Source organism: Aeromonas sp. BIGb0445, assembly GCF_024809075.1.
GTDB lineage: Bacteria > Pseudomonadota > Gammaproteobacteria > Enterobacterales > Aeromonadaceae > Aeromonas > Aeromonas rivuli.
This window is the reverse complement of the sequence record NZ_JANUES010000015.1, coordinates 1-57318: the sequence shown is the minus strand read 5'-3', so window position 1 is coordinate 57318 and position 57318 is coordinate 1. Positions and strand designations below refer to the sequence as shown.

Sequence of the window (57318 nt, the reverse complement as noted above, 5' to 3'; positions counted from 1 at the left end):
AAGTGGAAGGGATCCCGGCCAGGCTCAGCGGTGAGGGGCTGGCCGGGGCCATCGGTGAGCTGCCGGTGGACTTGTTGCAGGTGACCTTGCTGGTACGCGAGCAGGATCGCAGCCGGGCCGGGCGGGTGATAGAGCGCTACCAGCAGCGGCAGGGCAATGGCTGGCTCTGTGGCCAGTGCGGGGAGGAAAACGAGGCCAACTTCGAGATCTGCTGGCGTTGCCACCATGATCCCCACGATGCCTGACGAGGCATCCATCAATAAACAGGGGCCCTTGATTGGGCCCCTGTTGGTTGGCGGTATCCGGCGCCGGGTTCAGCGGGCGCTGAAATCACTCTCTTCCCCGGCCCTGGGATCCTGGTAGATCGCCAGATCCAGCTCATCTTCACGGCGGCCGATCAACACTGAGACCAGCAGATCGCCCGAGACGTTGACCGTGGTACGGGCCATGTCGAGGATGCGATCTATGCCGGCGATCAGCGCCACCCCTTCCAGAGGCAAGCCCACCGCAGTCAGGGTCAGGGTCAGCAGCATCAGACCCGTGCCCGGGGTGCCGGCGGTGCCTATGCTGGCCAGGGTGACGATACTGATAATGATTAGATAGTCAAACAGGTGCAGATCCACCCCAAAGGCCTGGGCGACGAACAGGGCCGTGACCCCCTGATAGAGGGCGGTGCCATCCATGTTGATGGTGGCGCCTATGGGCAGCACCTTGGCGGCGATACGGGGCGACACCCCCAGCCTGCGTTCGGCACAGCTCTGGCTGATGGGCAGAGTGATCTCGCTCGAACTGCTGGTAAAGGCCACCGCCTGGGCATCGATGATGCTCTTGAAGTAGTGCAGCGGGTTGAGCCGTGCCAGCAGCAGTAACAGGCTGCTGTAGACACCGAGCACATGCAGCAGGCAGCCGAGATAGACGGCGCCAATCACCTTGAACAGGGGCAGCATGATGGCCCCGCCATACTTGCCCGTCATCCAGGCCATCAGGGCGCAGACCCCATAAGGGGCGAGGGACATCACCATCTGGGTCAGGGTGAACATGCCATCGGCCAGGGAGGTGAAGGCACGTATGGCCGGACGACCACGGCGACCGCTGGCATTGAGCGCCAGAGCCAGGGCCACCGCAAAGACGATGACCTGCAGTATTTTGCCATCGACGATGGCCTGGATGGGGTTGCGCGGCACCAGCTGGGTCAGCGCCGTGGCCAGGGTCAGATCCTGGATCGCCGCTGGCCGCTGGTAGGGGCCCATATCGGCGCCGACCCCGGGCTCGAGCAGCCAGCCCATCATCAGGCCGATACAGATGGCCAGGGCGGTGGAGCAGAGGTAGTAGCCGATGGCGCGCATCCCGACGCGGTCGAGGGTCTGGCCCTTGAGCAGGCCGGTGAGGCCGGCGATGATGGAGCAGAAAATGAGGGGCACCATCAGCATCTGTATGGTGTTGACGAACAGAGTGCCTATGGGTTTGAGCAGCAGTGCTTGCTCACTCCAGCCCAGACCGATGGCGATGCCAGTCAGCATGCCGATCAAGGTCTTCAGCCAGAGGGGGCGGCGGGTCCAGATCCGCCAGGGCTTGAAGGCCCGTCCATGGAACAGCATGACGCCAATGTCCTTATTTTCAGTCGTGGTGGCGAAAAGGGCGCCAGTGTAGCCATCCCCTCATCCGGTTGCCACATTATCGACAAAGAGACCAGCGGGGCCAGCCTGACGTGCGGTTAATTGCGCATTTATTGGCATATATCAAGGAGTCCCCGCCTGGGGCAGGTTGTAATGGATGCTCATGAGGGTCATTTGGAGGTGAAAAATGTCCGAGTCTATCCATGGTCATGCGGTGATGGAGATGATGCTGTCCGAGGGGGGTCCGTTCAGCGAAGGGAGCCTCAAGCAGGCAATGGCCAGTCGCTTTGGTGTCGATGCCCGTTACCACACTTGCCGCATGAGCGACCTGGATGCCGATGGTCTCATCGCTTTCCTGCGCGAGCGAGGCAAGTTCATCGACAGTGAGCAGGGTTTTCAGACCCGTGCCGACAAGATCTGCCGCCACGGCTAGCAACCCGCTTCGATGATTGCGTGACTGCGAGCCCGCTCATGGGCTCGCAGAGACCCCCTCCCTTTGCTATATTCGCCCCTCTCTTCGTTCTTGTTCCCCTGGAAGCGCTATGGATACTTTTTCCGCCGCCGTCATGCTGTTTCTGATCATGGATCCCCTCGGCAACCTGCCGGTGTTCCTCTCGATCCTGCGCCATATCGATCCCAAGCGGCGCCGCAAGGTGATGATGCGCGAGCTGTTGTTTTCCCTGGCCATCATGATGGGCTTCCTGTTTGCCGGTCAGCAGATCCTGAGCTTCCTCAATCTGCGTCAGGAGGCGGTGAGCATCGCGGGGGGCATCATTCTCTTCCTCATCGCCATCAAGATGATCTTCCCGGGCCCCGGCGGGGTGACCGGGTTGGCCGCGGGGGAGGAGCCCTTCCTGGTCCCCATGGCGATCCCCATGATTGCGGGGCCATCCATCCTGGCCTCCCTGCTGCTGCTTGCCAACCAGGCGCCGGGTCGCATGACCGACTGGTCGCTGGCGCTGCTGATGGCCTGGGGGGCGAGCGCCGTCATCCTGATGTTCTACGAGGTATTCAACAAGCTGCTGGGTGAGCGAGGACTCACGGCGGTGGAGCGGCTGATGGGCATGCTGCTGGTGATGATCGCGGTGCAGATGCTGCTCGATGGGGTGCATCACTACTTGCTGGTCGTGGGCTAAGGGTGAGCTAAGCCCGGGTACGCCACCCCATGGACGATAGACGGAGCCCGGCCCAGTGCCGGGCTCCTTGTTTGTGGCGGGCTGAGAGGGGCTTGCTCATTATTTGCCAGCGCTCAGGCCGCTTCCTCCGCCAACCCGGCGAGGATCAGCTCGAGCAGGGTCTCCCGCAGCCAGCGATGGCCAGGGTCGGCCTCGTGGCTCTGATGCCAGATCAGCAGATGGGAGATGCTGTCCAGGGCGATGGGCAGCGGCAGCTGGGTCAAGGGGTAGACCTGGGTGGCGTGGCGGGCATAGAGGCGTGACAGGGTCACTATCATGTCCGAGTGCATGCTCATGCGCAGGGCCGCTTCGAAGGAGGGCACCGTGGCCTCTATGCGGCGTTGCAACGCCTGCTCCGCCAGCTTGTGATCCAGCATCCAGCGATCCCGTCCCTCGCAATAGGTTTGCACATGGGGATAGGTGAGGTAGCGGGCCAGATCCCAGTCGGGCTCGGTCAGGGCCTGGTGATCGAGCCGCACCAGGCAGGTGAGGTTGTCGATGGCGAGCAGCCGCTGGCAGATGGTGCCGGGCAGGGTGTCCTGGCGAAAGTCGGAGGTGAGGCAGTTCTCCCGTACCGTGATGGCAAGATCGACCTGGCCCTGACCCATCTCGGTCAGGCTGTGCTCCGTCCACTCCTCGTAGCGCAACCGCACCCTGGGGGCGCGACGCTTGAGCTCGCGCAAGTAGAGAGGTGCAAACAGGGTGAAGGCGCTGTCCATGCTGGCGATGACGAACTCGCGCTCCGAGCTCGAGGGGTCGAACGCGGGCGGTTGCAGCAAGGTGTCCAGACTGAGCAGTATTGGCTGTAACTGTTGCTGCAAGGCCAGGGCGCGCGGCGTGGGCTCAAGACCATAGGCGGATCGGATAAACAGCGGATCGGCGAAGGCGTCCCGCAACCGGCCAAGGGCTTTGCTGACAGCGGATTGGCTGAGGTGCAGGCGACGGGCGGCGCGGCTACCGTTGCGCTCCTCCAGCAGCACTTGCAAGATGATGAGCAGGTTGAGATCGGTGCGGACCAGCTGTTCCAGAAACATGTGTTATGAATCTCCCTCAATTCTAAGATGAATTTATACCATTTGTATTCATATCTCCATCCCCCTATCCTGAGTCCCGTCTCTGGCCGAAGGCTAGCTGTCACAGGAGGTGACGGTTGAGGGGACGAGTAGCACCAACTTGATACGGCGGCCCTGGGTCGCCGTATTTTTTGGTGGTGTTGCCGCCTTATTTGGCTCACTCTTGATTTCGCCCAACCCGTCATCCCCTCTCGTCTGTTACAACTGACATCCCGATACCTCGGGCTTGAAATCATCTTATTGAAGTAGGAGTGTCATCATGTCGGTAGAAGATAAAGTGCAAGAGACCTGTGACAGCTGCGGCTGTTTTGCCGAGATAGGTACCATCATTGGCGAAGGCGATGATGTGCTGGATCTGGTGATAGCGGCGCCGACCGAGCAGGCTGCTCGTGCCAAGCTGGTCAGCTATGAGACCCTTGCCAGGCAGGTGAGCGAAGCGGCGGACGTGAGCTGCGAGCTGAGCCAGGTGGCTGACGGGGTCGAGCTCAAGGTGCGTCTGCAATTTACCTGCACCGCCGAGAAGCTGATCTTCGAGTTGCGGGCCCGTTCACTCTAGGATGCCCCTCGATCACGGCAGCGGGATGCTGCCGTGTCGGCCCCTCTGCCCCGGGTCTCGTTCTATCTTTCATCATTATTGGGGCCATCCGGCGTGCACCGGTCAAGGAAGGCGAATAGATGCGGCTATGGTTATGGGCTCTGCTGGCCTGGTTATTCTCTCTCCCCCTGTTGGCGGCGGATCTCAAGCCGCACCTGCTCCCTCAGCCAGGGGATCTCGACAATATCTTGCAGCGCAAGGAGTTGCGGGCCCTGGTGGTCTATGAGCGCGGCTTCTTCTTCTTTGACAAGGGGCTGGAGCGCGGGGTGCTGGTCAATCAGCTGCAAGGCTTCGAACGCTGGCTCAATCAAACCTATCTGGCCAAGGATCCCATCAAGCTCAAGGTGGTCTACGTGCCGGTGCGCCAGGACAAGCTGCTCGATTATCTGGCCGAGGGGCGTGGCGACATGGTGGCGGCCAACCTCACCGTGACCCAGGGGCGCCTGGAACAGGTCAGCTTTACCCAGCCGGTGATAGCGCCCATCGAGGAGTGGGTGGTGAGTCAGAAAGATCTGCCCGCCTTCAACCGCATCACCCAACTCTCCGGCAGACGCATCTGGGTGCGCGAAAGCTCAAGCTATTACGAGAGCCTGCAGCATCTCAATCGTCTGCTGCGGGAGCTGGGCCTGCCCCCCGTCTATATCGAGACCGTGCCCGAATACCTGCAGGATGGCGATCTGCTGGAGATGGTGGCCGCCGGTCTGGTGCCGCTGACGGTGACCGACAGCTTCAAGGGGCGGATCTGGCTCGACATGTTGCCCGGCCTCAAGGCGCACAAGCTGGTGCCCCTGCGTGACAACGGCAAGAGTGCCTGGGCGCTGCCCAAGCACAGCACCGGGCTGCTGGATGCCGCCAACCGCTACCTGGCAAAGACCGACAGCCGGCGCCTCTACAGCGATCTCATGCTGCGGCGCCTGCTGAGTCAGAGCGATCCCATGAGCAACCTGCTTGCCACCGAACGGCTCTCCCGTCTGACCCGCATTCGTACCGTGCTGGAGAAGTATGCCAAGCAGTATCAGCTGGACTGGCTGATGCTGGCGGCGCTGGCCTATAAGGAGTCTGGCCTGGATCCCGGCGCCCGCTCTCCGGGAGGGGCCATAGGCCTGATGCAACTGCGGCCCGTGGCTGGCGCAGAGGTGGGCATCAATGGCGCCAGGCTGGCCACCCTGGAGGGCAATGTGGAGGCAGCCTGCCGTTATCTGCGCTTCCTGCTCGACACCTATTTCCAGGATCCCAAGATAGATGTGCTCAACCGTCACCTGCTGGCGCTGGCCGCCTACAACGCCGGACCTAACCGGTTGCAGAGCTTGCGGGACAAGGCCGCAGGCCAGGGACTGGATCCCGATGTCTGGTTTGGCAACGTCGAACAGCTGGTGGCCAAGGAGGTGGGACAGGGCCCCATCAACTATGTGGGCACCATCTACAAATACTATGTCGCCTACCGGTTCAGCCTGCCCCAGATAGAGGGCAAGGCCGCAGCGATTGAAGCCACCACCGCTCAGCACTGATGCGGGTCTCTCTGAGGTCCGGATCCGGATGGTGGAGGAACCAGGGAGGCAATGGCCATTCAGGCTGATGGCGGGGCGGACAAGCGGGAGGATGTGACGCCTGCTGGCTGAGGTTCATGGGGGCTCCTTATGGCGACCAGTTCTGTCACTATATGGGCCATGACCATGACAAGGCGATGACGAGGGGGCAGGGTGAAGGAAGGGGAATTCGTGCTATTGGCCGAGCCGTCATTGGCCCTGAAACAGCGTCTGGCCCTGATCCGCGCCGCCCGTAGCCGAGTCCAGGCCCAGTATTACAGCTGGGCCGAGGATGGCAGCGGCAAGCTGCTGCTGGCCGAGTTGCTGTGCGCCGCCCGGCGCGGGGTGCGCGTGCAGCTGCTCATCGACGATCTCTACGCCGGGGAGAATCGCTTCCTGGAGATGGTGGCCTGCGAGCCCGGCATCGAGGTGCGGCTGTTCAATCCGTTCTGGTTGAGGGGCTGGCGGCCATTGGCGCTGCTGCTGGAGGCCTGTTTCAGCTTCCGTCGCCTCAACCACCGCATGCACAACAAGCTGCTGCTGGTGGATGGCAATACCGGCATTCTGGGGGGGCGCAACATCGGCGATGCCTACTTCGGCCTGGGCGCCGGCCCCCACTTCCTCGATCTGGACATTGGCTGCCGGGGCCCCCTCTGCCAGTCCCTGGAGCAGGGATTCGATCAGTTCTGGTGTAGCCGCTGGAGCCAACCTGTTCGCCGCTTGCTGCGCCGTCGTCCCGGTCGGATGGTGGCGGGAGTGATCAACGATTTCCTGCTCAGCCTCACCGAGCCCACCGTTGCTGCCATCTACGACCTGCCCGCTGATCTGTTTGAGGCGCCGGCTCCGCTGACCTGGCATCCGGGCCGGGCCGAGGTGCTGTTCGACCGGCCTGGCAAGGGGCTGGTCTCCCGGCCTGGCACGGCCCGCTACCTGTGGCGACGGCTGGGGGAGTGTCAGGGCATGCTGCAACTGGTGAGCCCCTACCTCATCCTGACCCGGGGCCTGCGCCGTGAATTGCAGCGTCTGCGCCGACAGGGGATCGCCATCAGGCTGCTCACCAACTCCCTGGCCAGCACGGACGTGCCCCTGGTGCATGGTGCCTATTATCGCCACAGACCCTGGTTGTTGCGCCAGGGTATCGGACTGGCCGAGCTGCCGGCCAGCAGCGGCCTCAGCCTGCATGCCAAGCTGATCTTGCTGGGGGAGCGGGAGGCCCTGCTCGGCAGCTTCAATCTGGATCCACGCTCCTTTCACCTCAACACCGAACTGATGCTGCGGCTCAATAGCGGGCCGCTCTGCGCCGAGCTGCAGGCCTGGCTGACCCATTGGCAAGGGGTGACTGCCGAGCCCGATCCCGTCTCCTCCTGGTGGCGGCGCCTGATCGCCCGCCTGAGCCATTGGCTGCCGCTGCGTCCCTGGCTGTAGCGCTTTCGCCCCTCCCTTGTGCGAGATCTCGCAAAGCCTTGTAAGCCATTTGGCGAGGCAGCCAGCAATAACGCCATAGGCTAGATTTCAACCATCTGTTTTTAAACATAAATAAAAACATGGAGCGGATGAGTGTGGGGACATGCGGGGGGGCGGGACGCTGGCGAAACGTTTTTTCGATGACGAACTGAGTAAGATTTCAATCGCAAGGACAAACAGCCCGGTTCGCCGGGTTGTGGAAGAAGAAACGTCAATTCAACCCATGGGATCGCTCCTGTGGGCACTCGTCTCGAGGGAGCGGAAACCCGGGAGTCAGGTGCGTGATTGATGAATTGGATTCCAATATGGAACATGCTATTTGCGAGGGGGTGACATGCAGATGTCGCCCCATTTTTTATGGGACTTTCCCGCCACCGTTGGCCATTGACCCGAGCTGAGCCTCTCGTCGATAGCTGGGGGCAGGCTGCCCGGCAGTCATCCATGCCATGAAAAAGAGCAGGCCCCGTGTTGGGGCCTGCTCTTTTTATTGTCGATTGCGCGCTCAGGTCAGGTTGGCCAGCAGGCGATTCCAGTTGCGGCGACTGACCCGGAAGCCGCCCTTGAGGCTGCGGTATTCGAGCTGCAGCTTGAGGGCATCGTAGCGGGCCAGAGCCTTGCGTTTACGCTCTTCGAGCAGGCGCTTGCGGCTGGCGTAGTAGTGCTGCAACTGCTGGCTCAGCTTGTCGTACTCCTCCTGCAGCAGCGTCTGCCACATCTCCATGTCGTCGCGTTTTTGCAGCTTGGCATGGGCGCGTTTGAGCTGCATCTGCAGCCGTGCCTGCTCGATGCGCTCCTCCGGGCAGGTACGCAGATCCCTGGCCAGCCCCAGCCAGGCGGAGCAGCGGATCAACCACTTGGTCGGATCGAACTGCCACCAGTGGATGCCGTTGCGGTAGTCGTTCTCGAACAGGTGGTGGTAGTTGTGATAGCCCTCACCGAAGGTGAAGAAGGCGAGGATGCCGTTGTCGCGGGCGCTGTTGCGATCCGTGAACGGCTGGCTGCCCCAGATGTGGGCCAGGGAGTTGATGAAGAAGGTGGTGTGGTGGGTCATCACCATGCGCAGCACCCCGGCCAGCAACAACATGCCGAGCAGATCGCCGTGGATAAGCCCCAGCAGCAGCGGGATGCCGATGTTGGTGGCCAGGGTCAGCGCCAGATAGTGTTTGTGCTGCCAGGCAACGACGGGGTTGTTCTGCAGATCCCGCACATTGCTGTAGTCGTGATAGCGATCCCCCTGGTATTCCCGCAGCATCCAGCCGATGTGGGAGTACCAGAAGCCGCGGCTGGCGGAGTAGGGATCCTGATGATCGTCATCTACGTTGCGGTGATGGCGGCGGTGATCCGAGGACCAGTGCAGGGCCGAGTTCTGCAGGGCGAGGGCGCCGCCGATGGCGAACAGCCACTGCAGCGCCGGGTGCGCCTTGTAGGTCTTGTGGGACCAGAGTCTGTGATAGCCCGCGGTGATTGAGATGCCGCAATAGCAAAACAGCACCAGGAAGCTGGCCCATTGCCAGCCATCGAAGCCATGGGTCAGACCGTACCAGGGCACGGCAATCAGAGCCGTCAGCCCGGTCAGGGCAAACAGCAGGGTGTTGGAGATGATAATGGGTGGGCGTTCCATTCGGAGTGTCCTTTTCAGCTAACAGCTGTGCGCTATTCTCTGTGCAACCCGGCGGCGGGTCAATGGTAAAAAAGTGACAGCCTGACCCGCCTTCGGGTTATCATTTGGCCTCGATACGTGGAAGGTGACTGTTTTCGTGGGTATTCGCGCAGAGCAAAAAGAAAAGACCCGGCGTACGCTGATCGACGCTGCGTTCAGCCAGCTGTGTGCCAACCGCAGCTTCTCCAACCTGAGTCTGCGAGAAGTCGCGCGGGAGGCAGGCATAGCGCCAACCTCCTTCTATCGTCACTTCCGTGACATGGAAGAGCTGGGGCTGACCCTGGTCGATGAGGGGGGTTTGACCCTGCGCCAACTGATGCGTCAGGCGCGACAACGGATCGCCGGTGGCGGTGGCGTGATCATCACCTCTGTCTCGACCTTCATGGAATTTGTCGAAAACAATCCCAATATCTTCCGATTGCTGCTGCGCGAGCGCTCCGGCACGTCGGCTGCGTTTCGTCAGGCGGTCGCCCGGGAGATACAGCACTTCATCGCCGAGCTGACCGACTATCTGGAAGCCACGTCGGGGGCGCCACGGGAGGAGGCCTATATCCAGGCCGAGGCCATGGTGACCATCGTCTTCAGCGCCGGTGCCGATGCGTTGGATATGAGCAGTGAAGAGTGCCGGGCCCTGGCCGATCGCACCGTGCGCCAGCTGCGGATGATCGCCATGGGCGCCGAACTGCAGCATCAGCGCCGCCGCGAGGCCATGTCTTGAGTCAACCGTCAGGAGCCAACAGGAGTTTCCCCATGCATGACATCAACACCATTCCCAAACGCCCCCTGCTGCTGGCCCTTCTGGTCGGCATCTGTGGTGACGCCAGCCTCGCTGTGCTGGTATCGGATCCCGTGCCCTTCTCCTTCTTCCCCATCATCGCCTTCCTGCTGGCGGCCCATCAGCTCTATCGCTGCTATGTGAGCGAACCCATGGAAGGCAATACGCCGGTCTGCGTCTGGCTCAGCTTCTTTATCGGCGGTTTTGGTCATGCGGCGCTGCAAAAAGTGCAGTACCCCGAGCTTGGCAGCAACTTCTTCTCGCTGATCATGATGCTGCTGTTGCTGGCCGCGCTCTCCATCAAGCTGGGTCTCAGCGTCGGTAAAAAAGAGAAGGCCTGACAAGCAGGCCTTCCAGACAAGATTGATGACCGGGGCAACCCGGTTTTTTTATGACTGCGGTTTGCTGCCCGCCTCCACAATGGCCTTGAGCCGAGCGCGGATGTCGCGCATGCCGAAGACGCCGAAGATCAGCACCTGCACAAATTCACCGTTGGTCACGAAGAAGTGGGGCTTGCAGGCGGCGCGGATCATGCTGGCCTGTACCCAGTGCATCAGCGCCACTATGACGCCGCAGATGGGCAAGAAGCTGCTCAGCTTGCCGGGCAGGGTCACCACCAGGCTGACGATGACTCCAAACCAGAAGAAGAGGGTGAGGCCCATGGCCAGCAGATTAAGCAGACGTCCCATCGTATAACTCCCTTGAATAGCACCAATATCGAACAGATCTTACGCAGAGGCGGCCCAGTGGTTCAACCATAGTCACTCGCGCCAAATGAGACACCGTTTAGGCAGAGGCCTCCGGGGTGCTCCTTGCATAGAGCTGATAGCAGACCTGACCGGCCTGCTTGTCCTTGAGACATTGCCAGTTGCCGGGCAGCACCAGATCGTCGAACTCCTTCTCCCGCTCCAGATAGATGAGCGCATCCGCTGCCAGCCAACCCCGTTGCTCCAGCAGCTCGCACACTTGCGGCAGCAGCTCACGGCGAAAGGGCGGATCGAGAAACACCAGATTGAAAGGGGTGACGGGGCCTTGCAGCCAGTGGATGGCGTCGGACTGGATCACCGCACCCTGGCTGCTGCCCAGCGCCGCCAGGTTCTTCTTGAGCTGATCGGCGGCACCCTTGTCCATCTCGACCAGCGTGACCTGCTCGGCGTAGCGCGACAGCGCCTCCAGGCCCAGACCCCCGCTACCGGCGAACAGGTCGAGACAGCGGCTGCCGCGGACATGGGCGGCCAACCAGTTGAAGATGGTCTCCTTGACTCTGTCCGTGGTGGGTCTGAGTCCCTCCACATCCTGCACCGGCAGCTTGCGACCACGCCATTGGCCACTGATGATACGGACAAAGCCGGATTTACCCTTGGCTCCCGGGCGCTGGGCCGGGCTGTTTTGACTGGATTTCACTCTGGGCATCGCGTTTCGTCGTCAGAAAATAAAGTGATAGTATAAGGCGGTTCATTTTTATGCCGACCCACCGAGGGACGGCTATCTTAGCAGTCAGCCAACGAAGTGAGTATTTTTAAAAATGGCAAAAGGTTTGTTTTCCTGGCTGGGGTTCGGCCGCAAGAAAGAAGAGGCTGAGGTTGTCCAACCACAGACACCCCAATCCGAGACTGTCAGCACCCAAGATGGCGTCAGCGCCACGTCTTCCCCATCGACCGACATCATCTCCGCTGAGTCCGGCGAGACTTCCCTGCCGCACGCAGACCCCCTGCTCGATCCTTTGGCTGAGGATCTCAACACAGCGCCTCTGGTGATCGAAGAGTGCGCCAGCTCCCTGGAGCCCGTCATCGTCAATCCTGAGCTGCTGAGCCCGGAGGAAGACGCGGCCAAGGTTGCCGCCGAGCAGGAGGCCGCCCGGGTTGCTGCCGAGCAGGAAGCCGCTCGCGTTACCGCCGAGCAGGAAGCTGCCCGCGTTGCCGCCGAGCAGGAGGCTGCCCGCGTTACTGCCGAGCAGGAAGCGGCTCGGATTGCCGCCGGGCAGGAGGCCGCCCGGGTTGCCGCCGAGCAGGAAGTCGCTCGCGTTGCCGCCGAGCAGGAAGCGGCTCGCGTTGCCGCCGAGCAGGAAGCGGCTCGTGTTGCCGCCGAGCAGGAGGCCGCCCGCATTGCCGCCGAGCAGGAAGCTGCCCGCGTTGTCGCCGAGCAGGAAGCGGCTCGCATTGCCGCCGAGCAGGAGGCCGCCCGCGTTGCCGCCGAGCAGGAGGCTGCCCGCGTTGCCGCCGAGCAGGAAGCGGCTCGCATTGCCGCCGAGCAGGAGGCCGCCCGCGTTGCCGCCGAGCAGGAGGCTGCCCGCGTTGCTGCCGAGCAGGAAGCGGCCCGGGTTGCCGCCGAGCAGGAGGCCGCCGCCCTGGCCGCGCTCCCTCTGGCGGCGGATGTGGCCGATGATACTCAGGCCAAGCCGCAGCGGGAGGGCTTCTTTGCCCGTCTCAAGCGCAGCCTGGTGCGTACCAGGGAGAACATAGGCTCTGGTTTCTTCAGCCTGTTCAGTGGCAAGCAGATAGATGATGAGCTGTTCGAGGAGCTGGAGACCCAGTTGCTTACCGCGGATCTCGGGGTCGATACCACCACCCGCATCATCAACAGCCTGACCCAGCACGCCAGCCGCAAGCAACTCAAGGATGGCGAAGCCCTCTATGGCCTGCTCAAGCAGGACATGGGCGAGATGCTGGCCAAGGTCGAGCAGCCCCTGGTGATCGATACCAGCAAGAAGCCTTATGTGATCCTCATGGTGGGCGTGAATGGGGTGGGCAAGACCACCACCATCGGCAAGCTGGCCAAGCAGTTCCAGGCCGAAGGCAAGAGCGTCATGCTGGCTGCCGGTGATACCTTCCGCGCCGCCGCCGTCGAGCAGTTGCAGGTGTGGGGCCAGCGCAACAACCTGCCGGTCATCGCCCAGCACACCGGCGCCGACTCTGCCTCCGTCATCTATGATGCCATCGAGGCCGCCCGTTCCCGTGGCGCCGATGTGTTGATCGCCGACACCGCCGGTCGCTTGCAGAACAAGAGCAACCTGATGGAGGAGCTCAAGAAGGTGGTGCGGGTCATGAAGAAGCTCGACGAGGAGGCCCCTCACGAGATCATGCTGACCCTGGACGCGGGCACGGGCCAGAACGCCCTGAGCCAGGCCAAGCTGTTCAAAGAGGCGGTGGGCTTGACCGGTATCACCCTCACCAAGCTCGATGGTACCGCCAAGGGTGGCGTCATCTTCGCGGTGGCGGACAAGTTCCAGATCCCCATCCGTTTCATCGGGGTGGGTGAGGGGATAGACGATCTGCGTCCCTTCGTTGCCAATGACTTCATCGAGGCGCTGTTTAGCCGCGACGAATAAGCAAGCCGGGCCGCCTTGGGCGGCCTCTTGCTCTCTCCAGTGCCCCGCAGAAGGGGCCAGATCAGCTTCAGGGGCTAGAGATGATTCGTTTTGATCAGGTCAGCAAGGTATACAGCGGTGGCCATCAGGCGCTGCAGAAGGTGAACTTTCACCTGCGCAAAGGGGAGATGGGCTTTCTGACCGGTCACTCCGGGGCAGGCAAGAGCACCTTGCTCAAACTCATCAGCGTGATGGAGCGGCCCACAGATGGCCGCGTCTTCTTTCATGGGGAGGATGTGAGCCGGATCCAGCGCCGCCAGATCCCCTATGTGCGCCGTCAAATAGGCATGATCTTCCAGGATCACCGACTGTTGATGGACAGAACCGTGTTCGACAACGTGGCGCTGCCGCTGGTGATCGATGGCTACAGCCATGGGGACATCAACAAGCGGGTCGCGGCGGCCCTGGACAAGGTGGGGCTGCTCGGCAAGGAGCGCTACCAGCCGCGCATGCTCTCCGGGGGGGAGCAGCAACGGGTCGGTATCGCTCGCGCCATCGTCAACAAACCACCGCTGCTGCTGGCCGATGAACCGACCGGCAACCTGGATCCGCAACTCTCCATGGACATCATGCGCCTGTTCGAGGAGTTCAACAGCTTCGGGGTCTCTGTGCTCATCGCCACCCATGATCTCGGGCTCATCGCCCGCATGCGTTATCGCACCTTCACGCTCAAGGCGGGACGAATGCACTCCCAGCAGGAGGATTACTGATGGCTATCGTGCGTCACAAGCAGCCCCTGCTGCGCCGCTTCGTCATGTATTGGGTCGATCACCTGCGCCAGGCGTTAGCGAGTCTGGGCGAGCTGTGGCGTAACCCGCTCGCCTCCCTGATGACCCTGGCCGTGCTTGGTGTGAGCCTGGCGCTGCCCTCCTGCTTCCATGTGCTGCTCAAGAATGCCGAGCTGGTGGAGGGCAATTGGCAGAACAGCTCGCAGATCTCCCTTTACCTGCGCAAAGAGTTGCCGGAGCAGAACATTCAGGAGCTCAAGCAGCGCATTCAGCTCTACCCCGAGGTGGAGTCGGTGACCTACATGAACCGGGATGAGGCGCTCAAGGAGTTTCGCGAGATCTCGGGCTTTGGCGATGCCCTCGACTATCTGGACAGCAACCCGCTGCCACCTGTCTTGAGCGTGATCCCGGATCCGCGCTGGCAGAACCCGGACGGGGCGGCCGAGCTGCTCGCCAAGCTGGAGAATGAACCCGGTATCGAACAGGGCAAGCTGGACTTGCAGTGGCTGACCCGCTTGCAGGGCATCATGAACCTGCTGCGCCACACCATCACCGGCATTGCGGTGCTGCTGCTCTCCGCCGTGCTGCTCATCGTCGGCAACACCTTGCGGTTGAATATCCTCAACCAGCGATCCGAGATCGAAGTGCTCAAGCTGGTGGGGGCGACCGATGCCTTCATCCACAGACCCTTCCTCTATACCGGCATCTGGTACGGCGTCATCGGCGGCATGCTGGCCTGGTGGCTGACCGAGGTGATGGTGATCTGGAGCGAGGGGGTGGTCAAGGAGCTGGCCGGTCTCTACAACAGCCATTTCCGCCTGGTCGGCATGGGCGGGGTAGACGGTATCAACCTGATACTGCTCGGGGCACTGCTTGGACTCATCGCTTCCTGGTTTTCGGTCCACCGTCACATTCGTGATATCGAGCCTTCTTGACCCATTTTTAGACAAGACTCGCTGGATTTTGCGAGCTGGATCAAGTAAAAAAGTGACCCTTTCTGGCACAGGAGGCGTTCAGCGAGTAATCTGGACGTCAATGATCGCCAGGATCTTCTCAAGATCCGTGGAACCTTTTTGAAGTGACGCAGTCTTAAAATCGAACTTATACGGGTGTGGCGTAAGACCCCCGCTCGTCAGACTTGGCAAGCATGTGAAGGTTGCGAGCTCCGCAACAATGGACTTAGCATGCTACTTTTCGGGGGTCCTTCACTGTGACCCCCTTTTTTTGGCTGTTCATTTTTGATTCATCCCGCATTCCTAATATGTGTCGGGTTCTGACTTGGTTCAGTACTTGATTCAGGCCGCAGAATAGTCGTCGCTTTCTAGACAGCCTCGGTGAGGATGCTAGACTGGCGCGACTGAAGAGTAAGAGGTAAAAGATGGGAACTTCATTGCAACGCACTATGGCCCTTATCCCCCAAGGCAGTCTGGAAGGTTATGTCCAGGCCGTTAACGCTATCCCCGTGCTCAGCGCGGAAGAGGAGCGTGAGCTGGCGATGCGGTTGCAGCAGGGTGGCGATCTCGAGGCTGCCCGTCAGCTGGTCATGTCGCATCTGCGCTTTGTTGTTCACGTTGCCAAGAGTTATGCCGGCTACGGTCTGCCCCAGGCAGACCTGGTACAGGAAGGCAACATAGGTCTGATGAAGGCGGTCAAGCGCTTCGACCCCAGTGTCGGCGTGCGCCTGGTCTCTTTCGCCGTGCATTGGATCAAGGCCGAAATTCACGAATACGTGCTGCGTAACTGGCGCATGGTCAAGGTGGCCACCACCAAGGCCCAGCGCAAGCTGTTCTTCAACCTGCGCAAATCCAAGAAGCGTCTGGGCTGGTTCAGTCATGATGAGGCGCGGGTTGTCGCCGATGAGCTGGGTGTCTCGGTCAGCGACGTGACCGAGATGGAAGCGCGGATGAGCAACTACGATCAGGCGTTTGACCTGGTCGGTGACGAAGATGACGAAGCTGGCTTCGCCCCCGTTCACTATCTGGAAGACAAGTCCTCCGACTTGGCCGCGACCATAGAGAACGACAACTGGGACAAACATGCCACCCGTCGTCTGAGTGCGGCCATGGCGACCCTGGACGAGCGTAGCCAGCACATCATTCGTGCACGCTGGCTGGATGATGACAACAAGACCACGCTGCAAGAGCTGGCCGACAGCTATGGTGTTTCCGCCGAGCGGATCCGTCAGCTTGAGAAGAACGCCCTCAAGAAGCTGAAAGACGCCATGGTGGCGTGATGCTTCATCGACAAAACAGGGCCTGATGGCCCTGTTTTTGTTTCGAGAGCATCTGGTCGGCCTTGCCTTGGTTACCCTTGTGTATGTTATGTTGCCGCCACTGCCACAGTAGGGAGAGCAGATAGTGAAACTGTTGAACGACCTGTTTACCAACAACCGCGAGTGGGCGGAGCGGATCAAGGCCGAGGATCCGAATTTCTTCGCTACCCTCTCCGCCCAGCAGGCCCCCGAATACCTCTGGATCGGTTGCTCCGACAGCCGGGTACCCGCCAACCAGCTGATGGGACTGCTGCCGGGAGACGTCTTCGTCCACCGCAACGTCGCCAACCTGGTGGTGCACACCGACTTCAACTGCCTCTCGGTGCTGCAATATGCGGTCGAGGTGCTCAAGGTGAAGCACATCATCATCTGCGGCCACTATGGCTGCGGTGGCGTCAAGGCGGCGATGCAGAACCAGGAGCTGGGCCTCATCGACAACTGGCTGCGCAACATCAAAGACGTCTACTTCAAGTACGGCGAAGAGCTCGAGGCCATCGAGGATGAGCACGAGCGGTTCGACTACCTGTGCGAGCTGAACGTGGCCGAGCAGGTCGCCAACGTCTGCTACACCACCATCATCCAGAACGCCTGGCGCAAGGGTCAGGAGCTGGCGGTGCATGGCTGGATCTACGGCATCAAGGATGGTCTGCTGCACGATCTCGATCTCTGCATCAGCGGGCCGGATCAGATCCCCGATGTCTATCGCGCCTGGCCGGACAAGCGTCCGCCCCATCGCCGTCGCTGAGGACGCTGCCGTTGGCCCCCGCGCTCTATTTGCAGATCAAGCAACACGTGCTCGACGGCATTCGCTCGCGCCACTACGAGGCGGGAGACAGGATCCCGACCGAGGCCGCCTTGTGCGAGCAGTTTGCCGTGAGCCGGATGACGGTCAACAAGGCGCTGCGCGAACTGGTGGCCGAGGGTTGGCTCAACCGCACCGCAGGCTCCGGCAGCTTCGTGGCAGACAGGCGTACCGAGTCGACCCTGCTCGCCATTCGCAACATAGCGGACGAGATAGCGGAGCAGGGTGCCGAGTACAGCGCCAGGGTGATCCGCCTCGAACGTCAGGCCGCCGATGAGAAGGTGGCGGTGCAGCTGGGTCTGCGAGTCGGTGCCCCCATTTTTCACAGCCTGATCGTCCATCAGGCCGATGGGGAGCCGCTGCAGCTTGAGGAGCGTTTCGTCGATGCCCGGCAGTTGCCCGGTTACGGGGAGCAGGACTTCACGCGCCAGACCCCGAACCGTTACCTGATGGAGGCCTGCCCGCTCTCCGAGATGGAGCACGTGGTCGAGGCGGTGTTGCCGAGTGCGGGGGAGGCGGGGCTCTTGCAGATCCGGGTCGATATTCCCTGTCTGCTGCTCCACAGGCGTACCTGGTCGGAAGGGGCACTGGTCTCCTACGCCCGGTTGCTGTCGCCGGGATCCCGTTACAAGCTGAGATCCCAGACCCGCATGTCCTGAGCCCAAGGCTCGACAACAAGGCCCCTCGTGGGCCTTTGTTGTTTTTGGCCTGGGATCCTGCCGGGATCCAACGGGGATCCCAATGTTTCAAACCTGTTAATTTTTTGTTTTGTCCTTCTCGGTGAACTGGTGTAGATATGTATATACATTTAAGGTCGTCCACGCAGACGACCCACCAGGGTGAGTCAACACTGAGTCAAGACAACAGGGAGAGACAAGATGGAAAGGGAACAGGTCATGGCACCCAGCACGGGGGCCGGTGCGGCCCTCAAGCTGATCATCACCGCTATCATCGGCATCGGCAGCTTCTTCGTGCCCTTCGAGCTGGGGGGCAAGAGCACCATATTGGTGGATCATCTGGCGAGTCAGCTCGTGGCGCAGCGCACCCTGGCGGTCAGCCTGGTGATGGCGCTTATCCTCTACGGCGCCTGCGCGCCTCTGTTTAATGGCAGCTGGCGTGCCCGCCCCATCGACAGGGTGCTGACCGTCTTCAAGCTGCTTGGATTGGGACTGGCGGTGCTCTACCTGACCGGGGTGGGCCCGGCCTGGCTGATGACCCCGGATCGTCTGCCCTTCCTGTTCGACAAGCTGGCGATGACGGTGGGATTGATCGTCCCCATCGGTGCCCTCGCGCTCACCTTCCTGCTTGGCTTCGGCCTGCTGGAGCTGATTGGCGTCTTGATGCAGCCCATCATGCGTCCCCTCTGGCGCACCCCCGGTCACTCCGCCATCGATGCGGTCGCTTCCTTCGTCGGCAGCTACTCGGTCGGTCTGCTCATCACCAACCGGGTCTATCTGGCGGGCAAGTACAGCCTGCGCGAAGCGGCCATCATCGCGACCGGTTTCTCGACGGTGTCGGCGGCCTTCATGATCATCGTCGCCAAGACCCTCAACTTGATGCCCTACTGGAACTTCTACTTCTGGTCGACCCTGGTCATCACCTTCCTGATCACCGCCATCACGGCCCGCATTCCCCCCATCTCGCGCCTCGATGATGCCGGTAGCCAGGACGATCCTCTGCCCGTCGGCATGAATCGCTGGCAGGCGGCCATGGCCGCGGGTCTGAACCAGTCCCGGCAAGCGCCAGCCACCTGGCGACAGTTGCTGGATAACCTGCGTGATGGGGTGCAGATGGCGGCGGCCGTGGTGCCCTCCATCCTTTCGGTGGGGCTGATGGGGCTGTTGCTGGCTCAGCACACCCCCTTGTTCGATGTGATCGGCTGGATCTTCCTGCCCATCACCTGGCTGCTCGACATGAATGAACCCATGGTGGCGGCGCGATCCCTGGCTGCTGGGCTGGCGGAGATGTTCCTGCCTGCCATCCTGCTCAAGGATGCGGATCTGCTGGTGCGCTTCGTGGCGGCCGTGGTGTCGGTCAGCTCAGTGCTGTTCCTGTCTGCCTCCATCCCTTGCATCCTCGCCACCAAGATCCCGCTCGGGGTGGGTCAGTTGCTGGCGATCTGGCTCATTCGTACCTTGCTGGGCCTGCTGCTGGCCGGGGGCGTGGGCCATCTGGCCATCGCCATGGGTTGGCTCGCCTGATTTTAATTGTATATACATATCTGTGTGATATCAGCCCACCCTCAGGTGGGCTTTTTCATGGCTATACTCAAGTAAATCCACTGTTATCAAGATGTGATCTCGTCGCTGTATTTTCTGTTAGAGATCGGCTATAACGTATTGTATATACATTTGTGGGGGCGATATGAACAAGGAACTGTTGAACTGCGAGCGGGTCTGGCTCAACGTATTACCAGCCACCATGCGGCCCGATCTGGCCGATTATGGCCTGCTGGAGCCTCATGCCATCGGCGTGCGGGATGGCGTCATCCAGGCGCTGGTGCCCATGCATGAACTCAAGGGCAGTTTCCCCGCTCACTGGCAGGACATGAAGGGCAAGCTGGTGACGCCGGGCCTTATCGATTGCCATACCCACCTGGTGTTCGCCGGCAGCCGGGCCGAAGAGTTCGAACAGCGCCTCAAAGGGGTGCCCTATGCCGAGATCGCCAAGCGTGGCGGCGGTATCCTCTCCACCGTCAAGGCGACCCGTGCCGCTAGCGAGGATCAGCTCTACGATCTCGCCCTGCCACGGGTGAAGGCGCTGATGCGTGAAGGGGTGACCACGGTCGAGATCAAATCCGGCTATGGCCTGACTCTGGTGGATGAACTCAAGATGCTGCGAGTCGCCCGCCGCCTCGGTCAGTCTCTGCCTATCCGGGTCAAGACCACACTGCTGGCGGCCCATGCCGTGCCCCCCGAATGCAAGGATGATCCTGACTCCTGGGTCGAGACCATCTGCCAGGAGATCATCCCGGCTGCCGCGCAGGCGGGCCTGGCCGATGCGGTGGATGTGTTCTGTGAGCACATCGGCTTCACCTTGGCCCAGACAGAGCAGGTCTATCTCGCCGCCGCCCAGTACGGCCTGCCGGTGAAGGGGCACATGGATCAGCTCTCCAACCTGGGGGGCAGCACCCTCGCCGCCAACTTCGGTGCCCTGTCGGTGGATCACCTCGAGCACCTGGATGCCGACGGCATCCATGCCCTGGCCCATCGCGGCGTGGTCGCTACCCTGCTGCCCACCGCCTTCTATTTCCTCAAGGAGACCAAGTTGCCGCCGATCGAGGCGCTGCGCCGGGCCCATGTGCCCATGGCGGTCTCCTCCGACATCAATCCGGGTACGGCTCCGATTGTTTCCCTGCGCATGGCCATGAACATGGCCTGCACCCTGTTTGGCCTGACCCCCCCCGAGGCCCTGGCCGGAGTGACCCGTCACGCCGCCCGTGCCTTGGGGGAGCAGGAGCGGCTCGGTCAGTTGCGGGTCGGCATGCTGGCGGACTTCGTGGTCTGGAGCTGCACCCATCCCGCCGAGCTCAGTTATCTGGTCGGTGTCGAGCAGCCGGTGTGCCGCGTCGTCAATGGCAAGGAGACTATTCATGGTTGATATGAGCGTCTGGCAGGGTCGTCAGGATCCGGAAGATGGTGAGCTGGCCCTGCGTTGGCACGACCGGGTCCAACCCTGGCAGCCAGGATCCCCCAAGGGCGTCGCGTTGATCGGCTTTGCCTGTGACGAGGGGGTGCGCCGCAACAAGGGCCGCGTCGGCGCCGCCGAGGGGCCCCTGCATATCCGCAAGGCGCTGGCCAATACCGCCTGGCATGGTCGCCGCCCGGCCTGGGATGCGGGGGATGTCGCGTGTCTGGATGGCGAGCTTGAGCTGGCCCACGAGCAGTTGGCCGAACGGGTTGCGGCCTTGCTGGCCGATGGCCAATTCCCCCTGGTACTGGGCGGCGGCCATGAAGTGGCGTTCGGCAGCTGGAGTGGCCTCAACCGCCATCTGGCTGGCCGTGGCCGCGTCGGCATCATCAACTTCGATGCTCACCTGGACTTGCGCCGCAAGGCGCCTCAGGCGAGCTCAGGCACCCCCTTCTTCCAGATCGCCGAGCAGTGCCAACTGCAGGGCACGGCATTTCGCTATGCCTGCCTGGGGGTGGCCGAGACGGCCAACACCCAGGCGCTGTTCGCCCGCGCCGACGATTTGAATGTCTGGATCGTCAAGGATGAAGAGATGACGGAGCGGGAGCTACCTGGCGTGATCCTGGGCCTGGAGGCCTTTATCGCCGAGGTGGATCACCTCTATCTGACCATAGATCTCGACGTGCTGCCCGCAGGCCAGATGCCTGGGGTCAGTGCCCCGGCCGCCCATGGGGTGGCCCTGAATCTGATAGAACCCCTGATCGCCGAGATCCGTGCCAGCGGCAAGCTGCGTCTCGCCGATCTGGCCGAACTGAACCCGAGCCTGGATAGGGACGGCATCAGCGCCCGTGTGGCCGCCCGTCTCATTCACCAATTAACAAGATAAGCGGGCCGAGCCCCACAGTGAACAAGGAGAGTCAAATGTCTGAGCACAATCAGCAGCAAGAACCGCAGCAGAAGCAGGATCCCCGCCATGATCCCAGCCGGGTCATCCGCGCCGCCCGTGGTACCCAGTTGACCGCCAAGAGCTGGTTGACCGAGGCGCCCCTGCGGATGCTGATGAACAACCTGGATCCGGAAGTGGCCGAGCACCCCCAGTCCCTGGTGGTCTATGGCGGTATCGGCCGCGCCGCCCGCAACTGGGCCTGCTACGACAAGATTGTCGAGGTGCTGACCCGGCTCGAGGACGATCAAACGCTGCTGGTGCAATCGGGCAAGCCGGTCGGGGTGTTCCAGACCCACAAGGACGCGCCCCGGGTGCTGATCGCCAACTCCAACCTGGTGCCCCATTGGGCCAACTGGGAGCACTTCAACGAGCTCGATAGGAAGGGGCTGATGATGTACGGCCAGATGACGGCCGGCTCCTGGATCTACATCGGCACCCAGGGGATAGTGCAGGGCACCTACGAGACCTTCTTCGCGGTGGCCAATCAGCACTTCAACGGCGAGCCTGCGGGGCGCTGGATCCTGACCGGTGGTCTGGGTGGCATGGGCGGTGCCCAGCCCCTGGCCGCTACCATGGCCGGCTTCTCGATGATCGCCGTGGAGTGTGACGAGACCCGCATCGATTTCCGCTTGAAGACCCGCTACGTCGACAAGAAGGCCCACAGCCTGGACGAGGCGCTGGCCATGGTCGAGGCCGCCAAACGCAGCGGCACCGCCGTCTCCGTCGGCCTGCTCGGCAATGCCGCCGATGTGTTCGCCGAGCTGGTGGCCCGTGGCATCACCCCGGACGTGGTGACCGACCAGACCTCGGCTCACGACCCCATTCACGGTTATCTGCCCCAGGGCTGGAGCGTCGCCCAGTGGCGTGAGCTGCAAAAATCCGCGCCTCAGGAAGTGAACCAGGCCGCCCGCCACTCCATGGCCCGCCAGGTGGAGGCCATGCTGACCCTGCAAAGCCGTGGCGCCGCCACCCTCGATTACGGCAACAACATCCGCCAGGTGGCGCTGGATGAAGGGGTATCGAGCGCCTTCGACTTCCCCGGCTTCGTGCCAGCTTACATTCGCCCGCTGTTCTGCCAGGGCATAGGCCCCTTCCGCTGGGTGGCGCTGTCTGGCGATCCGGAGGACATCTACAAAACCGACCAGAAGGTCAAAGAGTTGATCCCGGACGATGCGCACCTGCACAACTGGCTCGACATGGCCCGTGAGCGCATCGCCTTCCAGGGCCTGCCGGCGCGGATCTGCTGGGTTGGGGTCAAGGATCGGGTGCGACTCGGTCTGGCCTTCAACGAGATGGTGAAAAATGGTGAGCTGAAAGCCCCCATCGTCATCGGTCGCGATCACCTGGATTCCGGCTCGGTGGCGAGCCCGAACCGGGAGACCGAATCCATGATGGATGGCTCGGACGCTGTCTCCGACTGGCCGCTGCTCAACGCCCTGCTCAACACCGCCGGTGGCGCGACCTGGGTCTCCCTGCACCACGGTGGCGGGGTCGGCATGGGCTTCTCCCAGCACTCCGGGGTGGTCATCGTCTGTGATGGCACGGATGATGCCGCCAAGCGGGTTGGCCGCGTGCTGCGCAACGACCCGGCCACCGGCGTGATGCGTCATGCGGACGCGGGCTACGAGATTGCCATCGATTGTGCCTTCGATGCGAAACTGGATCTGCCCATGCTCGAGTCGCAGGGTTCCCACACTGGTGAGGTGAAATAAGATGTTTGCATTGACTGTGAAACCGGGCGAACTGGATCTCGCCACCCTGCGCCGCGTCAGCCGCGAGCCGGTGTGCCTCTCGTTGGATGAGAGCGCCATTCCTGGCATTCGCGCCTCCGCCGAGGTGGTGACCCGGGTGATAGAGCAAAACCGCGTCGTCTACGGCATCAACACCGGCTTTGGCCTGCTGGCCAATACCCGCATTCCGGTGGAGCAGCTCGACGAGCTGCAACGCTCCATAGTGCTCTCCCATGCAGCCGGTATCGGCACCTACATGGATGACGCCACGGTGCGATTGATGATGGTGCTCAAGGTGAACTCCCTGGCCCGCGGCTTCTCCGGCATCCGGCTGGAGGTGCTCAATGCCCTGATCACCCTGATCAATGCCGAAGTCTATCCTGTGGTGCCCAAAAAAGGCTCCGTCGGCGCCTCCGGCGATCTGGCCCCCCTGGCCCACATGAGCTGCTTGCTCATCGGTGAGGGCAAGGCACGCCACAAGGGTGAGCTGATGGATGCCGCCACGGCCCTGAACATTGCCGGTCTCGAGCCTATTTCATTGGCGCCAAAAGAGGGGCTGGCGCTGCTCAATGGCACCCAGGCCAGCACGGCCTTCGCGCTGGAGGGGCTGTTCCACGCCGAGGATCTGTTTGCCGGTGCCATCACTATCGGCGCCATGAGCGTCGAAGCGGCGCTGGGCAGTCGTCGTCCGTTTGATGCCCGCATCCATGCGGTGCGCGGTCAGCGCGGCCAGATCGATGCGGCCAGCTGTTATCGCCAGCTGCTGGTGGACGGCAGCGAGATCGGCATGTCCCATCACAACTGCGAGAAGGTGCAGGATCCTTACTCCCTGCGCTGTCAGCCTCAGGTGATGGGTGCCTGCCTGACCCAGATCCGTCAGGCCGCCGAGGTACTGGTGTGCGAGGCCAATGCGGTCTCCGACAACCCGCTGGTGTTCGCCGAGGATGAGGAGATCCTCTCCGGCGGCAACTTCCACGCAGAACCCGTGGCTTTTGCCGCCGACAACCTGGCCCTGGCCATCGCCGAGATCGGGTCGCTCTCCGAGCGCCGGATGGCGCTGCTGATCGATTCGCGCATGTCGGGTCTGCCGGCGTTTTTGGTCAACAACGGCGGCGTCAACTCCGGCTTCATGATCGCCCAGGTCACCTCGGCGGCGCTCGCCTCCGAGAACAAGAGCCTGGCTCATCCTGCCTCGGTGGACAGCCTGCCCACCTCCGCCAACCAGGAAGATCACGTCTCCATGGCCACCTTCGCCGCGCGACGCCTGACCGACATGGCGGAGAACACCCGCGGCATCCTGGCGGTCGAGCTGCTCGCCGCCGCCCAGGGGCTGGACTTCCGCGCCCCCCTGCGCAGCACAGAGCTCATCGAGCTGGCCAAGGGTCGCCTGCGCAGCCAGGTCAGCTTCTATGACAAGGACAGATACTTCTCGCCGGACATCGAAGCCGCCGCCGCCCTGCTGGGGGCCGCCAGCTACAACGATCTGATCCCGGCCGGTATTTTGCCGAGCCTGTAAGCTGCTATTTCCGCAAGAGAACTTTCGTCAAGAAAGCAAAAAGAGCGCCACCAGGCGCTCTTTTTTCGTCTCAAAAACAGTGCCTGTCAGGAGGGCTCGAACATCAAGAACAGATAGACCACAAAGAGCACCAAGTGAGTGGCACCGTGCAACACATTGGTGCGACCGCTGCTGAAGGTCACTTTGCAGACCATGAGCGTGGTGGCGAGCAGCACCATGTTGGCGCCGGAGAGGCCCAGGCGCACCTCCTGCCCCATCAGGGCGCCGATAAACAGCACGGCGGGTACCGTCAGGGCGATGGTGGCCAGCACGGATCCGAAATAGAGGTTCATGGCGCGTTGCAGCTGGTTGTTGAAGGCCGCCTTGATGGCACCGACCGCCTCGGGGGAGAGCACGATACAGGCGACGATAAAACCGCCGAGGGCGGGCGGAGCCGACATCACCTGTACCCCATGGTTGATGGGAATGGCCAGGGTCTTGGCCAGCAGGATCACCACCACCAGGTAGGCGAGCAGCAGCAGGGTGTGATAGACGTTGCTGCGCAGTATGCCGTGGTGCTCCTCATGATCTTCATGATCGCTGTCGACGAAGAAGTGGCTATGGCTGCGGGTCTGGATCAGCAGGAAGACGCCGTAGAGCAGGATGGAGATGATGATTAGCATCCAGGACATGGCGCTGGACATGCTGCCTTGGGTGCCGCCTTGGGTAAAGTTGGGCAGCACCAGACAGAGCAGCGCCAGCGGTATGATGGCGACCAGATAGGATTTCACTCCATCCAGATTGAAATTCTGGGTGTGATAGCGCCAGCCGCCAAACAGCAGGGTGAAGCCCACCAGGCCGTTTATCACCAGCATCACCACGGCAAACATGGTGTCGCGGGCCATCACAGGGTTGGGATCGCCGGTCAGCATCACGGAGGAGATCATCACCACTTCCAGAGAGATGACCGACAGGGTCAGGATCAGGGTGCCGAAGGGCTCACCCAGCTTGATGGCCAGGGCATCCGAGTGGCGCACCACCGAGAAGATGGCCCAGGTGACGATGGCGAGCAGGGCTAGTGACACCGGCAGGTAGATCGCGAGCGGAGTCGCTTCTGTCAGCAGGTCGCTGCCTAACGTCTTGAAGAAAACCAGGGTGAGCAGACCAGCGGGCAGGGCAATCTCTTGTCGGATAAATGACTTCATAGGCGGTAATTCTCATCTCAGGGCGGCGTTTGCCGACGGGGACCAATCCGCCATGGGCCATGGCGGATTGGTCAATGATAAAGGCTGGTGCCTGATCCGGGGAAAATCATTTGGCTAGCGTCCGTCATCGGGTGTCGGAGGACTAGCGGGGAGAGCAGTAATGATGAGGAGATGCCTACGCCAACATGGCGTTTTGGCGCACAGGAGAGGCGTGATCAAAAACACCGGCTGATGCCGGTGTCGGGGAATAGCGAAATCTGTACAAAAAGAGTCGTTTCATGTGCATGAAATGACAGATAATTGTTTACCATTCTGAATGACCGATATCTCATCTTTACTAGGCGATACATTGTATGTCGTATTTTTATTTTTAAAGCTAAATATATCGCCCATCAATGAAAAGTTATTAATAGATAGTTCCCGCCCCTGTCTTCCATAATTATATGTTATATCCCCTGAAAAAGGGGAGTAACATAAATTAAGGTTTTTTCCTGATTTTGTTTTGCAATAATAGAATACACTTTCTGTACTATCACAAATTTTGTTTCCAGTACTCTCTGATAGTGCATCAATTTCGATGTATCTCATATCATGATATAAATCTGGCACATTATCACTTGCCACATTAAAAGGAAGATTGATTATTCTGCTTATTACTGCGGCGTCCTCACTTGCTACCCCTTCCAAATTTATGTTGGAAAGTTTATCACCTTTATTAATTTCACCTACACCACTTACTCTCTCCTCACCAGAGCTTGTTGTAATAGATGCATTACCAATGTAACGGAATTCATCACCGCTTTTGAAATAGTAGATTGTTTTTAGTCTTGGTCTATCGGCAGGGACAGTTATCTTTATAAGTCCCTTATTGTTTATTCTCTTGCATGAGCTGTTCTCTGCGCTAAACGGAACTGTGAGCGCCAGCTTACTACTGTGATATTTTATTGAGAGAACACTAATGGGTTCACCATTTTCTAACTTGGTGTCAACTTGATGAGAGAGCTCACTCAGACATACCTCATCAGCATATGCCCATGCAGGTACGAGACCATAAAACGCCAACAGAAAACACTTCGATAAGTTATTCATCAACTGACTCCAGATCTTTTTTGCTTTCCTAACAATTGAACCATCTTTGTTTTTATATTCTTCTGTGGTCTTGAAAAAGTCAGTCTCGACAAGGCATTGAGCCAAGAAATTTATTTTATCAAGACATGTAGAGACACCAAAGAAATTCATTGAAGAATTAAGTTCTTTGAGAAGGATTTCTGCAGAAATACCAATGACACCGGTATATCCTGACCTGGAAAACAAGTTTTTCACTGAAGATTTTCCTTCGATTGCAATTTCCAGGTGTTTCAGCTCAATATCTCGTCCACACAAATACTGATTGCCTTTCTGAGGAGAGAATGTTAGTGAGTGAAAGTGCCACAGATCCGGGCCGAGCTTTAATTTGGCTGCACTCTGCATCCATTCCAGGCTGTCGATGCGTTGTTTCTCATTATCAACCAGCTTGTCGAATTCCGGTAGACCCACTTCCGCCATCAATTTATCCAGCCACTGGTAGCTGGGCGAGGCTGATTTCTCGTACCACTCGCTCGGATGTTTGACGACCAGCTTCTGGATAGTCTCCGCCTTGGCCTTGTCTTGCAGGATCTTATGGACATCGGCGCTAGTCCATTCTCCCTCGCGCTTGGGATCAATCGCCTTTGCCAGTGTCAGGTGATAACTAGACCTGCACATACCATCAATATGGGAAATTAAATCTGTTATTCCTTATTGCTTCATCATTAACATCCAAAATGGCATTGCTAGGTATGTTTTTTTCCCCAAAAGAGTTGCTTGTACATATTTTGTTATGATCTATTTTTTCGTTTCCTTTTTTTACTGTAAGAAATGCCTTTGCATTCAATGTTTCTTGTGGAATCCCAAACGAATAAGCGTAATCGCCACGCTTAAAACCAAGGTACACAGTATAAGTAGCCAAGTCCGTCCAACGTTGGATTTTATTATCTTTATTGAAATCAAGCTCTAGTTCAATATTTCTTGCTGTTCCAAACCTGTAGGATACAACATCGCTATTTTTTTTAGTACAAAATGAAAACAATCTTTTCTTGGGCTCATTTAATTGACATGCAGCAATTTCAATTTCGTCGGAGGAACACAGATTAGCCTCTGTACCATTTACATGGGAAGATAATAGTACAGACGATGCAAGTATTAAAATATGAGTTTTTTTCATTTTAAAATCTTCTCAATTAATTTATAGGCTTCTTTTCTTTCAGATAAACCCATATCGCCGCCATTGACTCTTTGGGTTACACCAGGCACATCAGAAAGTCCCTTACTATTATCACGTAAATATACCTTGTATTTTAGCCAGAACCAAAGTGCGCTTCTAATTGCTGTTGGCATGGCATTTATTAAAGAAGGGTTGTTTACCGTGTCTGGTATTGGGCCAGACCAATAGTTGTTATAATCAGTTTTGAATCCATTGTATTTTTCATAACCAGTGATCTGAATAAGGCCTCGCCCCCTAAAGTTATAACCATCATCGGGGTGAGATGCTCTATTTCCATTTAGTTTTTGAAAGTGTTTTCTGCCAATAGCATGTTGATCTGCTCTTCGAGTTATTATTCCTTTCGAATTCTTTTCATAACCATCTTCCTCTGATTCTTTTACATGTACTTTGTAGTAGCTACTGAATGAACGAAGTACTGCAGGGGAATACTCCCAACTTTCAGTTTCACCAAGCATATCCTCACCAACTTCGCCTTTAATTTGAGAGAAGAAATGTCTTTGTTTCGTCCTAGTATTCAGTTCAAACTCATCAAGCCTGCCATTTACTTCATATATCACAGACTCAATGTCACTTTTATTAGCTAATGGGAAAATGGCTTTAAGTTGGTCATATGAAATTGCTAAAGCATGTTCACTTTTCATAATAGGAAGCAGTGGGTAAATATGCCACAGATCCGGGCCGAGCTTTAATTTGGCGGCACTCTGCATCCATTCCAGGCTATCGATGCGTTGTTTCTCATGATCAACCAGCTTGTCGAATTCCGGCAGACCCACTTCCGCCATCAATTTATCCAGCCACTGGTAGCTGGGCGAGGCTGATTTCTCGTACCACTCGCTCGGATGTTTGACGATCAGCTTCTGGATAGTCTCCGCCTTGGCCTTGTCGTGCAGGATCTTATGGACATCGGCGCTAGTCCATTCCCCCTCGCGCTTGGGATCAATCGCCTTTGCCAGTGTCAGGAAAAAGGGGGAGGGGGCCTCAGGAGCCAGGTGGCCGTCCGAGCCGCTGCCATCAACCTGCTGAAAGCCAATTTTGAGCCAGTCATGCTGACTCAGCATCTCCACCTTGCTCTGTTGCACAAATAGCCCTGTCGTCACCTCTATCCAGTCGATATCGGCATTATCTTTTGCTTGCTTGGGGGAGTCGAGCAGAACTTCCTGACTCAGGGTTTCGGTCGGGGTGAAGCTGACAGCATTGGCTTGCTGCGATTTTTTGGCGAGAGTGAGGCCTGCGGGCACCTTGGCATAACTGGCGCCACCTTTGGTCTGGGCCTTGTTGGCGAGTACATCGGCCAGCTTGGGATCCTGGCTGAAGACTTCCAGATGCAGCTGATGGATGCTCTTTTTTGCATCTCTTTCTACCAGGCTGGTTGGGGTTTCGACCAGACCCAGATAGCCAATGGTGTCACCAGCCGCTATGGGCAGCGGACTGGGCAGCACATAGAGCTCACCCAGGTGGCTGGCCGACTTGTTTTGCACCTTGATATATTCATCTTCGACGCAGACCCAAGCCATGCCGCACAGAGCGGCTGAGCCGCCTTGAATCGCTGGGGTCTCGAAGGAGCAGCGCGCCATCTTGCGTGATTTGCCGTTGCTCTGCTGGAACTCCTGTTGATGCGCATCGAAGCGGATGCGGGTGCCAGCGGGCAGAGAGACGGAGTGTGCCCCTGACTTGGGCAACTCGCCAGCTTCACCCGGTATGGGATCGGCGCGACCTGCCATGGCGGTGGCCAGCTCGGCCTCCACCTGGTCATAGAGCCAGTTGGGTAGCTGAGGTTTGATGGTTGCCACCGTCTTCTCATCCATGGCAAGCCAGACATTATCACCCTGAGCCGCCAACATCTGCTGACTCTGCCTGCCCGGGCTCAGCACCTTGACCAGGACAAAGTCGTAATCCGTTTTTCCCAGGGTTCCCCGTTTGGTTGGCGTGCCTGCCACCCGTTCGAATTCTGTACCTGCGGGCAGGGTCAGGGAGGGCAGCTGCTCGTCAGACAACAGCTCCTCTGGCGTTGGATGCAGATGAGGCACAGAGTTGCGCACATTACGCCCCACTTTCAGGACCAGCTTGTCCCCTTGCTGATGGTGATCCCAGGGCAACAGATGCATATAGAGGGAGTAAAACGTAAATTCGTTTTTCTCCTTCGTATCAGGGTTGGTTTCACAATAAGCGTGCTCGACCAGACAGAAACAGTTGGAATATTTGAGCGTCTGATCCTGAAAGGTGGAGCTGAGGTAGTCCGGCATCATGCGAAAGGCGACGACCCTGCCATCGGCGATGCAGCGCACCGGATGTTTGTCCTTGCACCAGGGCGCCGTCTGTTCACTGATGTGAATGCCGCCATGCCATTTGCTGTGGCCACCCAGCAGATAGTGACCACCCGATTCACCCTTGAGCAGGCCATTGAGCGCCTTGCTATCGGCAAACTCCTTGCCGTCCTGGGTCAGTATGGGAAATACGTACTTCATGGGGGCGAGCTCCACTATTCAGAAAACAAGAAGAAAGCCTTGGGCTTAGGTGGAACCAGCTCCTGCTCCTTGAGCAGGGCTTCCATGCCAAGCTGACTGGGAGGAGGGGGGGTAAACTCGGCTTCCGCAGGTGCGGGAACAGCGGCAACCGGCTTGGGCACCACGGGAGTCTTGCCCGCCCAGCCAGAACCTGATCCGGGACTGCCACCGGCATTGAGCTTGATGCCGGGGCCTGAGAGGGTCACTGCACTGGGATCCACCTTGATGAAGCTGCCACCCCCTTTGAGGGTGATCTCGCTGCCCGCCTCCAGCACCAGCTTGTCGCCGACCTTGATATGCACCTCGGAGCCCGCCTCGACCAGCAGGGATTGCCCCAGCTTCTGATGCATGGCGCCATCGACGCTGAGCGACAGATCGCCCTTGATGTGGTCGCGCTTCTCACCATTCACAGTGAGATGGTCATTGGCCTTGATGCGGGTGACTCGTTCATTGTCGATGTCGCTGTGCTGGTCGTGCTTGATGTGCCAGGCCGCATCGTTCTCTATCAGCACATTGAGGTCTTTCTGACCGTGAATGTAGATCTCCTCCTGCCCGGCCTGGTCTTCGAAGCGCAGCTCGTTGAACCCCTCCCCCTGATGGGTCTCGGTGCGCAGCACGGTGCGGGTCTTGTGGGCAGGCAGCTCGTAGGGGGGCCGGTTGGTGGCGTGGAAGGTGCGACCGGTGACGATGGGCTGGTCGGGGTCCCCTTCCAAAAAGCTGACGATGACTTCGTGGCCGATGCGCGGGATGGCCATCATGCCGTACTGGCCACCGGCCCAGCCCTGGCTGACTCGCACCCAGCAGGAGCTCATGTCATTGGAGCTGCCATAGCGGTCCCAGGGGAACTGCAATTTCACCCGGCCATGCTGGTCGCAGTAAATCTCCTCGCCCTCCGGCCCCACCACGAAGGCGATTTGCGGGCCGTCGACCATGGGCTTGGGGTCGGTATCCAGGCCGAGGCGGGGGCGCCAGCTCTGCTTGGCGCGCACCACGGCAAACTGGTTGTAATAGACGGTGGGCTCGCTGCCGCCCTCCTCTTCCAGGGCCTGGGGCTGCTTGCCGGTGTGCTGGATGCTGACCAGTTGCCAGTCGTCGTTGAGAGCCGCGTTGGGGTGTTCGCTCAAGGCGAAGCGCTGGCCCGGCTGCAGGGCGGCGCAGTTGGACTGACCCCGGCCGGTCACGGCGTCATTGCGCAGGGCATCGAGCCGGTACTGGCTGAACGCCTTGCCGCTGGGGTCGGCCTTGAAGCGGCCCGGGTAGTCAAAATGCTGATAGGCATCCCGTTGATGGTCGAGGGCGCTGCCCACCGCCTGATGGGAGAGGCCATAGGCCGGGGTCTGGAAGCTGTAATCCTTGAGCTCCACATCGCTGGTGCGCACCGATTCGCGATAGTGGAACTGGCGCACATAAGGACCCTGCTCCAGGGAGCGGTTGCCGAGATTGAAGAACAGCTCGGGGCCCGCCACAAGGGCGGCGGCATCGTCGGCGAAGACGATGCGGTGCTTGCCCTGCTCGAACTCGTGGAAGTAGAAGATGCCCTCTTCGGCGGCGAGGCGGTTGACGAAGTCGAGGTCGGATTCCCGGTACTGGACGCAATATTCCCGCTGGCCATGGTCGTTTTTCAGGGCGAAGGCGTAGTCGGTGATGCCCGCCTCCTGCAGCAAGATGCTGATGATTTCATCGGGTTTTTGCGCCTGGAAGATGCGGGCGTTGCGGCGAAGACCAAGGCGCCACAGGGCCGGTTTGACCTCCAGCTGGTAGCGGGTGCGGCGAAAGCCGCTGTCTCCCTGGGCCGCGTCGCTGACCACACCGCTGACCCGGCGCTGCAATTCGCCGTTGTACCAGACCAGCAGCTCGCAGGGCTGGTCGAGCAGGTCGGCGAAGGGGAGATCGGCCTGATGGCTGGCGAGATCGAGCCGCAGGCTGAAGGGGCGACTCAGCTGCTCATCGAGGTTGAACTCGACCAGGGCGAAGGTGGATTCGGGCAAGGTCCCCACCCGGGCGGTGAACTGTAATCCGGTCTGATTGGCCATAGGAACTTAGACTCCCCTTGTATTTTATGATCGGGCCTGTCGCCAGGCCGGATGAGAAAACACAAAAGCCCCGGCGCCATCCCTTGCGGGAAGAGCCGGGGTAAACTGCACAGATCTCAACACGAAATCCAAAGCCTGTTGCCACGCAGGCGGATAAGAAAGGACATCGAAGAGATTAAGCTTCGATCGGGGCGCGCCAGTCGTCAGCACCCGAGGTACCAGCGACGGTGTGCTCCCAGTCGATCTTGCGGTAGGCCAGAGAGACCTGGATCAGCTGGGTGAAGTCGGATTTTGCCGGATCCTGGCAATGGGGCATCTGGCAGTCGATATCGACGACGGTGGCATCGGTCAGCACGGTAGAGAAGAAGTGCTCCTGCTTGCCTTCCACGGAAGTGCGGTACCACTTCAGAGTCACTTTCGGCAGCATCTCGCCGGAGGCCAGGGAGTTGTACATCAGCGGCACGGCCTTGTTCAGGGCGACGGTGAACTTGAACGGCTTGTGGACACGCTGGCCAGCCGGCTGACCGGATTGCGGGTCGGTCGGTACGGTGACGATGTGCTGGAACTCTTGCACCAGCATCTCGTCTTCGTGACCTTGTACGAAGATGTTGCCGACGGAATCTGAGGTGAAGGCACCGGCAGTGATGTTGCCCTGGGTTTTACCTTCAATGCTGATATAACACGGTGTTGGCATGGAAATGCTCCTTTGCGAATAGTAGTAAGATTCAGCAAGAGGTAGCAGGGAGCGTGCCATAAGTTAAATTAGTTAGTTTTCAACTGCTTAACTGTATACATCGTTATAAATGGAACCAGTTGAGCAATAAGTTGCGCGCCGCCACCCGATTGGTCTGCAAATCATTGCTATTGCAGCGTTTATTGCTATCAAATGGCGCAAAAACTTGCCTGAGGTAGATGCATCCCCTATTTGGTTGCCAGAAAATAAAACAGGCGATGATCGCTCATCGCCTGTTGGGTCGCTGGGGAAGGGCTACTTAGAAGTCGTAGCGAGCGGCCAGCTGGAAGTCATCCTGGTTGGCGACGGCCTGATCCGGCTGGCTATCCAGATTGTTGATACGGTATTCACCTATCACCCGGAAGTTGCTGTTGAACTTGTACTGGGCGCCCAGGGTGTAGTAGTCGATAGAGTCGACGTCATCCTTGCCTTTCTGCTGGACCTCCTGCTTGTTCCACAAGGCCATCAGGCCGATGCCGTTGCTGAAGTTGTAACCCAGCGCGGCTTCCCAACCGTTGTGATCCTTGTCGGTAGCCAGGAAGTCGTTGCCATCGGCGTAACTCAGGGCCGCGTAGATGCTCTTGTCATCATATTTGGCAGAGAGCAGCCACAGTTTGGCGTCGGCTTCACCGCTCTTGTCACGCAGGCCCACGTTGTAAGCGGTACCCAGGGAGAGGTTGAACGGGAAGGTATAGGCCACGGCGGCACCGTAGGCGGCATCGCTGTTCTTGTTGGTGGTCTCTTCGGTGTCACCGCCATCGAACTTGTAGCTGGTGTCGACCTGGAAGCCGTTGAACAGGCCAGAGTATTTGAGCACGGAACCGGCGCGGTTGACGGCGAAGTTATCGGTGGTGGCGCCGAGGGCCTCGTTGCCATAGCCGTCGGAGAGGGAGACGTCGGTCCAGTCGGCCAGGAAGCCGGGGGCGCCTTTCTGGCGGCCGAAGGTGACAGTGCCCCAGTCGGCACCGACCCCGGCGAAGGCCAGGCGGGTGCGCATGTTGTCCGAGTTCTCGCTGATGGTCTTCTCGCTGTCATTGACGTACAGCTGCAGCTCGTATTGAGCCAGGGCCTTGAGATTGCTGTTGATCTGGCTGTCGACCTTGGCACCGAAGCGAACAAACTGGTTGGCGCCTTGCTTGGCGCTGTAGTCATCCACGATGTCGCCATTGTCATCGAGCTTCTTCTTGTCACCGAAGAACTGACCGGCATAGATACGGCCATAGAGGTCGAGCTTGGTGGTGTCATTCTTGAAGACTTCGACGGCCTGTACCTGGAAAGCGGAGCTCAGCGCGAGCGCTACTACTGTCAGCTTTTTCATCTTAATCCCTTGTGTTGCAAGCTTTTGTTGTAAAAGACGGGGCTATGCTAGGGGTGTGAAATGACGGTTCGGTTACTGACAGATGAAGAGTGAGTGGTGATTTGATGTCAGTTCGATGAAGAGGGCTGCGTCAGGATCTGTGTGCTTGAGCCTGAGCGGGTCTGTATCGGTCATTGGTTGTGCAAAATGGTAAAAATACGGTGAGCATGCAGTTTTGCGCGCAAAGGTTTGCCCTTGTGGTAGAATGCCGCCCGTTTTTCGAGCTCCTATAGGTTGGATTAGCGATGAGACGTGAACTGGCAATCGAATTTTCCCGAGTGACGGAAGCGGCTGCACTGGCTGGCTACAAGTGGCTCGGACGTGGCGACAAGAATATCGCCGATGGCGCGGCCGTGGCAGCCATGCGTCATATCCTCAATCAGATCGATATCGATGGTGAGATAGTGATCGGCGAGGGCGAGATCGACGAAGCGCCCATGCTCTATATCGGCGAGCATGTGGGCACGGGTCAGGGGGATGCGGTGGACATCGCCGTCGACCCGATCGAAGGCACCCGCATGACGGCCATGGGCCAATCCAATGCCCTGGCCGTGCTGGCCGTGGGTGACAAGGGATCCTTCCTCAAGGCCCCCGACATGTATATGGAGAAGATCATCGTCGGCCCCAAAGCCAAGGGGGTGATCGACCTGGATGTAGCCCTTGAGCTCAACCTCAAGGCGGTTGCCAAGGCGCTCGGCAAGCCGTTGTCGCGTCTGACCGTCATCACCCTGGCCAAGCCGCGTCATGACAAGGCGATCAAGGAGATGCAGGGACTGGGAGTGCGCGTCTTCGCCATTCCCGATGGCGATGTGGCCGCCTCCATCCTCACCTGTCTGCCGGACAGTGAAGTCGATATGCTTTACGGCATCGGCGGCGCGCCGGAAGGCGTCATCTCGGCGGCGGTGATCCGTGCCCTGGATGGTGACATGCAGGCGCGCCTCATTCCTCGCCATCAGGTCAAGGGTGACGATGCCAATGCCCGTGCCCTGGGTGAGCAGGAGATAGCCCGCTGCATCGCACTGGGTATCGATGTCACCAAGGTGCTCAAGCTCGAAGACCTGGCCAAGAATGACAACGTCATCTTCTCGGCGACCGGCATCACCAAGGGTGATCTGCTGGAAGGGATCAGCAGCGATGGGGTCATGGCGACCACGGAGACGCTGCTCATCCGTGGCAAGTCACGCACCATCCGTCGTATCAAGTCGATCCATTATCTGAATCGCAAAGATGAAGTCATCCGCGACATCATCCTCTGATCCGCAGTGGCAATGTGCATTGCAATCCAAGCCCGGCCCAGTGCCGGGCTTGTTGTATTGAGGGCGACCGGAACGTGACGAGCCACGCCTATCCACTTCGTCGTATCAAGTCGATCCACTGTCTGAATCGCAAAGATGACGTCATCCGCGACATCATCCTCTGATAGGTAGCTGTGCAATCCAAGCCCGGCCCAGTGCCGGGCTTGTTGTATTGAGGGCGACCGGAACGTGACGAGTCACGCCTATCCACTTCGTCGTATCAAGTCGATCCACTGTCTGAATCGCAAAGATGACGTCATCCGCGACATCATCCTCTGATAGGTAGCTGTGCTTTCTATTGCAATCCAAGCCCGGCCCAGTGCCGGGCTTGTTGTATTGAGGGTGACCGGAACGTGACGCGTCACGCCTATCCACTTCGCCGTATCAAGCCGATCCACTGTCTGAATCGCAAAGATGACGTCATCCGCGGCATCATCCTCTGATCCGCAGTGGCAATGTGCATTGCAATCCAAGCCCGGCCCAGTGCCGGGCTTGTTGTATTCAGGGCGACCGGAACGTGACGAGCCACGTTTATCCACTTCGCCGTATCAAGTCGATCCACTGTCTGAATCGCAAAGATGACGTCATCCGCGACATCATCCTCTGATCCGCAGTGGCAATGTGCATTGCAATCCAAGCCCGGCCCAATGACGGCTTTGCTGTATGCCGCGCCTTGACACCGATAGTGATAAGAGGTTGTCCGGGCCTGGGATAGACTGGCGCTCCCCTTGGATGGATATCGTCATGGAATGTCGTGCCGGCTGTGCCGCTTGTTGTATCGCCCCCAGTATCAGCAGTGCCATTCCCGGCATGCCCCTGGGGAAACCCGCTGGTGTGCCCTGCGTCCAGCTCGATGAGCGGCTGGGTTGCCGCCTGTTTGGCTTGCCCGAGCGTCCCGTGGTATGCGGTGGTTTTCGCCCCATGATGGATGTCTGCGGCACTCACCGGAGCGAGGCAATCTGGTTGCTTGGGGAGTGGGAGCGGCAGACCTCCTGAGCCTTGGCTTGCATGAGGCGGGTAGCGCCAGGCATCCTCTGCCTGGTGTTGTTCGACCACCATAGAAAAGAGGCCGCAATTGCGGCCTCTTTTTGCAGGTTCGGCTCAGGGGCTGGCTAGACGCCGGCGAGCTGCAGGGCCTGACGATAGTACTCGTTGGCCTTGTTGGTGAGTCGGCGCTTGTCCATCAGCTGGCCCATGGCATGGCAGAGGGCGGCGCTTGGCGCCTTGGCCAACTCGATCTCCAGCAGTCGCTGTGCCTCGTCCAGATGGCCTGCCAGCAGGTTGACTTGGGCGAGGGCCGCCTGGGCACCCGGTTTGTCCTGCATCTTGCCAAGCAGGGTCAGCAGCGGCTGGTAGTCATCCAGGCGCAGACGAGGCAACTCGGCCAGCAGTTGCGGCGAGGCATCCCGGCGCAGGGCATCGAGCCAGAGATCGGCGGCGGCCTTGTCTCCTTGCAGGCTGCGCAACTGGCGGCCATAGCCGAGCAGCAACTCGGGATCCTGGCGCAGCTTCTTGGGCATGGCCTGCCAGATGGCAGCCAGCGTGTCGGCCTCGTCGGCCCCTTGTTGCAGGCGACCAACCCAGGCCTGGCGGGTCAGCTCCTCTTCCTGCTTGGGATTGAGCTTGCCGACCTTGTGCAGCACCGGGATCAGCTCCAGCAGGGCGGCCCAATCCTGGCGTGCCAGTCGCACCTGACGCAGCTGATCCAGCACCATGGGATGGCGAGGGTTGAGGGCCTGCAGGGACTCCAGGGTTGCGAGGGCGCTCTCGTACTGGCCCTGCTCTATCTGCAACTGGGTCTGGGTCAGGGTCAGGGCCAGCTCGGCCTTGGGGTGCTCTTCCTGGGCCTGCTGCAGATACTGATCCCGGCGGCTGTCATCGCCACGGGCCTGGGCCGCCTTGGCGGCGGAGAGGTAGTTGAGCAGGGGAGTTTCGCTGTTGCGAGCGCCCTTGACCATCAGCTTCTCGGCCTGGCTATAGTGCCCCTCGGCGAAGGCCAGGGTCGCGGCCACCGTCTGCTGGTTGGCCTTGCGGCGACGGCGGTAGCCGTACCAGCCGAGGGTCTTGCGGCGCAGGCCAAATACCCGGGCCAGCAGCCACTCGACGATGAGCAGCAGACCATAAAACAGGATGGCCAGGATCACCGCGCTGGTGACCGAGGACTCCAGGGTGTAATTACCCAGGGAGATCATCACATAACCCTTGTTGCCCGAGGCTTCGGGGCCGAAGGCCAGCCCTGCAACCATGACGGCAACCAGAATAATCAAACGGATCATGGGGCTCTCCTCAGTTACCGGTCGCGATGCGTTGCAGGCGCTCGGTCAGAACCTGCTCGAGCAGGGCCTGGGTGCTGAACTTGTCCGGATAGTCGAACTGGATCTGTTCGCCCTTGAGCTTGTCGAGCTCTCCTTGCAGGTAGTGGGTCGCGCTGTTGTCGGTATCGAAGTACTGCGCCAGCCAGCGGGAGGCCTTGTCGATGCTGTCTTCGTACAGGGCTTGCTGCTCGCGATACACGGCGAGCTGGGCCTGGAGCAGCTTGGTTTTGAGGTTCTCGCGCAGGTAGATCTCCTGCTGGGGCGAGATGAGTGCCTCGACAGCGCCATCCCGGCGGCGAATGGTGATGAAGTTCTCGGTAAACTTGACCCAGTTCTTCTTCAGATTGCTCTCCCACTCATCCGGGTTGCTGCTGACCGCCTGATTGGCCTGCTCCTCGGCGGTGGGCATGGTGACGTTGGAGAGGGGCAGCTGATCTATCTGATCTTCGAGGGCTGCGAGTTTGAGGGTGAGCCCTTCACGATCGACCCTGGGCATGGCCTTGAGCTTGGTGATGTCTTCGGCCAGGGCCTTGCGGATCGGCATCAGGCTGGGATCGTTGAGCGCCTTGATGCGTTCGTCGGCGTTGCCGAGCAGGGTGATGGCGGAGATGAGATCATGCTCGAGCCACAGCTTGCGGCCCGCCATCCGTACCAGGTATTCAGATTCGGCCAGCATCCAGTCGTTGGGACGCTTGTCGTTGAGATCCAGCACCCGGTTCTGCAGGCCCTTCAGCTCCTCTTGCAGGGCCTGCTGGCTCTTGCCAAGTTCACCCAGCTTCTGCTGCTCCTGACTGTTACCCCGCTCGACCCGACCCATGACATCCCCCAGCTGCTGCTTGAGCTGAGCAAGCTCTGCCTGCTGGGCCAGGGCGCCCTGATGGCCGTGGTAGTAGAGGCCGCCGGTCAGCCCAAGGGCGACCAGTATGGCGACGGCCCCCATGAGTACGCCAGCGCGCCCCTTGCTCTGCCTGGTTGGCGCAGGGCTGGCCTGGGTCGTTTGGCTCGCCGCACTCTGGCGTGGCTCGGCCCCCTCTTGCGAAGTGGCCTGGGCTTCTTGCTGTTCTGTCATCGCGTCTTCCTCTGTTCCAGGGCGGCCAGCAGGGCCTGATTGGCTGCCCCCTGGGCAATCGTGATATGGAGAAAACCCAACCCTTCGGCCATCTCGGCCACGCGGGGACTGGGGACCACCAACTGGCAACCATGGAGCCAGGGGTGTGCATCATCGGGTACCAGCGTCTGCAGACGCTGCAACAACTCCCCGCTGGTGATAAGCAGGCTGTCGATCCCGGCCTCTTGCCAGTCACGGGTCAGCGCTGGGCCATCCAATTCGGGGTAGTGGCGCTCATAGGTGCAACAATAGTGCACCAGAGCCCCTCTCGAGGCCAGCGTTCGGGCGATGAGATCCCGGCCACCGTTGCCGCGCAGGATCAGTACCCGCTTGCCAGCGAGCTGCTGCAGTTCGGGCAGTGCGATCAGCCCCTCACTGCGGGGATCCGTCGGACTCATGGCGGCGATGCCGAGATCGGCAAAGGCTGCCGCGCTGGCGGCACCGACGGCAAAGTAGTCAATATTTGGCCAGGTCTGACCAGTTTGCAACATAAAATGATCAGCAAAAAGAATGGCATGGACGCTTACGGCGATAACCACATCCGCCTCGGCCAGCAGGGTGGCCAGCTTATCCAGCTCACTGCCCGGCCCCAGCGTGAGCAGGGTACAGGGCTGGGGGTCATGGCCATGCTGACGAAGCAGCGTGCTGAGCTCGGTACCCTGTTCGGCGGGGCGTACCACCAGAGGAGTCATTGAGGTGACTCCCGAGTGGTGATGAAGGGGCAAGGAGTCAGCCTGACCACTCGCACGACAGGGTCAGCATGAGGGACACGGACCTGCCGAGGCTCTCCATGACGACCCTGAACCATCATGCCTGATAGACCTGGGCGAGTATGGTATCGGCACCGGCGGCCAGCAGGCGCTCGGCCAGTTGCTGACCCAGGGCTTCACCCTGGGCGAGGGGGCCGCGGATCTCGTCACGCAGCACCTGGCTGCCATCGGGTTGGCCAACCAGGCCACGCAGCCAGATCTGATCCCCTTCCACCAGGGCATAGGCTCCGATAGGTACCTGACAGCCACCCTGCAGGGCGCGGTTCATTGCGCGCTCGGTCAACACCCGGATGCGGGTCTCGGCGTGCTCCAGCGGCGCCAGCAGGGCATGCAGCTCCATGTCGTCGTTGCGACACTCGATACCGACCGCCCCCTGACCGTTGGCGGGCAGGCTCTGCTCCGGCTCGATGAAGGCGCGGATCCTGTCCGCCATCTCCAGACGCAGCAGACCCGCGGCGGCCAATATGATGGCGTCGTACTCACCGCCATCGAGCTTGGCGAGGCGGGTGTTGACGTTGCCACGCAGATCTCGCACCACCAGATCCGGGCGCGCGGCGCGCAGCTGGCACTGGCGGCGCAGACTGGAGGTGCCGACCACGGCCCCCTGGGGCAGCTCGGCAATGTTGGCGAAGCGGTTGGACACGAAGGCATCGCGGGGATCTTCCCGCTCGCAGATGGTGTGCAGACCGAGTCCTTCGGGAAACTCAACCGGAACGTCCTTCATGGAGTGAACGGCGATATCTGCCCGCCCTTCCAACATGGCAGTTTCCAACTCTTTGACGAACAACCCTTTTCCGCCAACCTTGGCCAGCGGAGTATCCAATATCTTGTCACCCTGAGTGCTCATGGGCACCAGCTCGACGGTGAGTTGCGGATGCAGGGCTTCGAGCCTGTCTTTGACAAAATTGGCCTGCCACAGGGCCAGCGGGCTCTTGCGTGTGGCGATTCTCAGGGTACGGGCTGCCATATCAATCAGTTGTTTCATATTTAAAGGAAAATGATCTTACCACCCTTTACAGGGGCTTTCATGGCGCTGGCTGCAAAAGCGGGATCTGGCCGAAAAAGGAAGGGGAGGAAATGATTTTCACTGGGGAGTGCTTGAATGGCAACTATCTGATTATAAATACCTTATTTGCTTTCCTATGATACCGTTCATCTGGCTGTCATAAATAATCCTGCTATTCGCTGTGGGCTTGTTTACCACCGCAGTTTGCATTGTTAACATGATCACACTTTTTTGACGCCTCCCCGTTTTGGTGCGTCAATTGCAACCCCCAAATAGGCAGGTCATTGCTGGTACAACTCGATGCACTCGTATCGCGTTATGACGAGATCAATCGTCTCAAGACGCAGCGAGCGCTAGGTCTCATGAGTCGCTATGGGCAACAGGTATTCCAACTGCTGCCCGTCATGCTGCACTTCAATCATCCCCTGCTGCCCGGTTATGTGGGTGGGGATGTGCCTCACGGGATCTGGAGTTTCAACGCCAACGAGACCCAGCAGGCCTTCATCGAAGACCTGTGCCAGAACGCCAACTGCCAGAGTGGGCTTAGCACCCAGGAGAGAGCCATTCAGGGTCTCTACTCCATGGGCAGCACCTCCTCCATCGGCCAGTGCTGTCATTCGGATCTCGATATCTGGGTCTGTCACGTGGCGGGCCTCTCTCCCGATCGCCTGGCCCTGCTCGATCTCAAGTGCCAGCAGCTCTCCAAGTGGGCCGAGCAGCGCGGCGTGGATCTCAATTTCTTCCTGATCCCCGAAGACAAGTTCCGTCAACACAATGATGCCGAGATGCAGGGCGAGAACTGTGGCAGCGCCCAGCATCTGCTGCTGCTCGACGAGTTCTATCGCAGCGCCATGCACATCGCGGGCAAGCGCCTGCTCTGGTATCTGGTGCCCCGCGCCTATGACGAGCAGTATGATGACTATGTGGCAGGCCTGTTTGCGAGCGGTCAGCTCAGTCAGGATGACTGGCTCGATCTGGGCAGCTTCAACCGCATTCCGGCCGAGGAGTACTTCGGCTCTGCGCTCTGGCAGCTCTACAAGGGGATCGACTCGCCCTACAAGGCGGTGCTCAAGTCGGTGCTGATGGAGGCTTACTCCCACGAGTACCCGAACACCCGGCTGCTCTCCTTCATCAGCCGCGACTGGTTCCAGCAGCATGAGGGCATGAGTTTTCGCCAGGATAACTACTGCCTGATGCTGGACAAGGTGACCAACTACCTCAAGTCCATCGGCGACATGCAGCGTCTGGATCTGGTGCGCCGCTGCTTCTACCTGAAGGTGTGTGACGGCCTGAGCCATCCCAACGAGGAGGGCTCGCCCCTGTGGCGGCGGGAGCAGATGGAGCAGCTGGTCGCTTACTGGGGCTGGAGCCCGGAGCGGCTCCATCATCTGGATCATCGCCAGGAGTGGAAAGTGGAGCAGGTCAAGGTGGCCCATGCCGAGCTGCTCGAAGCCCTGATGCACAGTTATCGCAATCTGATCCAGTTCGCCCGGCGTAATAACATCAGTGAATCCATCAACCCGGAAGATATCGGTATCTTGTCGCGCAAGCTCTATGCGGCCTTCGAGAGCCTGCCGGGCAAGGTGCAGCGCATCAACCTCAAGATAGCGCCGGATCTGAGCGAGCCGGATCTGAGCCTGGTGCAGGTGCCCAATGGCCGCCTCAATCGCGCCGGCTGGTATCTCTACAAGCACTCCCTTGAGCCGTCTGACATCATTGGCCGGGCGCCCCTCGAACATAACAGCTACATCAGCAAGCTGGTGGCCTGGGCCTATTTCAACGATCTGCTCACCCCCCAGTCGCGGGTGCACCTGTTCAATCAGGGCTCGGATCTGCACATCGACAACTTGCACCAGTTTTGCCGCGATCTCTCCGGCACTTTCCCGGTCAAGTACCCGCGCGCCACCAACGTGGCCCTGAGCCGCCCTTGCGAAATTCATCAGCTCTCCATCTACCTCAATCTGGAGGTGGATCCGAGCAGTCACTGGGTCGGCCAGGTGATAGAGTTTGATGCCAACAGCGCCGATGTCTTCTCGTTTGGCCGCAATATGGAGTGTCTGGTGGGCTCGGTGGATCTGGTCTATCGCAACTCCTGGAGCGAGATCCGCACCCTGCATTTTCGTGGTGACGAGGCGGTGGTCGATGCCCTCACCACCATTCTCGGCAAGATGCACCAGGATGCGGCTGCCCCGGAAACCATCGCCGTATTCTGCTATAGCCAGCATTTCCGCTCCCTGGTGCGCTCCCGCTTCCAGCAACTGGTGGCCGAGTGCATCGAGCTGCGGCTGGCCCGGGACAAGCAGCAACTGGTCAAGACCCTCGCCCTTGGCAAGGAGAAGTACGGCATCTTCTTCGAGCGGCGCGGGGTCTCGGTCAAGAAGCTGGAAAACGCCATCGACTTCTACCGGCACATCTCCCACAACAAGCTGGATCACCTGCCGCTGCGCCTCGACAAGACCCACAGCCAGCATCTGCCGGGCATAGTGGATACCTATGCCAGCGAGGGCCTGGTGCAGTTCTTCTTCGACACCCGCAATGCGGGCACCAACATCTACATACTGGACGAGGCGAACAGGGTCGAAATCTACCAGCATTTCGCCGGCAACAAAGATGAACTGGTGGCCGGGGTGAACCGCTTCTATACCTCCAGTCACGAACGGTTCAGCGATGATGGCCAATTCGTCAACTTCAACCTGCCCCAGTACTACGAGATAGTCGAGAGGGGGGAGACGCTGGACGTTATTCCTTACCGCAGCCAGGGGCTGGGGCGGGATCCTCAGGTGCAGGCCCGTGACGTGGGCTGAGCCAAGCCACCCTGGTGATGTGAAGAGGGCCTGCAATGCAGGCCCTCTTCTTGTTACGGGGATTGCCCGGCCCCATGTCATAGGGGGCGGGAGCTGGATCTCAGGGGGCGAAGCAGGCCAGCAGCCAGGCGCGGATATCCCCTAGCTGAGGGCGGCAGATCTCGTGGCGCATGGGGTACTCGTGCCACTGGGGGGCCAGACCCGCGGCCTCCAGGCGCTGCCTGGCGTCCCAGCCCATGGAGAGGTGAACCACGTCGTCATAGATGCCATGCATGTAGCAGATTGGCAGGCTGCGAGCGCCATCACTGAGTTCTGCCAGCAGGGCATCCGGCGCCGCCAGATAGGTGGACATGCAGAGCAGACCGGCCAAGGGGGCAGGATGGCGCAGGGCGGTGAAGGAGGCGATGACACCCCCTTGGGAGAAGCCGGCGATGACGACGCGCTCGGGGGTGAAGCCCTCTTGCTCGAGCTGCGCCAGCAGGGTCGCAATCTGGCGGCAGGCCGCGCGCACCTCGGTCTCATCGGCCCTGTCTTCCGGCCGCTCGAAGCCCTTGATGTCGTACCAGCCGCGCATCTTGTGGCCCATGTTGATGGTGATGGGACGTTCGGGGGCATCGGGCAGCAGATGGCGGATGGGCAGTGCGCTGGGCAGGGCCAGCGCCTCCACCAGGGGGGCCAGCCCGGCCCCTGAGTCTCCCAGGCCATGCAGCCAGATCACCGCATGACGGGCCCCGTCGGGGTGGATATCTATCATGGGAAGGTCACGTCCTCGCCAGATTGCAGGGTGCAGGCGCGGGTGAGCAGGGCCTTGAGTTCATGGCCGAAGCGGTTGTCTATCCAGGTGTCCCCTCTCAGCTCGAAGTGGAAGCCGTTCTCGCGGGTGGCGACCCAGATCTGGTGCAGGGGTTCTTGCTTGTTGAGGATGACCTTGGTCTTGTTCTCGAACGCCAGGTTCAGTACGCCGCCAGCCCGCTCGCAATCGATATCCGGGTAATTGGCATCGATGGTGTCTTCCACATACTGGAAAAAGGTGTCTACCAGGGCGTGATACTCGTGATCCTTCATCGGTTTATCCTGTTGCTTTTAACAATGTGAGTGCGATTATAGAGGGCCAAAATTTTTTTCGCAGCGAACCATTATGATCATTCAACTCGTCCGGTGCCTGTCTGCCGCTCTTCTGTCGCTCACCCTGGTTGCTTGTGGCCTGAAAGGCCCGCTCTATATGCCGCCGGCCGAACAGCCGGACAGCCAGCAGTCGACTCCGTCTGAAGCCGAACCGGCGAAAGACTCGCAGAGCACTCCCCAGACCCCGGCCGAGGCGACCCCAGAGGCTACGCCGCACTCGTCATAATTTGGAAGGAACCGCCCCTTGGATCACTTTAATTACAACGCCGCTGGCCAGCTCCAGGCCGAACAGATTGATCTGCAACAGCTGGCCGATCAGCATGGCACCCCGCTCTATGTTTACTCCCGCGCGACCCTGGAGCGCCACTGGCATGCCTTCGATCAGGCGGCGGGGGCCATCCCCCACCTGGTCTGCTATGCGGTCAAGGCCAACTCCAACATAGCGCTGCTGAACTTGCTGGCGCGCCTCGGCTCCGGCTTCGACATCGTCTCCGGCGGCGAGCTGTCGCGGGTGCTGGCGGCGGGGGGCGATCCGGCCAAGGTGGTCTTCTCCGGCGTCGCCAAGAGCGAAGCCGAGATGCGCCTGGCGCTCGATAAAGAGATCCTCTGCTTCAACCTTGAGTCCGAAGCGGAGCTGGAGCGCCTCAACCGGGTCGCAGCCAGCATGGGCAAGGTGGCGCGGGTGTCGGTGCGGGTCAACCCGGACATCGATGCCGGTACTCACCCCTATATCTCGACCGGTCTCAAACAGAATAAATTCGGTATCCCCATCGAGCAGGCCCCCGCCATCTATCGCAAGGCGGCGGCCATGAGCAACATCGAGATCAAGGGGGTGGATTGCCATATCGGTTCCCAGCTCACTGAGTTGAACCCCTTCATGGAGGCGGCGGACAAGCTGCTGCGGCTGATCGACGAGTTGGCGCTGGAGGGGATCCACATCCATCACCTGGATGTAGGTGGTGGCCTGGGAGTCAACTATGGCGCCGAGCAGCCGCCACACCCGACCGAGTATGCCGAGGCCCTCAAAGCCAAGCTGGCCGGTCGCGAACTGACCCTGTTGTTCGAGCCGGGCCGCGCCATCGTCGCCAATGCCGGTGTGCTCTTGACCCGGGTTGAATACCTCAAGCCGGGGGAGACCCGCAACTTCGCGCTGATCGACGCCGGCATGAACGATCTGCTGCGTCCCTCTCTGTATGGCGCCTGGATGAACATCATCGAGGTCGACAGCAAGGCCCTGCATGAGCCAGCCCTCTACGATGTGGTGGGCCCGGTGTGCGAAACCGGTGACTTCCTCGGCAAGGAGCGCACCCTGGCGATTGGCGAAGGCTCCCTGCTGGCGGTGCGTTCGGCCGGTGCCTATGGCTTTACCATGTCTTCAAACTACAACACCCGCCCTCGCGCCGCCGAAGTACTGGTCGACGGTGACCAGGCGTTTCTCATCCGGGAACGTGAGCCGCTGGAGTCACTCTGGCAGGGCGAGCATCTGCTGCCTTGACCGGCTTGGAGGAGCGCGAGAGGGTCTCTTTTCTGACTCTCAAGGCTCCTCTGGGCTATTTGAGCGGGTGATGACGGGGACAGGAACGCAGGATGTTGATTGATATCTCCAGGATGCATGGGGCGTTGGATAACGCTCCCATGATGGTGGACGATCTTTTGTTGTGGCCTGAACAGCGCAGGGAAAAAAGATGTTAATTGAATTATCCAGGATGCATGGGGTGTCGGATAACGGCTTCATGGTGGTGGACGACCTGCTGTTGCGGCCTGAACAGCGCAGGGAAAAAAGATGTTAATTGAATTTTCCAAGATGCATGGCTTGGGTAACGACTTCATGGTGGTCGATGGTGTCACCCAGAAGCTGTTCTTCAGCAGTGACGTCATCAAGAAGCTGGCGGATCGCCACTTCGGAATAGGGTTTGATCAGCTGTTGCTGGTCGAACCCCCCTATGATCCCGAGCTCGATTTTCACTACCGTATCTTCAATGCCGACGGCAGCGAGGTGGAGCAGTGCGGCAACGGTGCTCGCTGTTTCGCTCGCTTCGTGCGGCTCAAGGGGCTGATCAACCGGGATCGCATCTCGGTCAGCACGGCCCGTGGCCGCATCATCTTGCAGCTGGAAGGGGAGAATCAGGTCACGGTCAACATGGGAGTTCCCCAGTTCGAGCCGGGCAAGATCCCGTTTCGCGCCCAGAAGGCGGAGCAGACATATCTGTTGCGGGCACAGGATCACACCGTCATGTGCGGCGCCGTCTCCATGGGCAACCCTCATTGCGTGATAGAGGTGCCCTCGGTCGATGCCGCGCCGGTCGAGACCCTGGGCCCCATAGTGGAGCGCCACGAACGTTTCCCCGAGCGGGTCAACGTCGGCTTCATGGAGCTGGTCGATGCCACTCAGATCCGGCTGCGGGTCTTTGAACGGGGAGTAGGGGAGACCCTGGCCTGCGGCACCGGTGCCTGCGCCGCCGCCGTGATCGGCATGAGCCAGGGCAAGCTCAAGGAGCGGGTGACCGTCTCCCTGCCCGGTGGCAAGCTGACCATCGCCTGGAAGGGGCCGGGCCAGCCTGTCTATATGACGGGCCCTGCCGAGCATGTGTTCGATGGGCAAATCGAGCTGTGAGATGCTGGCGGCTTAGGCCGCCTTTTCTCTATGTGGGGCCGCCCGGCAGGCGGAGGGGGCTGGGGGCGGCCGCCTCAATGCATTGATGTGCAAACGCGACTGTATTTGATGCCCCGATAGCGCTCTAATAGAGGCCTGGCTACCAGTGTTCCCTGTGCAGGCGCCACCCGGACGCGTGTCGCACAGGGTCATCAAGACGGGATTGATCAACATGAGTGAAGTTAAACGGCAGGAGCATGAGGCCGACGAGGCCATGGTGCTGGCGTACCTGAGCCGTTACCCCGAATTTTTCCAGCAGCATGCGAGCATGCTGGATCGCGTGCGCATTCCCCATGAGCGCAAGGGCACCGTCTCGCTGGTGGAGCGTCAGCTCGAGCGCCAGCGGGAGCGTATCGAGGGATTGGAGCTCGAGATCACCGAGCTGATGAGCCTGGCCAGCGCGAACGAACGGATCTTTCGCATCTACGCGGATCTCTATGGCGAACTCTATGGCTGCCAGACCCTGAGCAAGCTGGTGAGCGCCCTGCAAAATGCCTTCGTTGAGCAGCTGCGCCTCTCTGGCGTGCGGCTCTGGCTCAGCCCCAAGCAGTATCAACCGGGGGAGGGGCAACGCTTCCTCGTGCTGAGCAAGGGGATAGAGCAGATCATGGGCCAGCGTCTGCCAGGTCAGGGATTCTACTTTGGGCGCCTCAGCCAGAGCGAACAGCAGCAACTCTTTGGCAGCGACACCCTGGTCGGCTCCGTGGCCTTGATGCGGCTAGGCGAGCTGGGGCTGCTGGCCTTTGCCAGCTCGGATCCCGGCCATTTCTCCCCCCACAGCGATCCCTTGCTGCTCGGTCAGCTCGGGCGCCTGCTGCAACTGCGTCTGCCGGAACTCATCCGTGACAGTCAGCGCTGACGGACTTGCCTGCCTGCCTCCTGCGCTTGCGCAGGATCTGGCTGACTTCATCGAATACTTGCGGGTGGAGCGCCAGCTGAGTGGCCATACCCGCAGCAACTACCTGTCTCACCTCATCGCGATGACCAGCCAGCTGGTGGATCTGGGCCTGAGCCATTGGCCTGGGCTGGAGGCGAGTCAGGTGCGCAGCCTGATGAGCAGGATGCACAAGGGCGGACTGGCCCCGCGCTCCCTGGCCACCAAGCTCTCGGCCTTGCGCAGTTTCTGCGACTGGCAGGTGCGTCAGGGGCGCTTGATTGCCAATCCGGCGCGGGGTATCAGCACACCCAAGCAGGGGCGGCCCCTGCCCAAGAACCTGGACGTGGATGAGATGTATCAGCTGCTCAATATCACCGATGAGCAGGATCCGCTGGCGGTGCGGGATCGCGCCATCATGGAGCTGATGTACTCCTCCGGCCTGCGCCTTGCCGAGCTGGTGGGGCTGGACCTGACCGATCTGCGGCTGGACGATCGCCAGCTGCGGGTGGTGGGCAAGGGCTCCCGGGAGCGGGTGCTGCCCATAGGGCGCATGGCCCTTGAGTGGCTGCACAAGTGGCTGGCCCTGCGGCCTCTGCTTGCCTCGGGGGAGGAGCCTGCCTTGTTCGTCTCCAGACAGCGGCGCCGCATCTCGGCGCGCTCGGTGCAGATGCGTCTCGATGGCTGGGGCAGCAAGCAGGCCCTCGACGCCCACGTTCACCCCCACAAGCTCAGGCACAGCTTCGCGACGCATATGCTGGAGTCTTCCGGCGATCTGCGGGCGGTGCAGGAGCTGCTTGGCCACGCCAATCTATCCACCACTCAGATCTATACCCACCTCGACTTCCAGCATCTGGCCAAGGTCTATGACGGTGCCCACCCCAGGGCCAAGCGGCGTGGCGCCGGGGATGAGGAACAAGAGTAAGCCCGGGTCGTCATGGTAAAAATGGCGGCGGGTGGGCATGCAGAACAACAGGAGTGACAATGCTTTTCTTCCGCCGCTGGCAGCCGGTCAAGGCTATCTCGTTCGATCTCGATGACACCCTCTATGACAATGGCCCCCATATCGCGCGGGCCGATGCCTGGATGCTGGCACGCCTGCGCAGCGACTATCTGGCGGGCGCCATGATGGATGCCGATCGCTGGCTGGCCTGCAAGCGTCAGGTGCTGCAACAGGACCCTGAGCGTTGTCATGACGTCAGCCTGACGCGCAAGCTCAGCCTGCAACTGGCCTTGTGCCAGGGGGGGATGGAGGCGGGGGCCGCCGAGGGGGTTGCGGCCGAGCTGTTCGAGGGCTTTATGGCCGAGCGTTCCGCCATCACTGTGCCTGCCGCCAGTCATGAGCTGCTGGCAGCCCTGGCACGCCGTTATCCTCTGGTGGCGATCACCAATGGCAATCTGGATCTGGTGCGGGCCGGATTGGACGGTTACTTCCAGGGGGTCTACAAGGCGGGGGAGGGTCAGCGGATGAAGCCGGCGCCGGACCTGTTCGTGCAGGCGGCGACCGAGTTGGGACTGGCCCCCGCCGAGATACTGCACGTGGGGGATCATGAGCGCAGCGACGTGCTGGGTGCTCGCCTGCATGGCTACCGCGCTGCCTGGCTCAATCAGGGAGGGGGGGACTGGCGCCGCCTGTCCCAGCTACCGGATCTGATGCTCAACCGTTTGGACGAACTGGGTCCTTTGCTGCTCGGCCATGAGTGAACCCGCATGATGAAGATGGCCGCGGCTAATGAGCGTGTGTACCTGCGGTGCAGCTCTTATGCTGCAGCGCCTGGAGAACAAAGGAGTGGATGGCGGTGTTGAGTCGTTACGGTTTATTGGCAAGCCTGCTGTGGCTGGGGGGCTGCGATCTGCTGACTGACAGCTACCGGGTCGAGTTCAGCGATGGCTCCTGGCGAGAGATTGCCATCACCTCTTTCTCCGATGAAGCCCATTGGCGTGAGGGGTGTGCGACGGGGGAGATCTTTACCGATCTGGTATTGCCCCTCAAACGCGGCAAGAGGGTGGAGGGCAAGCAGCCGCTGCTCATCGGTGGCGAGCGCTTCGAACTCGATGGTGACAGCCTGTATCGCAGCAATGGCATGGTATTTGGTCACTCGCCGGATCACATACAGCGGGGGCTGAAGGGCATCGATGCCTGCCGTGGCTTGCGGCCGGTGCGCGGTGGCCTGCCCAAACTCAAGGCGCGGGGATTTGGCGATTGAGCATGTCTCGCCTTGGGCGCTGTGCATCACGAGAGAGGGGCCCCATGGCCCCTCTCTCGTGATGTGTATCGCGGCACGCTAGCCATGGGCCGCATGCTGACGGCAGGCCTCGCCGAAGGCGGTGAAGATCTTGACCGAGTGGGGGTTGTCCTTGGCATGCCATTCGGGATGCCACTGCACTGCCAGGGTAAACTGAGGCAGCGCTGGGGCATGGATCGCCTCGACCAGGCCATCTTCGGCATAGGCCAGCGGCGCTAATCCTTTGCCCAGACGCTTGATGGCTTGCCCATGCAGTGAGTTGACCGGTATTTGCGTGGCGCCCATCAGTTCGGCGAACCAGCTGTCTTCGACCAGCTCGACCATGTGGCTCTCCCCATACTGCACCTCGGGCGGAGTCTGGGGATCTTCGCGATGATCCTCAAAACCCGGCTCGCAGTAGACCTTCTGATGGATGTCACCGCCGAGGGCAACGTTGATCTCCTGCATGCCGCGACAGATGCCGAGTATGGGCAGCCCCTTGTCGATGGCGGCGCGTACCAGTGCAATATCAAACAGATCCCGCTCCCTGTCCTGGGCCTTGTCCGGGGTCAGGTTTGGCTCGCCGTAGAGCGCCGGATCTATGTTGGATCCGGCGCCACTCAGATAGACGCCATCGGCCAGGGCCAGATAGCTGTCGAGATCCTCGATGCCGCAGCAGGTGGGCACCAGTAGCGGGGTACAGCCACCTATTTCGACCAGCGGTTTGATGTATTTGTGGGTCATCACCTGATAGTCATGACCATTGCGAGCCTGGATCCCCATCGTCATCAGAACCAGGGGCTTTCGTGTGGGGGCAGCTTGTGTTTGTGCGGACATAGATCACCTTGGCATTCCTTTGCAGTCCCGCGGGGACGTCTCGCGCCTTGGGCTCGCCCTGACCAATATCAGGGCCTGCCTCAAGGCAAGTCTAGGAGATCCGGGGCGTCATATCGGGCTATGCCGAGGGGCGAGAAGAGAGAGATGACGGCCTGGACCCCGATTTCAGTCTGCCAAGGCCGTTAAATATGTCAAACGAAATGAGCTGATTTTGTTACTGAACAGTGAGCAGAAAGAGAGAGGATGGGCAAATTCAGGGCTAACTGATGGTTGGCTATGAGAAATAGGAGTGCTTGGTCGGTGGATATATTAAACGGGTGGCAGATCATGCCTGCCACCCGTTTTGCTGACAAAGAGGCTGACTCAGGCCAGCACAAACTCTTCGATGACCCGGGCGACCCCGTCCTCATCATTGCGGCTGGTGATGTGCTGGGCCAGGGCCTTGAGTGATTCGGTTGCATTGCCCATGGCGACCCCGAGCCCTGCGTACTCGACCATGTGGCTGTCGTTACCGGCATCTCCCACGGCAATCACCTGGCTGGCGTTGAGGCCAAGGTGCTCCGCCAGGGCGGCAACCCCACTGCCTTTGTGGCTCTGGTTGTTCATGATCTCCAGGAAGTAGGGGGCGCTCTGTACCACGGTATAGTCCTCATAGAGGCTGCCAGGTAGCGCCGCTATGGCCCGGCTGAGCAGGCTGGGCTCATCGATCATCATCACCTTGAGGATGGCCTCGTCAGGGGGCAGGGCGGCGAAATCGACCAGCTTGATGGGCATGCCGGTCAGACGGGATTCATGCTCCGTGTAGTGGCTGAGGCGGGGGGCGATCAACCCTTGGGATACCGAGAAGCCATGGACATTGACACCCTGCTGGTCGGCAAGGCTGGCGATCAGGCTGGCGTCGGCCCCGGTCAGTAGTTGGCTGCGAATGACACTACCACACGCCACCCGTTGCACCATGGCGCCGTTGTAGCTGATCACATAGTCATCCGGGCCCGTCATGCCCAGCTCCTCCAGATAGCGGGTCATGCCCTCCAGGGGGCGACCCGAGGCCAGTACCACGGTCACGCCGCGGGCGCGGGCGGCCTGGATGGCAGCGTGGGTGCGGGGGGATATCTCCCCTTGTGGGGTCAGCAGCGTGCCATCCATATCTAATGCGATCAGTTTGTACATCGACTTCTACCTGCTCTGTGTGGAGTGCAAGCTGCGAGTGTACCCAAGATCCCGCACGGGATCACGGCGTGGCCTATCTGCGCCCCTCGAAGGGGAGTCACACTATCGGCTCCCGCTTAGTGGCGATTGCGGCGTGGCTGCGTCCTTCGAAGGGGAGTCACACTATCGGCTCCCGCTGGGTGGCGATGCGCGCGGTATATTGCTGCGTGGCTTATCTGCGCCCCTCGAAGGGCTGCAACACTATCTGATCCTGCTTGATGGCGATCCTGATGGGGCCATGGTCGATGTCGACCCGATAGCTGCTGTTGGCCAGCTCCACTTCGACGCCGGCACAGAGGCGTTGGGTCGCGGTGACGTCCATCTCGCTGAGGAGTTGCTGCAGGGCTTGCTGGGCCTCATCGAGCTTGGCGTCCAGCCCCTTGCTCTGGGTCAGGAACTGCAGACGCAGGGTCTTGATGTTCTCCAGAGTTTTCGGGTTGCGGCGATCACTCGGCAATTGCAGCAGCTTGAGCAGCAAGTCCTGCACCTTGAGCAGCTGTTCCCGGCAAGCCTGCTTGCGCTGTCTGAGCTCCTGCTCCTGCTGCTTGTGGGTGAAATACCCGCCGAGGATCTGCAACCGGGTATGGTTGGCGGCGGAGGCCCCTATGCTGGGGGCGAGGATCTGGCGATTGGCAATGCTGATGCCGCCGAGCAGGGTTCCCTTGCGCATGGCGCTGTCGCCGACCAGCAGATCCTGGCCGCTGCGGCTGTGGCAGTGGGTGAGCTGAGTCTGGATATGGATATTGCCGCCCGCTTCGAGCCTGGCGTACTGGGCATAAGCTGCGTGGATCTCCCCCTGAGCCGTGAGTCGGCAGAGCAGTTCGCTCTCCTCCGTCTTGCGACCTATGATGCCATGGCGGACTGTGATGGAGCCGCCTGATTCGATATCGGCGCCCTCGACGAAGCCACCAATCACCACGTCGCCGCTGGCCTTGACGCGCATGCCGGCGAACACATCCCCACTGATGACCAGGGCGCCCTCGAAGGTCACGTGACCGCTGCGCGCATCCACCTGTTTGAGGCTGAGCACATCGTCGACCCGCATGCCCTGTTTCTCCAGGCAGGGCAGGCCGGGGCGGCTGGCGACGATCAGGTTGGGATCATCGGTGGCTATCTCAGTTCCCTCCCCAGGCACCATGGCTATCTCCTTGCCCGGTTTGACAGGCAGGTTCTGACCGGTGACGGTCAGGCCGGGGGAGCCCTGGGTCGCCGGGTGGCGGCGCATCAAGGGTTCCCCGGTGCGCACCGTGACCAGGCTGCCGAGATCGCGCAGGTCTACCTTGCCGTGTTCCGTTTCCTGGGGGGTGAGGATGCGATCGGACGGGGTCTCAACCAGGCGCTCGAAGTGGGTATCCAGACCGGGGATGGGGGGGGTGCCGTGGGCGATGGCGGGCTGGATCAGGCTGCCAGGCGCCCCCTCCTTGGCGAGCTTGATGGCCAGCTCTATCAGGGTACCCTGCACGCCGTTATTGACCTCACTCTCGGCCAGGGCTTGCTGCATCTGTTCAAGGGTCAGGGGTCTTCCGCCCCAATCGCAGGTGATCTGGGCCCGGGCCGTCATCTTGTCGCTGTCGATCAGTATCATCAGCCGGGCGTCCTGGCGCTTGGCGATAGGGATAGGATTGGGGGGAATGGGGGCATCGGGTCTGCTCTGCAGGGTATTGAGCAGGGTGACCACCTGCTTGATCCCTTCGTGCAGGGGCTGGTAGCGGCGACAGTTGGAGGCGTGCAGCAGGGCGAGCACATCGGCTTCGCGCACTGGTTTTTCTGATCCGGGCAGGATGCGCAGGCAGGCCAACTCCATATCTGCGGACAGCTGTAACCACTCTTTGCTTAACACCCTGGCTCCTGCACAGTCCATCTGACTGATTTATCTACCAATTCCATGAGTTCCCACCCTGTCGATACCCTGATGGGGGTGGGTGATGGCCCAGTATCCTGAACATTCTTCTTATTGGTCAATGAGCTATGTCCAAATGGGTGACAAGGGCTGAAGAAATCCCCGGGGGGAGGGGATATGCTCAGGGCACAGTCGCAAGCAAGGGGGAGGCAAGATGGACTCATGGCACAGAGGCGGGCTCTGTCTGCTGGCATTCACGCTGGTTGGTTGTCAGCCGACGACTGCGCCGGGGGCGCTTGGCACCCTCGAGCGGGACAGGGTCGAACTGACGGCCACCGCGAGCGAGATCATCCGTGCCCTGCCACTGGCAGAGGGCAGTCAGGTGGCGGCCGGGGATCTCTTGGTGCAGCTCGATGATAGCCGCCAGCAGAGTGTGCTGGCCGAGGCCAGATCCGCTGAAGCGGCGGCCCGCGCGGCCCTGGCCAGGCTCATCAATGGTGAGAGACCCGAGGACATAGCCGCAGCCCGTGCCGATCGGGATCAGGCCCAGGCCAACTTGCGCGAGGGGAAGCGCAACTTCACGCGCGTTGCCCAGCTGGTACGTCAGCAGCTGATGAGCCCGGCGGATCTGGACCGGGCCCGCGCCGAGCGTGATGGCGCCCTGGCCGCCTGGCAGGGGGCGGAGCAGCGTCTCGCCAAGCTGGTGCACGGAGGGCGTATCGAGGATATCGAAGAGGCCCAGGCCAACCTGGCCGCGACCCGTGCCCGGGTGGCCCTTGCCGCTCAGGGGCTGGCAGATTTGAGCGTGCGGGCTCCCCGTGGCGGTCGGCTCGACAGCCTGCCCTATCAGTTGGGAGAGCGGGTGGCGACCGGCGCCGTACTGGCTCGCCTGCTGGCCGAGGATGGACCCTATGCCAGGGTCTATGTGCCCGAGCCTGACCTGGCCCGCTACGGCCCGGGGCTGGGACTGGCGGTCTATGTCGACGGGGTGGCCGACCCCATGACGGGCAGCCTGCGCTGGATTGCCAAGGATCCCGCCTTCACTCCCTATTACGGACTCAACGAGCTGGACAGGGCGCGGCTGGTCTATCTGGCCAAGATTGATCTGCCGGCCGCCGCCAACCTCTTGCCAAGCGGCATACCCCTGCGAGTGGAGCCGAACCGAGTGGAGCCGAACGATGAGTGAGACGGCTCGCCAGGAGAGTGCCTGCATGGGCGAGCCGGCGATCCTGGCCGAGGGGCTGACGAGGCGTTTCGGTGACATGGTCGCGGTCAAGGAGTTGGCACTCTGCCTGCCCAGGGGGCAGATCCATGGCTTCCTCGGTCCCAACGGTTGTGGCAAGTCCACCACCCTGCGCATGTTGACCGGCCTGCTTACCCCTTCTGCGGGGCGGGTGAGGGTGCTGGGACTGGAGATCCCGAGGCAAGCCGAGGCGCTGCGCCAACGGATCGGTTATATGACGCAGAAGTTCTCCCTCTATGACGAGCTGACGGTGTGGGAGAACCTGGAGTTCATGGGGCGCATCCACGGCATGGCCAAGCCTGCCCTGACGCTGCGCCAGCAAGAGCTGCTCAGCACCTATGAACTCACCCCCCTGGCCCGGCGGCGGGCGGGGGGGCTGAGCGGTGGCCAGAAGCAGCGTCTCGCCCTGGCCGCCGCCGTCATTCACAGGCCGGATCTGCTGTTGCTCGACGAGCCGACTTCGGCGGTGGATCCCCAGAACCGGCGCGATTTTTGGGAGAAGTTATTCGATCTCAGCGAGGCGGGGACCAGTATTCTGGTGACCACCCACTACATGGATGAGGCGGAGCGCTGTCATCATCTGGCCATCATGGAGGCGGGCCAGGTACGGGCGCAGGGTTCACCCCAGGGGCTGATGGATGCCATGGCGACCCGAGTGGTGGAGGTGCAGGCACCGGATTTACGCGCCCTCAAGCAGCAGTTGCTCGCCCTGGGCATGGTGCGTTCGGCGGCCCAGCTCGGTCAGCGGCTACGAGTGCTGGTGGACAAGGAGCAGGCCGACCCTGTGGCCTGGTTGCGTCAGGCTTGCCCAGCCCTGATGGGGGCCGAGCTGGTGCAGGTCAGGCCCAGCCTGGAGGATGTGTTCGTCAGCTGCACGGGCCAGGAGGTGAGGGCATGATCCGTTGGCTGCGGCTGTGGGCCATTACCCAGAAGGCGCTGCGTCAGCTCGCCCGGGACAGGCTCACCTTTGGCGCCTGGGCGGTGATGAGCCCCTGTTACCTGAATATCACGGAAGTCACTACGAGG

52 protein-coding genes (1 of these 52 only partly in view) are annotated in these 57318 nt (G+C 60.5%); 31 read left to right on the top strand and 21 right to left on the bottom strand.

Features of this window, described 5'->3' with window-relative positions:
* Positions 1–245, top strand: partial view of a DUF2007 domain-containing protein gene (locus M2367_RS18795; protein WP_259237822.1) — the 3' portion only. 70 nt of this gene lie to the left of the window's left edge; only the last 245 of its 315 coding nucleotides appear in the window; its start codon lies beyond the left edge, outside the window; it ends in the stop codon at positions 243–245.
* A gap of 69 nt (positions 246–314) precedes the next feature.
* Here M2367_RS18795 and M2367_RS18790 read toward each other — a convergent pair whose 3' ends face one another.
* Positions 315–1598 (bottom strand): dicarboxylate/amino acid:cation symporter, encoded by a 1284-nt coding sequence (locus tag M2367_RS18790; protein ID WP_042040076.1) that lies wholly within the window; start codon positions 1596–1598, stop codon positions 315–317.
* Between the two features lie 205 nt (positions 1599–1803).
* Here M2367_RS18790 and M2367_RS18785 point away from each other — a divergent pair, with 205 nt between their 5' ends.
* Positions 1804–2049, top strand: coding sequence for a YecH family metal-binding protein (locus tag M2367_RS18785; protein WP_259237817.1), 246 nt, complete (start codon positions 1804–1806; stop codon positions 2047–2049).
* Between the two features lie 109 nt (positions 2050–2158).
* Positions 2159–2752 (top strand): YhgN family NAAT transporter, encoded by a 594-nt coding sequence (locus M2367_RS18780; RefSeq protein WP_042040073.1) that lies wholly within the window; start codon positions 2159–2161, stop codon positions 2750–2752.
* Between the two features lie 113 nt (positions 2753–2865).
* On the opposite strand, the gene M2367_RS18775 is transcribed toward M2367_RS18780, so the two are convergent.
* Positions 2866–3825 (bottom strand): LysR family transcriptional regulator, encoded by a 960-nt coding sequence (locus M2367_RS18775; RefSeq protein WP_224431782.1) that lies wholly within the window; start codon positions 3823–3825, stop codon positions 2866–2868.
* Between the two features lie 298 nt (positions 3826–4123).
* Between M2367_RS18775 and M2367_RS18770 the strand changes: the two genes are divergently transcribed.
* The 3 genes from M2367_RS18770 to M2367_RS18760 all read left to right on the top strand — a co-directional run bounded on the left by M2367_RS18770 (position 4124) and on the right by M2367_RS18760 (position 7410).
* A complete protein-coding gene (locus M2367_RS18770) occupies positions 4124–4420 on the top strand; it encodes a YfcZ/YiiS family protein (protein WP_042040071.1) in 297 nt (98 codons plus the stop codon).
* A gap of 119 nt (positions 4421–4539) precedes the next feature.
* Complete coding sequence (locus M2367_RS18765) at positions 4540–5967, top strand: lytic transglycosylase F (RefSeq protein ID WP_224431783.1); 1428 nt, start codon at positions 4540–4542, stop codon at positions 5965–5967.
* A 192-nt stretch (positions 5968–6159) separates the two neighbouring features.
* The gene (locus tag M2367_RS18760; protein ID WP_259237811.1) at positions 6160–7410 is read left to right on the top strand and encodes a phospholipase D family protein; all 1251 of its coding nucleotides are present in this window, start codon (positions 6160–6162) and stop codon (positions 7408–7410) included.
* Positions 7411–7951: 541 nt separating this feature from the next.
* Here M2367_RS18760 and M2367_RS18755 read toward each other — a convergent pair.
* Positions 7952–9070 carry a fatty acid desaturase gene (locus M2367_RS18755; protein WP_259237809.1) on the bottom strand — a complete coding sequence of 373 codons (1119 nt, stop codon included), beginning with the start codon at positions 9068–9070 and terminating at the stop codon, positions 7952–7954.
* Positions 9071–9206: 136 nt separating this feature from the next.
* Between M2367_RS18755 and fabR the strand changes: the two genes are divergently transcribed.
* Positions 9207–9827 (top strand): HTH-type transcriptional repressor FabR, encoded by a 621-nt coding sequence (fabR, locus tag M2367_RS18750; protein ID WP_042040063.1) that lies wholly within the window; start codon positions 9207–9209, stop codon positions 9825–9827.
* A 32-nt stretch (positions 9828–9859) separates the two neighbouring features.
* Positions 9860–10225: a YijD family membrane protein gene (locus tag M2367_RS18745; protein WP_042040062.1), complete on the top strand. Its 366-nt coding sequence runs from the start codon at positions 9860–9862 to the stop codon at positions 10223–10225.
* A gap of 48 nt (positions 10226–10273) precedes the next feature.
* Here M2367_RS18745 and M2367_RS18740 read toward each other — a convergent pair whose 3' ends face one another.
* Together M2367_RS18740 and rsmD are read right to left on the bottom strand one after the other, a co-directional pair.
* Positions 10274–10573: a DUF1145 domain-containing protein gene (locus M2367_RS18740; RefSeq protein ID WP_259237806.1), complete on the bottom strand. Its 300-nt coding sequence runs from the start codon at positions 10571–10573 to the stop codon at positions 10274–10276.
* 97 nt (positions 10574–10670) lie between these two features.
* Positions 10671–11297 (bottom strand): 16S rRNA (guanine(966)-N(2))-methyltransferase RsmD, encoded by a 627-nt coding sequence (gene rsmD / locus M2367_RS18735; RefSeq protein WP_259237804.1) that lies wholly within the window; start codon positions 11295–11297, stop codon positions 10671–10673.
* A gap of 112 nt (positions 11298–11409) precedes the next feature.
* On the opposite strand from rsmD, the gene ftsY reads away from it, so the two are divergent.
* The 11 genes from ftsY to hutH all read left to right on the top strand — a co-directional run bounded on the left by ftsY (position 11410) and on the right by hutH (position 24875).
* A complete protein-coding gene (gene ftsY / locus M2367_RS18730) occupies positions 11410–13212 on the top strand; it encodes a signal recognition particle-docking protein FtsY (protein ID WP_259237803.1) in 1803 nt (600 codons plus the stop codon).
* Between the two features lie 80 nt (positions 13213–13292).
* Positions 13293–13961 carry a cell division ATP-binding protein FtsE gene (gene ftsE, locus M2367_RS18725; RefSeq protein WP_005892754.1) on the top strand — a complete coding sequence of 223 codons (669 nt, stop codon included), beginning with the start codon at positions 13293–13295 and terminating at the stop codon, positions 13959–13961.
* Complete coding sequence (gene ftsX / locus M2367_RS18720) at positions 13961–14914, top strand: permease-like cell division protein FtsX (RefSeq protein ID WP_259237802.1); 954 nt, start codon at positions 13961–13963, stop codon at positions 14912–14914. Before ftsE ends, ftsX begins: the two co-directional genes overlap by 1 nt.
* Positions 14915–15357: 443 nt before the next feature.
* Positions 15358–16212 (top strand): RNA polymerase sigma factor RpoH, encoded by an 855-nt coding sequence (rpoH, locus tag M2367_RS18715; RefSeq protein ID WP_042040053.1) that lies wholly within the window; start codon positions 15358–15360, stop codon positions 16210–16212.
* A gap of 124 nt (positions 16213–16336) precedes the next feature.
* Positions 16337–16996 carry a carbonate dehydratase gene (gene can / locus M2367_RS18710; protein ID WP_042040052.1) on the top strand — a complete coding sequence of 220 codons (660 nt, stop codon included), beginning with the start codon at positions 16337–16339 and terminating at the stop codon, positions 16994–16996.
* Positions 16997–17007: 11 nt separating this feature from the next.
* Positions 17008–17712: a histidine utilization repressor gene (gene hutC, locus M2367_RS18705; protein ID WP_259237800.1), complete on the top strand. Its 705-nt coding sequence runs from the start codon at positions 17008–17010 to the stop codon at positions 17710–17712.
* Between the two features lie 219 nt (positions 17713–17931).
* The gene (locus tag M2367_RS18700) at positions 17932–19254 is read left to right on the top strand and encodes a YjiH family protein (protein ID WP_259237798.1); all 1323 of its coding nucleotides are present in this window, start codon (positions 17932–17934) and stop codon (positions 19252–19254) included.
* Positions 19255–19417: 163 nt separating this feature from the next.
* Positions 19418–20653 carry an imidazolonepropionase gene (gene hutI / locus M2367_RS18695; RefSeq protein ID WP_259237796.1) on the top strand — a complete coding sequence of 412 codons (1236 nt, stop codon included), beginning with the start codon at positions 19418–19420 and terminating at the stop codon, positions 20651–20653.
* Positions 20646–21569 (top strand): formimidoylglutamase, encoded by a 924-nt coding sequence (hutG, locus tag M2367_RS18690; protein ID WP_224431794.1) that lies wholly within the window; start codon positions 20646–20648, stop codon positions 21567–21569. The genes hutI and hutG overlap by 8 nt, the downstream gene beginning before the upstream one ends.
* A 35-nt stretch (positions 21570–21604) precedes the next feature.
* Entirely contained in the window at positions 21605–23341 is a 1737-nt protein-coding gene (gene hutU, locus M2367_RS18685; RefSeq protein ID WP_259237793.1) for a urocanate hydratase, read from the top strand.
* Position 23342: 1 nt separating this feature from the next.
* Complete coding sequence (hutH, locus tag M2367_RS18680) at positions 23343–24875, top strand: histidine ammonia-lyase (protein WP_224431796.1); 1533 nt, start codon at positions 23343–23345, stop codon at positions 24873–24875.
* 86 nt (positions 24876–24961) lie between these two features.
* Here hutH and M2367_RS18675 read toward each other — a convergent pair whose 3' ends face one another.
* The 7 genes from M2367_RS18675 to M2367_RS18645 all read right to left on the bottom strand — a co-directional run bounded on the left by M2367_RS18675 (position 24962) and on the right by M2367_RS18645 (position 34949).
* Entirely contained in the window at positions 24962–26059 is a 1098-nt protein-coding gene (locus M2367_RS18675) for a calcium:proton antiporter (RefSeq protein WP_224431797.1), read from the bottom strand.
* Between the two features lie 276 nt (positions 26060–26335).
* Positions 26336–27802, bottom strand: a complete 1467-nt coding sequence (locus M2367_RS18670) for a hypothetical protein (protein WP_259237789.1) — start codon at positions 27800–27802, stop codon at positions 26336–26338.
* A 4-nt stretch (positions 27803–27806) separates the two neighbouring features.
* Positions 27807–28301, bottom strand: coding sequence for a hypothetical protein (locus M2367_RS18665; RefSeq protein ID WP_259237787.1), 495 nt, complete (start codon positions 28299–28301; stop codon positions 27807–27809).
* On the bottom strand, positions 28298–30826 hold the full coding sequence (locus tag M2367_RS18660; RefSeq protein ID WP_259237785.1) for a hypothetical protein: 2529 nt from the start codon (positions 30824–30826) through the stop codon (positions 28298–28300). The genes M2367_RS18665 and M2367_RS18660 overlap by 4 nt, the downstream gene beginning before the upstream one ends.
* 14 nt (positions 30827–30840) lie before the next feature.
* Positions 30841–32898 carry a type VI secretion system tip protein TssI/VgrG gene (gene tssI / locus M2367_RS18655; RefSeq protein WP_259237783.1) on the bottom strand — a complete coding sequence of 686 codons (2058 nt, stop codon included), beginning with the start codon at positions 32896–32898 and terminating at the stop codon, positions 30841–30843.
* A 175-nt stretch (positions 32899–33073) separates the two neighbouring features.
* Complete coding sequence (gene hcp1, locus M2367_RS18650) at positions 33074–33592, bottom strand: type VI secretion system effector Hcp1 (RefSeq protein WP_042040039.1); 519 nt, start codon at positions 33590–33592, stop codon at positions 33074–33076.
* 298 nt (positions 33593–33890) lie between these two features.
* The gene (locus tag M2367_RS18645) at positions 33891–34949 is read right to left on the bottom strand and encodes a porin (protein WP_259237780.1); all 1059 of its coding nucleotides are present in this window, start codon (positions 34947–34949) and stop codon (positions 33891–33893) included.
* 284 nt (positions 34950–35233) lie between these two features.
* Here M2367_RS18645 and glpX point away from each other — a divergent pair, with 284 nt between their 5' ends.
* Together glpX and M2367_RS18635 are read left to right on the top strand one after the other, a co-directional pair.
* Complete coding sequence (glpX, locus tag M2367_RS18640; protein ID WP_042040036.1) at positions 35234–36244, top strand: class II fructose-bisphosphatase; 1011 nt, start codon at positions 35234–35236, stop codon at positions 36242–36244.
* 783 nt (positions 36245–37027) lie between these two features.
* A complete protein-coding gene (locus tag M2367_RS18635) occupies positions 37028–37279 on the top strand; it encodes a YkgJ family cysteine cluster protein (RefSeq protein WP_259237775.1) in 252 nt (83 codons plus the stop codon).
* Between the two features lie 116 nt (positions 37280–37395).
* Here M2367_RS18635 and M2367_RS18630 read toward each other — a convergent pair whose 3' ends face one another.
* The 4 genes from M2367_RS18630 to hemC all read right to left on the bottom strand — a co-directional run bounded on the left by M2367_RS18630 (position 37396) and on the right by hemC (position 41443).
* Positions 37396–38559 carry a heme biosynthesis HemY N-terminal domain-containing protein gene (locus M2367_RS18630; protein WP_224431809.1) on the bottom strand — a complete coding sequence of 388 codons (1164 nt, stop codon included), beginning with the start codon at positions 38557–38559 and terminating at the stop codon, positions 37396–37398.
* Between the two features lie 10 nt (positions 38560–38569).
* Complete coding sequence (locus M2367_RS18625) at positions 38570–39667, bottom strand: uroporphyrinogen-III C-methyltransferase (protein ID WP_042040032.1); 1098 nt, start codon at positions 39665–39667, stop codon at positions 38570–38572.
* Positions 39664–40398: a uroporphyrinogen-III synthase gene (locus M2367_RS18620; protein WP_224431811.1), complete on the bottom strand. Its 735-nt coding sequence runs from the start codon at positions 40396–40398 to the stop codon at positions 39664–39666. Before M2367_RS18620 ends, M2367_RS18625 begins: the two co-directional genes overlap by 4 nt.
* A gap of 115 nt (positions 40399–40513) precedes the next feature.
* Positions 40514–41443, bottom strand: coding sequence for a hydroxymethylbilane synthase (hemC, locus tag M2367_RS18615; RefSeq protein ID WP_259237774.1), 930 nt, complete (start codon positions 41441–41443; stop codon positions 40514–40516).
* A 323-nt stretch (positions 41444–41766) separates the two neighbouring features.
* Between hemC and M2367_RS18610 the strand changes: the two genes are divergently transcribed.
* Positions 41767–44286: a class I adenylate cyclase gene (locus M2367_RS18610; RefSeq protein WP_042040027.1), complete on the top strand. Its 2520-nt coding sequence runs from the start codon at positions 41767–41769 to the stop codon at positions 44284–44286.
* Positions 44287–44386: 100 nt separating this feature from the next.
* Here M2367_RS18610 and M2367_RS18605 read toward each other — a convergent pair whose 3' ends face one another.
* Positions 44387–45040 carry an alpha/beta hydrolase gene (locus M2367_RS18605; protein ID WP_259237770.1) on the bottom strand — a complete coding sequence of 218 codons (654 nt, stop codon included), beginning with the start codon at positions 45038–45040 and terminating at the stop codon, positions 44387–44389.
* Positions 45037–45351, bottom strand: a complete 315-nt coding sequence (gene cyaY / locus M2367_RS18600) for an iron donor protein CyaY (protein ID WP_259237769.1) — start codon at positions 45349–45351, stop codon at positions 45037–45039. The genes M2367_RS18605 and cyaY overlap by 4 nt, the downstream gene beginning before the upstream one ends.
* 73 nt (positions 45352–45424) lie before the next feature.
* On the opposite strand from cyaY, the gene M2367_RS18595 reads away from it, so the two are divergent.
* The 7 genes from M2367_RS18595 (at position 45425) to M2367_RS18565 (ending at position 51145) form a co-directional block, all read left to right on the top strand.
* Positions 45425–45637: an LPS translocon maturation chaperone LptM gene (locus tag M2367_RS18595; protein WP_042040023.1), complete on the top strand. Its 213-nt coding sequence runs from the start codon at positions 45425–45427 to the stop codon at positions 45635–45637.
* An 18-nt stretch (positions 45638–45655) separates the two neighbouring features.
* Positions 45656–46906 (top strand): diaminopimelate decarboxylase, encoded by a 1251-nt coding sequence (lysA, locus tag M2367_RS18590; protein WP_259237765.1) that lies wholly within the window; start codon positions 45656–45658, stop codon positions 46904–46906.
* Positions 46907–47194: 288 nt separating this feature from the next.
* A complete protein-coding gene (dapF, locus tag M2367_RS18585; protein ID WP_005892702.1) occupies positions 47195–48025 on the top strand; it encodes a diaminopimelate epimerase in 831 nt (276 codons plus the stop codon).
* Between the two features lie 211 nt (positions 48026–48236).
* On the top strand, positions 48237–48923 hold the full coding sequence (locus M2367_RS18580) for a DUF484 family protein (RefSeq protein WP_259237763.1): 687 nt from the start codon (positions 48237–48239) through the stop codon (positions 48921–48923).
* Positions 48907–49863, top strand: coding sequence for a tyrosine recombinase XerC (xerC, locus tag M2367_RS18575; RefSeq protein WP_259237761.1), 957 nt, complete (start codon positions 48907–48909; stop codon positions 49861–49863). The genes M2367_RS18580 and xerC overlap by 17 nt, the downstream gene beginning before the upstream one ends.
* Positions 49864–49922: 59 nt before the next feature.
* Entirely contained in the window at positions 49923–50642 is a 720-nt protein-coding gene (locus tag M2367_RS18570; RefSeq protein WP_259237759.1) for an HAD-IA family hydrolase, read from the top strand.
* Positions 50643–50731: 89 nt separating this feature from the next.
* The gene (locus tag M2367_RS18565; protein ID WP_259237756.1) at positions 50732–51145 is read left to right on the top strand and encodes a hypothetical protein; all 414 of its coding nucleotides are present in this window, start codon (positions 50732–50734) and stop codon (positions 51143–51145) included.
* A gap of 78 nt (positions 51146–51223) precedes the next feature.
* Here the strand turns inward: M2367_RS18565 and M2367_RS18560 are convergent, their stop codons facing one another.
* The 3 genes from M2367_RS18560 to M2367_RS18550 all read right to left on the bottom strand — a co-directional run bounded on the left by M2367_RS18560 (position 51224) and on the right by M2367_RS18550 (position 55049).
* The gene (locus M2367_RS18560) at positions 51224–52000 is read right to left on the bottom strand and encodes a gamma-glutamyl-gamma-aminobutyrate hydrolase family protein (protein ID WP_042040013.1); all 777 of its coding nucleotides are present in this window, start codon (positions 51998–52000) and stop codon (positions 51224–51226) included.
* A 363-nt stretch (positions 52001–52363) separates the two neighbouring features.
* Positions 52364–53170: a sugar-phosphatase gene (gene yidA / locus M2367_RS18555; RefSeq protein ID WP_259237754.1), complete on the bottom strand. Its 807-nt coding sequence runs from the start codon at positions 53168–53170 to the stop codon at positions 52364–52366.
* A 211-nt stretch (positions 53171–53381) separates the two neighbouring features.
* The gene (locus tag M2367_RS18550) at positions 53382–55049 is read right to left on the bottom strand and encodes a DUF342 domain-containing protein (RefSeq protein WP_404972886.1); all 1668 of its coding nucleotides are present in this window, start codon (positions 55047–55049) and stop codon (positions 53382–53384) included.
* Between the two features lie 214 nt (positions 55050–55263).
* Here M2367_RS18550 and M2367_RS18545 point away from each other — a divergent pair, with 214 nt between their 5' ends.
* Both M2367_RS18545 and M2367_RS18540 read left to right on the top strand, forming a co-directional pair.
* Positions 55264–56235 (top strand): HlyD family secretion protein, encoded by a 972-nt coding sequence (locus M2367_RS18545; RefSeq protein ID WP_259237752.1) that lies wholly within the window; start codon positions 55264–55266, stop codon positions 56233–56235.
* Positions 56236–56260: 25 nt separating this feature from the next.
* Complete coding sequence (locus M2367_RS18540; protein ID WP_310504099.1) at positions 56261–57190, top strand: ABC transporter ATP-binding protein; 930 nt, start codon at positions 56261–56263, stop codon at positions 57188–57190.
* The last annotated feature ends 128 nt before the right edge of the window (positions 57191–57318 follow it).

Excerpts from the sequence above, each read along its gene's own strand:
- rsmD (WP_259237804.1), bottom strand. The coding sequence starts at position 11,297 with ATGCCCAGAGTGAAATCCAGTCAAAACAGCCCGGCCCAGCGCCCGGGA.
- hemC (WP_259237774.1), bottom strand. The coding sequence starts at position 41,443 with ATGGCAGCCCGTACCCTGAGAATCGCCACACGCAAGAGCCCGCTGGCC.
- M2367_RS18765 (WP_224431783.1), top strand. The coding sequence starts at position 4,540 with ATGCGGCTATGGTTATGGGCTCTGCTGGCCTGGTTATTCTCTCTCCCC.
- ftsX (WP_259237802.1), top strand. The coding sequence starts at position 13,961 with ATGGCTATCGTGCGTCACAAGCAGCCCCTGCTGCGCCGCTTCGTCATG.
- M2367_RS18745 (WP_042040062.1), top strand. The coding sequence starts at position 9,860 with ATGCATGACATCAACACCATTCCCAAACGCCCCCTGCTGCTGGCCCTT.
- M2367_RS18785 (WP_259237817.1), top strand. The coding sequence starts at position 1,804 with ATGTCCGAGTCTATCCATGGTCATGCGGTGATGGAGATGATGCTGTCC.
- M2367_RS18560 (WP_042040013.1), bottom strand. The coding sequence starts at position 52,000 with ATGTCCGCACAAACACAAGCTGCCCCCACACGAAAGCCCCTGGTTCTG.
- M2367_RS18775 (WP_224431782.1), bottom strand. The coding sequence starts at position 3,825 with ATGTTTCTGGAACAGCTGGTCCGCACCGATCTCAACCTGCTCATCATC.
- M2367_RS18565 (WP_259237756.1), top strand. The coding sequence starts at position 50,732 with ATGGCGGTGTTGAGTCGTTACGGTTTATTGGCAAGCCTGCTGTGGCTG.
- M2367_RS18660 (WP_259237785.1), bottom strand. The coding sequence starts at position 30,826 with ATGAAGTACGTATTTCCCATACTGACCCAGGACGGCAAGGAGTTTGCC.
- M2367_RS18700 (WP_259237798.1), top strand. The coding sequence starts at position 17,932 with ATGGAAAGGGAACAGGTCATGGCACCCAGCACGGGGGCCGGTGCGGCC.
- M2367_RS18665 (WP_259237787.1), bottom strand. The coding sequence starts at position 28,301 with ATGAAAAAAACTCATATTTTAATACTTGCATCGTCTGTACTATTATCT.
- M2367_RS18625 (WP_042040032.1), bottom strand. The coding sequence starts at position 39,667 with ATGACAGAACAGCAAGAAGCCCAGGCCACTTCGCAAGAGGGGGCCGAG.
- hutH (WP_224431796.1), top strand. The coding sequence starts at position 23,343 with ATGTTTGCATTGACTGTGAAACCGGGCGAACTGGATCTCGCCACCCTG.
- M2367_RS18770 (WP_042040071.1), top strand. The coding sequence starts at position 4,124 with ATGTCGGTAGAAGATAAAGTGCAAGAGACCTGTGACAGCTGCGGCTGT.
- M2367_RS18780 (WP_042040073.1), top strand. The coding sequence starts at position 2,159 with ATGGATACTTTTTCCGCCGCCGTCATGCTGTTTCTGATCATGGATCCC.
- M2367_RS18605 (WP_259237770.1), bottom strand. The coding sequence starts at position 45,040 with ATGATAGATATCCACCCCGACGGGGCCCGTCATGCGGTGATCTGGCTG.
- dapF (WP_005892702.1), top strand. The coding sequence starts at position 47,195 with ATGTTAATTGAATTTTCCAAGATGCATGGCTTGGGTAACGACTTCATG.
- M2367_RS18635 (WP_259237775.1), top strand. The coding sequence starts at position 37,028 with ATGGAATGTCGTGCCGGCTGTGCCGCTTGTTGTATCGCCCCCAGTATC.
- cyaY (WP_259237769.1), bottom strand. The coding sequence starts at position 45,351 with ATGAAGGATCACGAGTATCACGCCCTGGTAGACACCTTTTTCCAGTAT.
- glpX (WP_042040036.1), top strand. The coding sequence starts at position 35,234 with ATGAGACGTGAACTGGCAATCGAATTTTCCCGAGTGACGGAAGCGGCT.
- M2367_RS18580 (WP_259237763.1), top strand. The coding sequence starts at position 48,237 with ATGAGTGAAGTTAAACGGCAGGAGCATGAGGCCGACGAGGCCATGGTG.
- hcp1 (WP_042040039.1), bottom strand. The coding sequence starts at position 33,592 with ATGCCAACACCGTGTTATATCAGCATTGAAGGTAAAACCCAGGGCAAC.
- hutG (WP_224431794.1), top strand. The coding sequence starts at position 20,646 with ATGGTTGATATGAGCGTCTGGCAGGGTCGTCAGGATCCGGAAGATGGT.
- M2367_RS18545 (WP_259237752.1), top strand. The coding sequence starts at position 55,264 with ATGGACTCATGGCACAGAGGCGGGCTCTGTCTGCTGGCATTCACGCTG.
- M2367_RS18675 (WP_224431797.1), bottom strand. The coding sequence starts at position 26,059 with ATGAAGTCATTTATCCGACAAGAGATTGCCCTGCCCGCTGGTCTGCTC.
- M2367_RS18595 (WP_042040023.1), top strand. The coding sequence starts at position 45,425 with ATGATCATTCAACTCGTCCGGTGCCTGTCTGCCGCTCTTCTGTCGCTC.
- yidA (WP_259237754.1), bottom strand. The coding sequence starts at position 53,170 with ATGTACAAACTGATCGCATTAGATATGGATGGCACGCTGCTGACCCCA.
- rpoH (WP_042040053.1), top strand. The coding sequence starts at position 15,358 with ATGGGAACTTCATTGCAACGCACTATGGCCCTTATCCCCCAAGGCAGT.
- M2367_RS18620 (WP_224431811.1), bottom strand. The coding sequence starts at position 40,398 with ATGACTCCTCTGGTGGTACGCCCCGCCGAACAGGGTACCGAGCTCAGC.
- M2367_RS18790 (WP_042040076.1), bottom strand. The coding sequence starts at position 1,598 with ATGCTGTTCCATGGACGGGCCTTCAAGCCCTGGCGGATCTGGACCCGC.
- ftsE (WP_005892754.1), top strand. The coding sequence starts at position 13,293 with ATGATTCGTTTTGATCAGGTCAGCAAGGTATACAGCGGTGGCCATCAG.
- M2367_RS18670 (WP_259237789.1), bottom strand. The coding sequence starts at position 27,802 with ATGTGCAGGTCTAGTTATCACCTGACACTGGCAAAGGCGATTGATCCC.
- ftsY (WP_259237803.1), top strand. The coding sequence starts at position 11,410 with ATGGCAAAAGGTTTGTTTTCCTGGCTGGGGTTCGGCCGCAAGAAAGAA.
- M2367_RS18570 (WP_259237759.1), top strand. The coding sequence starts at position 49,923 with ATGCTTTTCTTCCGCCGCTGGCAGCCGGTCAAGGCTATCTCGTTCGAT.
- M2367_RS18630 (WP_224431809.1), bottom strand. The coding sequence starts at position 38,559 with ATGATCCGTTTGATTATTCTGGTTGCCGTCATGGTTGCAGGGCTGGCC.
- hutI (WP_259237796.1), top strand. The coding sequence starts at position 19,418 with ATGAACAAGGAACTGTTGAACTGCGAGCGGGTCTGGCTCAACGTATTA.
- M2367_RS18645 (WP_259237780.1), bottom strand. The coding sequence starts at position 34,949 with ATGAAAAAGCTGACAGTAGTAGCGCTCGCGCTGAGCTCCGCTTTCCAG.
- M2367_RS18740 (WP_259237806.1), bottom strand. The coding sequence starts at position 10,573 with ATGGGACGTCTGCTTAATCTGCTGGCCATGGGCCTCACCCTCTTCTTC.
- tssI (WP_259237783.1), bottom strand. The coding sequence starts at position 32,898 with ATGGCCAATCAGACCGGATTACAGTTCACCGCCCGGGTGGGGACCTTG.
- M2367_RS18540 (WP_310504099.1), top strand. The coding sequence starts at position 56,261 with ATGGGCGAGCCGGCGATCCTGGCCGAGGGGCTGACGAGGCGTTTCGGT.
- hutU (WP_259237793.1), top strand. The coding sequence starts at position 21,605 with ATGTCTGAGCACAATCAGCAGCAAGAACCGCAGCAGAAGCAGGATCCC.
- M2367_RS18755 (WP_259237809.1), bottom strand. The coding sequence starts at position 9,070 with ATGGAACGCCCACCCATTATCATCTCCAACACCCTGCTGTTTGCCCTG.